The 46,900-nt window shown below is 61.2% G+C and carries 41 protein-coding genes; 30 read left to right on the top strand and 11 right to left on the bottom strand.

What is annotated here, in order from left to right; all coding sequences use genetic code 11:
* A partial coding sequence (locus Q7T64_RS01190; protein WP_304789791.1) for a cation-translocating P-type ATPase occupies window positions 1-1,550 on the top strand: 1,550 nt, incomplete at its 5' end.
* 58 nt (window positions 1,551-1,608) lie between these two features.
* Here the strand turns inward: Q7T64_RS01190 and Q7T64_RS01185 are convergent.
* The 6 genes from Q7T64_RS01185 to Q7T64_RS01160 all read right to left on the bottom strand — a co-directional run bounded on the left by Q7T64_RS01185 (window position 1,609) and on the right by Q7T64_RS01160 (window position 9,628).
* Window positions 1,609-2,622 carry a branched-chain amino acid ABC transporter permease gene (locus Q7T64_RS01185; RefSeq protein ID WP_304789787.1) on the bottom strand — a complete coding sequence of 338 codons (1,014 nt, stop codon included), beginning with the start codon at window positions 2,620-2,622 and terminating at the stop codon, window positions 1,609-1,611.
* Window position 2,623: 1 nt separating this feature from the next.
* Complete coding sequence (locus tag Q7T64_RS01180; RefSeq protein WP_304789784.1) at window positions 2,624-3,496, bottom strand: branched-chain amino acid ABC transporter permease; 873 nt, start codon at window positions 3,494-3,496, stop codon at window positions 2,624-2,626.
* 168 nt (window positions 3,497-3,664) lie between these two features.
* Window positions 3,665-4,849, bottom strand: coding sequence for an ABC transporter substrate-binding protein (locus Q7T64_RS01175; protein ID WP_304789781.1), 1,185 nt, complete (start codon window positions 4,847-4,849; stop codon window positions 3,665-3,667).
* 279 nt (window positions 4,850-5,128) lie between these two features.
* Window positions 5,129-6,076 (bottom strand): DmsC/YnfH family molybdoenzyme membrane anchor subunit, encoded by a 948-nt coding sequence (locus Q7T64_RS01170; protein WP_304789778.1) that lies wholly within the window; start codon window positions 6,074-6,076, stop codon window positions 5,129-5,131.
* A gap of 7 nt (window positions 6,077-6,083) precedes the next feature.
* The gene (locus Q7T64_RS01165; protein WP_304789775.1) at window positions 6,084-6,806 is read right to left on the bottom strand and encodes a 4Fe-4S dicluster domain-containing protein; all 723 of its coding nucleotides are present in this window, start codon (window positions 6,804-6,806) and stop codon (window positions 6,084-6,086) included.
* On the bottom strand, window positions 6,803-9,628 hold the full coding sequence (locus tag Q7T64_RS01160; protein ID WP_370653232.1) for a molybdopterin oxidoreductase family protein: 2,826 nt from the start codon (window positions 9,626-9,628) through the stop codon (window positions 6,803-6,805). Before Q7T64_RS01160 ends, Q7T64_RS01165 begins: the two co-directional genes overlap by 4 nt.
* A 572-nt stretch (window positions 9,629-10,200) precedes the next feature.
* Here Q7T64_RS01160 and Q7T64_RS01155 point away from each other — a divergent pair.
* From Q7T64_RS01155 to Q7T64_RS01040, 24 genes are all read left to right on the top strand, one after another.
* Window positions 10,201-10,683 (top strand): AraC family ligand binding domain-containing protein, encoded by a 483-nt coding sequence (locus tag Q7T64_RS01155; RefSeq protein WP_304789767.1) that lies wholly within the window; start codon window positions 10,201-10,203, stop codon window positions 10,681-10,683.
* A gap of 5 nt (window positions 10,684-10,688) precedes the next feature.
* Window positions 10,689-12,086: an amidohydrolase family protein gene (locus tag Q7T64_RS01150; RefSeq protein WP_304789764.1), complete on the top strand. Its 1,398-nt coding sequence runs from the start codon at window positions 10,689-10,691 to the stop codon at window positions 12,084-12,086.
* A gap of 169 nt (window positions 12,087-12,255) precedes the next feature.
* Window positions 12,256-13,629 carry a phenylacetate--CoA ligase family protein gene (locus Q7T64_RS01145; RefSeq protein WP_304789761.1) on the top strand — a complete coding sequence of 458 codons (1,374 nt, stop codon included), beginning with the start codon at window positions 12,256-12,258 and terminating at the stop codon, window positions 13,627-13,629.
* Window positions 13,630-14,009: 380 nt separating this feature from the next.
* Window positions 14,010-15,209 carry an ABC transporter substrate-binding protein gene (locus Q7T64_RS01140; protein WP_304789758.1) on the top strand — a complete coding sequence of 400 codons (1,200 nt, stop codon included), beginning with the start codon at window positions 14,010-14,012 and terminating at the stop codon, window positions 15,207-15,209.
* Between the two features lie 179 nt (window positions 15,210-15,388).
* A complete protein-coding gene (locus Q7T64_RS01135) occupies window positions 15,389-16,255 on the top strand; it encodes a branched-chain amino acid ABC transporter permease (RefSeq protein ID WP_304789755.1) in 867 nt (288 codons plus the stop codon).
* 5 nt (window positions 16,256-16,260) lie between these two features.
* Window positions 16,261-17,304 (top strand): branched-chain amino acid ABC transporter permease, encoded by a 1,044-nt coding sequence (locus Q7T64_RS01130; protein WP_304789751.1) that lies wholly within the window; start codon window positions 16,261-16,263, stop codon window positions 17,302-17,304.
* Window positions 17,297-18,043, top strand: a complete 747-nt coding sequence (locus Q7T64_RS01125) for an ABC transporter ATP-binding protein (RefSeq protein WP_304789748.1) — start codon at window positions 17,297-17,299, stop codon at window positions 18,041-18,043. The genes Q7T64_RS01130 and Q7T64_RS01125 overlap by 8 nt, the downstream gene beginning before the upstream one ends.
* The gene (locus tag Q7T64_RS01120) at window positions 18,036-18,749 is read left to right on the top strand and encodes an ABC transporter ATP-binding protein (protein WP_304789745.1); all 714 of its coding nucleotides are present in this window, start codon (window positions 18,036-18,038) and stop codon (window positions 18,747-18,749) included. Before Q7T64_RS01125 ends, Q7T64_RS01120 begins: the two co-directional genes overlap by 8 nt.
* A gap of 163 nt (window positions 18,750-18,912) precedes the next feature.
* Complete coding sequence (locus Q7T64_RS01115) at window positions 18,913-21,906, top strand: molybdopterin cofactor-binding domain-containing protein (RefSeq protein WP_304789742.1); 2,994 nt, start codon at window positions 18,913-18,915, stop codon at window positions 21,904-21,906.
* Window positions 21,903-22,730 (top strand): xanthine dehydrogenase family protein subunit M, encoded by an 828-nt coding sequence (locus tag Q7T64_RS01110; RefSeq protein ID WP_304789739.1) that lies wholly within the window; start codon window positions 21,903-21,905, stop codon window positions 22,728-22,730. The genes Q7T64_RS01115 and Q7T64_RS01110 overlap by 4 nt, the downstream gene beginning before the upstream one ends.
* Window positions 22,718-23,230 carry a (2Fe-2S)-binding protein gene (locus tag Q7T64_RS01105; protein WP_304789736.1) on the top strand — a complete coding sequence of 171 codons (513 nt, stop codon included), beginning with the start codon at window positions 22,718-22,720 and terminating at the stop codon, window positions 23,228-23,230. The genes Q7T64_RS01110 and Q7T64_RS01105 overlap by 13 nt, the downstream gene beginning before the upstream one ends.
* Window positions 23,231-23,234: 4 nt before the next feature.
* Entirely contained in the window at window positions 23,235-24,455 is a 1,221-nt protein-coding gene (locus Q7T64_RS01100) for an MBL fold metallo-hydrolase (protein ID WP_304789733.1), read from the top strand.
* A gap of 200 nt (window positions 24,456-24,655) precedes the next feature.
* Window positions 24,656-25,216 carry a PadR family transcriptional regulator gene (locus tag Q7T64_RS01095; protein WP_304789729.1) on the top strand — a complete coding sequence of 187 codons (561 nt, stop codon included), beginning with the start codon at window positions 24,656-24,658 and terminating at the stop codon, window positions 25,214-25,216.
* Window positions 25,217-25,458: 242 nt separating this feature from the next.
* The gene (locus tag Q7T64_RS01090; RefSeq protein WP_304789726.1) at window positions 25,459-26,463 is read left to right on the top strand and encodes an MBL fold metallo-hydrolase; all 1,005 of its coding nucleotides are present in this window, start codon (window positions 25,459-25,461) and stop codon (window positions 26,461-26,463) included.
* 17 nt (window positions 26,464-26,480) lie between these two features.
* Window positions 26,481-27,119: a DUF302 domain-containing protein gene (locus Q7T64_RS01085; protein WP_304789723.1), complete on the top strand. Its 639-nt coding sequence runs from the start codon at window positions 26,481-26,483 to the stop codon at window positions 27,117-27,119.
* Window positions 27,120-27,277: 158 nt separating this feature from the next.
* The gene (locus Q7T64_RS01080) at window positions 27,278-27,646 is read left to right on the top strand and encodes a metalloregulator ArsR/SmtB family transcription factor (RefSeq protein ID WP_304789720.1); all 369 of its coding nucleotides are present in this window, start codon (window positions 27,278-27,280) and stop codon (window positions 27,644-27,646) included.
* A 110-nt stretch (window positions 27,647-27,756) separates the two neighbouring features.
* A complete protein-coding gene (gene soxC, locus Q7T64_RS01075) occupies window positions 27,757-29,109 on the top strand; it encodes a sulfite dehydrogenase (RefSeq protein ID WP_304789718.1) in 1,353 nt (450 codons plus the stop codon).
* Window positions 29,096-30,163, top strand: coding sequence for a c-type cytochrome (locus tag Q7T64_RS01070; RefSeq protein WP_304789713.1), 1,068 nt, complete (start codon window positions 29,096-29,098; stop codon window positions 30,161-30,163). The genes soxC and Q7T64_RS01070 overlap by 14 nt, the downstream gene beginning before the upstream one ends.
* Before the next feature lie 127 nt (window positions 30,164-30,290).
* Complete coding sequence (soxY, locus tag Q7T64_RS01065) at window positions 30,291-30,752, top strand: thiosulfate oxidation carrier protein SoxY (protein WP_304789710.1); 462 nt, start codon at window positions 30,291-30,293, stop codon at window positions 30,750-30,752.
* 47 nt (window positions 30,753-30,799) lie between these two features.
* On the top strand, window positions 30,800-31,111 hold the full coding sequence (gene soxZ / locus Q7T64_RS01060) for a thiosulfate oxidation carrier complex protein SoxZ (protein WP_304789706.1): 312 nt from the start codon (window positions 30,800-30,802) through the stop codon (window positions 31,109-31,111).
* Window positions 31,112-31,218: 107 nt separating this feature from the next.
* Window positions 31,219-32,022 (top strand): sulfur oxidation c-type cytochrome SoxA, encoded by an 804-nt coding sequence (gene soxA / locus Q7T64_RS01055; protein WP_304789703.1) that lies wholly within the window; start codon window positions 31,219-31,221, stop codon window positions 32,020-32,022.
* Between the two features lie 66 nt (window positions 32,023-32,088).
* The gene (gene soxX, locus Q7T64_RS01050; RefSeq protein WP_304789795.1) at window positions 32,089-32,652 is read left to right on the top strand and encodes a sulfur oxidation c-type cytochrome SoxX; all 564 of its coding nucleotides are present in this window, start codon (window positions 32,089-32,091) and stop codon (window positions 32,650-32,652) included.
* A gap of 103 nt (window positions 32,653-32,755) precedes the next feature.
* The gene (gene soxB / locus Q7T64_RS01045; protein ID WP_304789700.1) at window positions 32,756-34,468 is read left to right on the top strand and encodes a thiosulfohydrolase SoxB; all 1,713 of its coding nucleotides are present in this window, start codon (window positions 32,756-32,758) and stop codon (window positions 34,466-34,468) included.
* Window positions 34,469-34,533: 65 nt separating this feature from the next.
* Window positions 34,534-35,034, top strand: coding sequence for a thioredoxin fold domain-containing protein (locus Q7T64_RS01040; protein WP_304789697.1), 501 nt, complete (start codon window positions 34,534-34,536; stop codon window positions 35,032-35,034).
* A 56-nt stretch (window positions 35,035-35,090) separates the two neighbouring features.
* Here Q7T64_RS01040 and Q7T64_RS01035 read toward each other — a convergent pair whose 3' ends face one another.
* The 3 genes from Q7T64_RS01035 to Q7T64_RS01025 all read right to left on the bottom strand — a co-directional run bounded on the left by Q7T64_RS01035 (window position 35,091) and on the right by Q7T64_RS01025 (window position 37,905).
* Complete coding sequence (locus tag Q7T64_RS01035; RefSeq protein ID WP_304789695.1) at window positions 35,091-35,510, bottom strand: hypothetical protein; 420 nt, start codon at window positions 35,508-35,510, stop codon at window positions 35,091-35,093.
* A gap of 246 nt (window positions 35,511-35,756) precedes the next feature.
* Complete coding sequence (locus Q7T64_RS01030; RefSeq protein WP_304789691.1) at window positions 35,757-36,638, bottom strand: hypothetical protein; 882 nt, start codon at window positions 36,636-36,638, stop codon at window positions 35,757-35,759.
* Between the two features lie 304 nt (window positions 36,639-36,942).
* Window positions 36,943-37,905 (bottom strand): LysR family transcriptional regulator, encoded by a 963-nt coding sequence (locus Q7T64_RS01025; RefSeq protein ID WP_304789685.1) that lies wholly within the window; start codon window positions 37,903-37,905, stop codon window positions 36,943-36,945.
* A gap of 307 nt (window positions 37,906-38,212) precedes the next feature.
* Here Q7T64_RS01025 and Q7T64_RS01020 point away from each other — a divergent pair, with 307 nt between their 5' ends.
* The gene (locus Q7T64_RS01020; RefSeq protein ID WP_304789683.1) at window positions 38,213-39,109 is read left to right on the top strand and encodes an amidohydrolase; all 897 of its coding nucleotides are present in this window, start codon (window positions 38,213-38,215) and stop codon (window positions 39,107-39,109) included.
* Window positions 39,110-39,190: 81 nt separating this feature from the next.
* Here the strand turns inward: Q7T64_RS01020 and pcaD are convergent, their stop codons facing one another.
* Both pcaD and Q7T64_RS01010 read right to left on the bottom strand, forming a co-directional pair.
* Window positions 39,191-39,991, bottom strand: a complete 801-nt coding sequence (gene pcaD / locus Q7T64_RS01015; RefSeq protein WP_304789681.1) for a 3-oxoadipate enol-lactonase — start codon at window positions 39,989-39,991, stop codon at window positions 39,191-39,193.
* A gap of 46 nt (window positions 39,992-40,037) precedes the next feature.
* The gene (locus Q7T64_RS01010) at window positions 40,038-41,000 is read right to left on the bottom strand and encodes a tripartite tricarboxylate transporter substrate binding protein (RefSeq protein WP_304789678.1); all 963 of its coding nucleotides are present in this window, start codon (window positions 40,998-41,000) and stop codon (window positions 40,038-40,040) included.
* A 192-nt stretch (window positions 41,001-41,192) separates the two neighbouring features.
* Here Q7T64_RS01010 and Q7T64_RS01005 point away from each other — a divergent pair, with 192 nt between their 5' ends.
* The 4 genes from Q7T64_RS01005 to Q7T64_RS00990 all read left to right on the top strand — a co-directional run.
* Window positions 41,193-43,757: a Rho GTPase-activating protein gene (locus Q7T64_RS01005; RefSeq protein WP_304789675.1), complete on the top strand. Its 2,565-nt coding sequence runs from the start codon at window positions 41,193-41,195 to the stop codon at window positions 43,755-43,757.
* A 178-nt stretch (window positions 43,758-43,935) separates the two neighbouring features.
* Window positions 43,936-44,460, top strand: coding sequence for a DUF4142 domain-containing protein (locus Q7T64_RS01000; RefSeq protein ID WP_304789672.1), 525 nt, complete (start codon window positions 43,936-43,938; stop codon window positions 44,458-44,460).
* Between the two features lie 395 nt (window positions 44,461-44,855).
* The gene (locus tag Q7T64_RS00995; protein WP_304789667.1) at window positions 44,856-45,833 is read left to right on the top strand and encodes a tripartite tricarboxylate transporter substrate binding protein; all 978 of its coding nucleotides are present in this window, start codon (window positions 44,856-44,858) and stop codon (window positions 45,831-45,833) included.
* 428 nt (window positions 45,834-46,261) lie between these two features.
* A partial coding sequence (locus Q7T64_RS00990; protein ID WP_304789664.1) for a PAS domain S-box protein occupies window positions 46,262-46,900 on the top strand: 639 nt, incomplete at its 3' end.

The raw sequence follows: 46,900 nt of genomic DNA, 5'->3' as shown, positions 1-46,900 counted from the left end.
CGATGGTCGCCGTCGCGGTCGCGGCCCTGTACCACGGGGCAGCAGCGCGGGCGGCACCAGGTAAATCCAGCGCCACCGCGACGGCCTCGACAGCGCAGGCCAGCGCAGCCAGCCTGCAGTCCGCCCTGCCGGCAGCCCCGGCCGCGACGTCGGCCGCAACCCCGGTCGCAATCCCGGCGCTGGCCCTGTTGCACGAATACGCACTGACGCCGGACATCGTCGCCATGGCGCATTGCTGGCAAATTCCCGGACAAGACAAGGTGCTGGTCGCCGCCAAGGGCGCGCCCGAGTCAGTGGCCCGCTTGTGCGGCATGCCAGCGCAGCAGACAGCGGCGATGCTGCAACAAGTCGAACAACTGGCAGCGCGCGGCCTGCGCGTGCTGGCGGTGGCGCACGCCAGCAGCGCCGGCACGCAGTGGCCCGCCGCGCTCGATGGCTTTGCCTTCGAATGGCAGGGCCTGGTGGCGTTTGCCGATCCGCTGCGTCCTGAAGTGCCGGCAGCGGTTGCCGACTGCCACCGCGCCGGCATGCGGGTGATCATGATCACCGGCGACTATCCCGCCACTGCCTTGTCGATTGCGCGCCAGGCCGGCATCCCATCGCACCGGGTCGTGACCGGCGCTGAACTGGCAGCGATGGATGAGCAGGTCTTGCGCGCGGCGGTGCGTGAGGTGCACGTGTACGCCCGCATCAAGCCCGAGCAAAAGCTGCGGCTGGTGCTGGCCTTGCGCGACATTGGCGAGGTAGTGGCAATGACTGGCGACGGCATCAACGATGCGCCGGCGCTGAAGGCCGCCCATATCGGCATCAGCATGGGACAGCGCGGCACCGACGTCGCCCGCGAAGCCTCGTCGCTGGTGCTGCTGGAGGACGACTTCGGCGCCATCGTGCAAGCGGTGCGCATGGGACGCCGCATTTACGACAACCTGCGCAAGGCAATGGCTTACGTGATTGCCGCGCACTTGCCGATTGCCGGCATGGCGCTGCTGCCGCTGTTGGCCGGCGCGCCGCTGGCCTTGCTGCCGGCGCATATCGTCTTCCTTGAACTGATCATCGACCCTGCCTGCGCCACGGTGTTTGAAAACGAGCCGCCGGAAGATGACTTGATGACCCGCCCGCCGCGTCCGCCTGGCCTGGCGCTGCTTGGCTGGGACAACCTGCAGCTGGCGCTGGTGGGCGGCGGCCTGGTGCTGCTGGCGGTGGCGGCGGTGTTTTTTGGCGCACTGGCCGCTGGTGCGGCCGAGACCGCGGCCCGCGGGCTGGCGTTCATCACCCTCGTGCTGGGCAACCTGGGGCTGATCGTGGTCAACCGCTCGCGCGCTGCCAATTTGCTGTCGGTACTGCGGCGCCGCAACAGCGCGCAGTGGTGGGTGCTGGGCGGCACGCTGGCAAGCCTGTTGCTGGTATTTGAAAATGACTGGTTGCGCCGTGCGTTTCGGTTTGACCTGCCCGACGCTACCGGCCTGGCGCTGGCCGCCCTGGCGACGCTGGCGGCGATTGTGGCGGCAGAAATGTTCAAGCGGCTGGTACGGCATGGCGCCGCCAACTAGCAGCACGCGGCCAGGTCAATCCTGAACGGGGGACTTGGGAGCACGCGCCATCGCGCGCTCAAGGCTGCCTGCGGATTCGCCGCCATATTCCCGCCACCCGGCGGCCCGCGCCAATCAAGCCGTCCGGCAGCCATGCCACCAGGAAAATCATGGACAGGCCAAGCGTCATTTGCCAGTGGTCGGCGACCCGGCCCAGCAAGGCGGCAGACGAGAAAAATTCCTTCAGCAGCACGAAGGCAACAGTACCCAGCACCGCGCCGCGCAGGCTGCCCAGGCCGCCCAATATGATCATCAGCAGCACGGCGCCCGACTCGTGCCAGGACAGGAATTCGGGATTGACGCCGCCATTCTTGGCAGCCATCAGGAATCCCGACAGGCCGGCCAGCATGCCGGCGATGACGAACGCAGCCAGCTTGTAGAAATAGGTCCGGTAACCGCTGGCGCGCATGCGGTCTTCATTGATGCGAATGCCGGCCAGCGCGTGGCCGAACGGTGAGCGCCGGATCAATGCCAGCAAGCCATAAGTCAGCACCAGCGCTGCCAGCGAAAACCAGTACTTGTGCAGGCCATTGTCGAGGTCGGCCAGCACCTGGCCCGCCAGCGCCAGCGTCGGCCGGACATTGAGAAATATGCCATCGCTGCCGCCGCCCAGCTGGGTATCGTGGAAAACGAAATACGCCAGTTGCGCAAACGCCAGCGTCACCATGATGAAGTACACGCCCCGCGTGCGCAGCGACAGTGCGCCGACCGCCAGCGCGTAGACGCCGGCCGCCAGCATTGCCAGCGGCAGCAAGGCAGCGACTGATCCGGCCTCGGATTCCGGCGAACCCAGCACCGTGACATATGCGCCAATACCGAAGAAAGCGGCATGCCCCAGGCTGACCAGCCCCGTCATGCCGACCAGCAGTTCGAGGCTCAGCGCAAAGATTGCATAGATCACGATGCGCAGGACCAGGTCCTGCAAGTAGCCCGACAGGAAGAGCGGCATCACTGCCAGCGCCAGGGCAATCGCCAGCGGCAGCAGCGACTGCCGCCATAACGGGACCGTGATTGTGGTGTTGGTTTGGCGCATGTCAGTAGCCCTTGCTGCGCAAGCCTTGCGGCTTCCAGACCAGGATCAGCGCCATCAGGATATACACGCTCATGCCGCTGTACTGCGCAAAGAAAACCTTGCCGAAGGTGTCGACAAATCCGACCATCAGCGAGGCGATCAGCGCGCCCGAGATCGAGCCGATGCCGCCGATCACGACCACCACAAAACAGATGATCAGGATCTGCCCGCCCATGCCCGGATAGACCGACGACGCGGGCGCGGCGATCATGCCTGCCAGCGCCGCCAGCGCGACGCCGGCGGCGAACACGATGCGGTACAGCAGCCGGATGTTGATGCCCAGTGCGCCGACCATTTCACGGTTGCTGGCGCCGGCCCGCACCATCATGCCCAGCCGGGTACGGTTGACGACCAGGTACAGGCCCACGGCCACCACCAGGCATGCGAAGGATGCGAACAGGTTGTAGACCGGATAGTCCATCAGATTGCCCAGCGCAAAACCGCCGGACAGCCAGGACGGCACGGCCACGCCGTGGACCTCGTTGCCCACCAGCATGCTGCGCGCTTCCTCGAATACCAGGATCAGCGAATACGTCATCAGCACTTGCTGCAAGTGATTGCGCTGGTACAGGTAGCTGAAAAACAGCCATTCGAGAATGAAGCCGAACAGCGCCGACAGCAGCACCCCGGCCAGCAGTTGCAGCAGGAACTGGTCGCCGAACAGCGGCGCCAGCACGAAGGCCATGTAGGCGCCGATCATGTAGAAGCTGCCATGCGCCAGGTTGATCACGCCCATGATGCCGAAGATCAGCGTCAGTCCGCTGGCGACAAGGAATAGCAGCAGGCCGTACTGCACCGCATTCAGGCACTGGACCAGGAAGGTTGGAAGATCCATGTGGGGTCGTGAGGGAAGGGGGTCAAGCGCGGTATTGAGCCAGGCATCCCGATTGGAGGCACACGCTCGATTCAGGCATGTTCATGGCGCAGGCTACGATGCAATGCAGCCTGCTTGGTTTGGATTGGCGAGGGCCCGGAGCCGGCCCCGGCCATCGCCAATCCTGCATTACATCTTGCAGCCGCGACCCGGGTCGGCGAGCTGCTTGATCGCCACGCCCTGGAACTCGTTGAGATTGCCCTTGACCTGGCGGATGTAGATGTCGTGCACGGGATTATGCGAGGCGGACAGCTTGAATTTTCCGCGCGGGCTGTCGATTTCCGCTTTTTCGATGCCGGTCACCACTTGCTCCAGTTTCCGGATATCGCCATTGGCCGCCTTCAGTCCGGCCGTCAGCATCTGCGCCGCATCGTAACCCTGTACCGCATAAACGTCGGCATTGGTCTTGTAGGTCTTGGCGAAATTCAGCCGGAAAGCCTTGTCACGCGCGATATTGAGGTTGTCGGCGTAATGCAGCGTGGTGATCATGCCCTGTGCTGCCGCGCCCTGCGCTTCGAGCGTGCCGTCGGTCAGGAAGCCGGGGCCCACCAGCGGGATGGTCTTGTTCATGCCGGTCGCCGCGTAGTCCTTGACGAACTTGACTGCGCCGCCACCGGCGAAGAAGGAGTACACCACATCCGGCTTTTGCGAGGCGATCTGGGTCAGCAGCGCCTGGAATTCCACATTGGGGAAGGCAATGTTCATGCTCTGCATGATCTTGCCGCCGCCTTTTTCGAAGCCTTCGGCAAAGCCCTTCACCGATTCATTGCCGGCGGCATAGTTCCAGGTCACGGTGATGGCCTTCTTGTAGCCTTTCTTGGCCGCCAGCTGGCCCATCGCATACGCCGGTTGCCAGTTGGAGAACGAGCTGCGGAACACGGTCTTGCTGCAGATCGGACCGGTGATTGCATCGGCGCCGGCGTTCGGAATGATCAATAGCTTGTTGCTTTCCTTGGCAGCGCGCGCCATGGCCAGCGCCACGCCGGAGTGAACGGTGCCGATCACGACATCCACCTGGTCGCGCTTGATCAGCTTGTTGACGTTGTCGGTCGCCTTGGAGGGGTCGGACTCATCGTCCACCTTGAAGTACTGGATTTCCTGGCCGGCCAGTTTTCCGCCCTGTTCCTGCACGTACAGCTTGAAACCATTCTCGATCATGTTGCCCAGGTTGGCATAGGTGCCGGTGTAGGGCAGCATCAGCCCCACCTTGATCGGCGCGGCCTTGGCCGGGGCGGTCTGTGCGTGGCTGGCGCCGGTCAGTACGAACGCGGCTGCCGCAAGCGTCAGGTGGATGGTCGAATGGCGGTGAAACATGAAGTCTCCTGGTTGGGCGATGTCTTGTTGCCGGCCCGGTGCCCGATTGCACCTTGCCGGCGTTTTTTTTGGCTCGATCGGTGTACTTGTGCGACCTGTCTTTGCGTGGCCTGCCGCAGCCGACCCAAGGGCTGTCTGGCCGGCAACTCGTGGATCATGAAGTCATTGATCGGCGCGGTCAACCTCGGCCGGACCGATTTTCGTTCCGGCCTGGCGGCCAGGCCAGGCGTGCGGTGACGCTGGCGGTGCTGGCGGCGCGGAACCCCGGCGCCGCCGAGCTCAGGAGATGTGCTGGTAGTACAGGTTCTGCGGGTGGTTGGCCTGGGCAAAAAAGAACCAGCGCTCCGCCACCAGGCCGATGTACTGGACAATGAACGCCAGCACCAGCATCAGGGCCATGTCCCATGCCAGTCCCAGCGCCAGCATCGCCAGCGGCAGGGCGAACGCAAAGCACAGGAACAGCGACTTGACCAGTTTGAGCAGCGCCGGGCTCTTGCCGTGGAAGTACTGGCGGGTGTTGAACGAGCCGCCCATCGCACCCTGTGCTTTTTGCGTGACCTTTGGGTGATGCAGTCCGGTGGCGCTTTGTATCGTCGATTTTGGCTTCAGGCGGGCGTTACGCCGCAGCGACAACAGGCGGCTTGCCAGCCCGAATGCGCCAAACAGCAGCGCCAGCAACACGAACAGGGTCGCATGGACCGGGGCTGCAAGCGCTGCATAAGCGCTCGCCAGCGTAAAGCCGGACGCCAGGCCCAGCAGCACGAAATTGACGATCGTCAGCGGGCTGGCCCATTCCTGCAGGAAGCGCAGGCAGGCATAGATCATCGCCGTGCAGTAGAACAGGGCGGCGCAGCAGACCAGCCCGAGCGCACCCACCACCAGCGTCGGTGCGCCGCTGCCAATGAAATAGTGCAGTGCGCCGTAGGCAAACACCGCCAGCATGAAAACCGGCAGCGCAATGCATTCGCGCGATAGCCATGAGGTGCGCCACATGGCTATCGCGCGCCAGGCGCGCTCCGGATGCCCGAGATGGAAAAACGAGGCCACCAGCCCAGCCATCAGGAACAGCAGGGAAATCGCGCTGCCGGCGGCAAAGTAGCTGCTGCCGGCCGGGCTGGCGCCGCCGGCGCCCAGGATCACCAGTTCGGACAGGTAAAGCGCAACGAACAGCCCCTGGCCAGCGCCGATCAGGGTGGTCAGGAATACAACCGAAAATGCCGGGTTCATGCAATGCCTATTGTGTTGATTCGGACGTCAGCGCCGCCGTCTCTTGACGGGGGCGGCGTACTTCCTTCGGTTCGGCGGGCCGCGATTGCTGCACGCCGAGCTCGGCCACGATGTCGATCTTGCGCCGCGGCAGGTAATGGTTGGACGGCCTGGTGTCCCATTCCGGCATCAGCGCATAACCGCCGTGCTCGCGAATGGCGACCGACACTTCCGACTGCGGATCATGGATGTCGCCAAACAGGCGCGCACTGGTCGGGCAGGCCAGCACGCAGGCCGGCTTGCGATCCCGCTCCGGCAGGGCCGTGTTGTTGATGCGGTCCTCGCACAAGGTGCACTTGCTCATTTCCTGGCGCTGCTCATCAAGCTCGCGCGCGCCATACGGACAGGCCCAGGCGCAGTAGTTGCAGCCGATGCACTTGTCATAGTCGACCAGCACGATGCCGTCCGACGGACGCTTGTAACTGGCGCCGGTCGGACACACCGGCACGCAGGGCGGATCTTCGCAATGCAGGCAGGACTTGGGGAAATGCACCGTTTCCGTCATCGGAAACACGCCCACTTCAAAGGTCTGGACGCGATTGAAAAAGGTGCCGCTCGGACTGGCGCCGTAAGGATTCTGGTCCGACAGGGTGCCGGCCTCGCCCGAGGTGTTCCATGACTTGCAACTGGTGACACAAGCATGGCAGCCGACGCAGACGTTCAAGTCGATAACGAGTGCGAGTTGCGTCATTTGAACCATCCTTTGCCGGCGGAATACGCCATCCACGTCTTCTTCAGCGTCGCCGTGCCGGGCAGCGCCTGCATGGCGCCGAACTGCGGCCAGGTTTGCTGTGGTTCCGGTTCGGCGGCCGGCTTGATGCGCACCCGCACGTCGTACCAGCCGGCTTGCCCGGTCACCGGGTCGGAATTCGATACCCGTGGCCGGTTCTGCACCGATGGCAGCTCTTCCGTGATCAGGTGGTTCAGCAGGAAACCTTTTTGCGATTCATCGGCATCCGGCGTCAGGTGCCAGGCGCCGGCCGCCTTGCCGATGGCGTTCCAGGTCCAGACGGTGCCCGGTTCCACCGCTTCGCTGTAGCGGCACATGCAGCGTACTTTGCCCCACGACGATTCAACCCACATCCAGCCGCCGTCTTCCACACCGGCGCGGCTGGCCGTGCCGGGATTGACGAACAGGTAGTTGTGGCTGTGGATCTGACGCAGCCAGGCGTTTTGCGAATCCCAGGAGTGGTACATCGCCATTGGCCGCTGCGTCACGGCGTTGAGCGGATAACTGTCCTGGTCGGTGTTCTCGGCTTCCAGCGGCTCGTACCAGAACGGCAGCGGATCGAAATAGGTGTCGATCCGCTGGCGCAGGTTTTCCGGCGGTTGCCGGCCGGCGCGCTTGCCCTGCGCGGCCAGGCGGAATTTTTGCATCACATCGGAATAGATGTGGATCACGATCGGTTCGGTGAAGCGGCGCAGCCTCTTGGACTGCGCCCATTCCAGGTAATCCTTGTTCCAGTTGCGCATGTATTGCATCGATGGCGGCAAGCGATGGTGGAACACGCAGTTGTTTTCTTCGTAGCGTTTCCACTGGTCCGGATTGGGCGCGCCCTTCATCGATTTTTCGCCATTTTCGCCGCGCCAGCCGGCCAGGAAGCCGACGCCGGAACCCGGCTCAGTCTCATAGTTGACGATGAAGTCGGGGTAATCGCGGAACTTGCGGCTGCCGTCGGCATGCACGAAGGCCGGCAGGTTCAGGCGGCCGGCCAGTTCCACCAGCACTTCCTGGAACGGCTTGCATTCGCCTGTTGGCGGCAAGACCGGAATGCGCACCGAATCGACCGGGCCGTCGAATTCCGATATCGGCCGGTCCAGCATCGACATCACGTCATGCCGCTCCAGATAGGTGGTGTCCGGCAGCACCAGGTCGGCGAAGGCGGTGGTCTCGGATTCGAAGGCATCGCACACCACCAGGAACGGAATCTTGTATTCGCCGGTGTCGTCGCGATCGTTCAGCATGCGCCGCACTTCGGTGGTGTTCATGCTGGAATTCCAGGCCATGTTGGCCATGAAAATCATCAGCGTGTCGATCTTGTACGGATCGCCGCGCCAGGCATTGGTGATGACGTTGTGCATCATGCCGTGCACCGCCAGCGGATACTCCCAGGAGAAGCCCTTGTCGATGCGCATCGGACTGCCATTCTCGTCGACAAACAAGTCTTCCGGATCGGCCGGCCAGCCCAGCGGTGGCGCGGCCAGCGGTGTATTGGGCTTGATCGCGTCCGGCGCGCGCGGCGGCTTGGCGCTGGGCGGAATCGCGCGCGGGTAGGGCGCCTTGTGGCGAAAGCCGCCGGGTCGGTCGATGGTGCCCAGGAGTGACATCAGGATCGCCAGCGAACGCACGGTCTGGAAGCCATTGGAATGCGCGGCCAGGCCGCGCATGGCATGGAAAGCAACCGGATTGCCGGTCACCTTGGCATGGCTGCGGCCCCAACTGTCGGTCCAGGGAATATCGAGTTCGATTTTCTGGTCGCGCGCGGTCACGCCCATTTCGCGCGCGAGTTGTCGGATCCGATCCGCCGCAATGCCGGTAATGCCGGCGGCCCATTCCGGCGTGCAGTCGCGCACCCGGTCGACCAGCAACTGGAATGCCGGCGTCACCGGCGTGCCATCGGCCAGCTTGAATTTGCCGCGCAGCGCCGGCGTCACGCCTTCGGTGTGGGTCACTACCGGCCGGTCGCTGACGCTGTCCCACCAGAGCCGGTTCTGCGGATACATGGGGTTGGCGGCAGCGCTGCCGTCCTGCACGAACAGGCCGCTGTCGGCGCTGTCGGCGTCCTGGTTGACCAGGTAACCGGCATTGGAAAAGCCGGCGATGAACTCGTTGTCGACCAGGTCGTCTTCGATCAATTGATGAATCAGCGCCAGCAGCAGCGCGCCGTCGGTGCCGGGCTTGATCGGAATCCACTCGTCGGCAATCGCGGAATAACCGGTGCGCACCGGATTGATCGAAATGAAGCGCCCGCCATTGCGCTTGAAGCGCGCCAGCGCGATTTTCATCGGGTTGGAATGGTGGTCTTCAGCGGTGCCGAGCATCACGAACAGCCGGGCGTGATCCAGGTCCGGCCCGCCGAACTCCCAGAACGAGCCGCCGATCGTGTAGATCATGCCGGCGGCCATGTTGACTGAACAAAAGCCCCCGTGCGCCGCATAGTTGGGCGTGCCGAACTGGCGCGCAAACAGGCCGGTCAGGGCTTGCATCTGGTCACGGCCGGTAAACAGCGCGAACTGCTTGGGGTCGGTGGCGCGAATCTTGGCCAGGCGCTCGGTCAACAGCGAAAAAGCCTGCTCCCAGGAGATTTCAGTGAATTCGGCCGCGCCGCGCTGGCTGCCTGGCTTGCGCAGCAGTGGCTTGGTCAGGCGCGCCGGCGAATACTGCTTCATCGCGCCGGCAGCGCCCTTGGCGCAGATCACGCCCTGGTTCAGCGGATGGTCGGGATTGCCATCGATATAGCGGATCTCGCCGTCGCGCAAATGCACCCGCACGCCGCAACGGCAGGCGCACATGTAGCAGGTGGTTTTCTTGATCTCTTCCCTGGCCGCAGACGGCTGCGACCCTGTCGGCGTCGCATTCGGATTTGGATAGCGCGCAATGGTGGATTGCTTGGTGGTGCTCATTGACTTCCTTTTCAAGGCGGCGTGCGCCCAGCGGAGAATAGACCAGTCCGCCATGGAAGTCGAAGCGAGTAATTCTCATAACGCTTACCACAAAAATGGATAAGTAATGGAAATTCGCACTGTAAAAGTGGTTAGTGCAAGTGGGGAGCCGCTCGTAGCGCCCTGACATTCCAGTGGCGCCAATACTTGACAAAGAATAAAGCAGCCCTCAAAAAGTGCGCCATTAAGTTAGGCCAACACTATCAAAGCTGTTATATAGTTCAGGCTGCGAAGCCTTTATCCATGCACCTTTGCTGTGCGCGCCACGTCTTGGCCTGCCTGGCCAGATTGCCGCAAAGGGCTGACCCGGGACTGCCTGGCGGCACGTGATCCTTGCCGAAAGGAGACTTTGGCGTCAGAGCGCTTATCGGCTACAGTTCATTTTCGTTTTATTTATCGACCCAACATACAGGAGATCTTTCATGGCCAATCCAGATCCAAAACCGCCGCTGCGCGAAGTCGTCACCATCGACGGCACCAACGTGACGCTGCAGATGAAGAGCAACCCGATCGAAAACCTGGGTGTGCTGACTGGCCAGGAACTGTTTCACTACCTCAATATTTTCGACGACAAGTTCCAGCCGTCCAATTACAACAAGGCCGACGGCACGCCGTTGCGCCTGTTCGATTCCAAGTCGGTCAAGATCGATGTCTCCAAGCGCTCCAAGGAAGACATGGGTTTCTGGCACCGCAACGTCGACAATCACGAAGTGATCATCTGTGTGCGTGGCGCGCTGCGCTGGGAAACCGAAATGGGCACCGTGATCTTGCGTGAAGGCGAAATGATCCTGATTCCAAAGGGCATCAGCCACCGCTCGATGCTGTGCGAGGACTCGCTGGAAGAGAACGTCCTGATCGAACTGAAGATCGCCGAGAAGCTGAATTATGTCGGGGACAATAAATGACCGGCATGAATGACGCCGATCTTATTGTCCGCAGTATTGACTGGCTCATCACGGTCGACCCTACCCGGCGCATCATCCGTGACGCCGCCATTGTCGTAAAGGCGGGCAAATTCGTCGCCATCGGCAAGACCGCCGCGATCGAGCAGGCATGGCGTGCCAGCAAGGTGGTCGACGGCACCGGTACGGTGGTCACCCCTGGTTTTGTCGACAACCACCTGCATGCATCCTTCCAGATGTCGCGCGGCCTGGCCGACGAGGCGAACGCCGCGTCCTTCCTGTACGACCACATGTATCCGTACGAAGGCGCGATGACCGAGGAAGACGTGCACCTGAGTGCGTCGCTGGCGTCGGTTGAATTGCTGCGCCATGGCGTGACCTGTTTCATTGATCCGGGCAACTACCATCCGGACGCGACGGTACGGGCCGTGGCGACATCTGGCACGCGCATGGTTGTTTCGTGCAGCTGCTTCGACAAGACCAAGTCGGTGTTGGGCCTGCTGCCGGAAAGCATGATCGAGACTACCGCACATGGCCTGGCCAAGACCGAGGAAATGCTGTCGAAATACAGCTCCGCCCACGACGGCCGGATCACTGCCAGTGCCTCGTTCCGCGGCCTGAACAACTCGTCGGATGAACTCATTACCGGCCTGAAAAGCCTGTCCCAGAAATACGGCACCTTCCTGCAGACCCATGCCTGCTTCGCCTGTTCGACCCATGATGCCAGCGTCGCCCAAAGCGGTATGGCTGAAGTGGAGCGGCTGGAGTCGCTTGGTGTGCTGGATGACAAAACGCTGCTGGTGCATTCCGGCTGGCTCGAGCCGCAGGAGATCGCGACACTGGTCAAGCGAAAGCCCACCTTGGTCGCCGCGCCTAGCTCCAGCTTGCACAATGGCTACGGCAACATCATGGTCGGGAAGCTGCCCGAACTGATGGCGCTGGGCGTGAATGTCAGCCTGGGTTCAGATCATGCTTCATCGGGCATCGTCGACATGGTGCAGGAAATGCGCAACGTCGCGTTCGGCTACAAGGAAGTGCGCATGAACCCGCGCGTGATGCCGCCCGAGCATGCGCTGGAAATGGCGACCATCAATGGCGCCCGCGGCGCTGGCTTGGCCGACCGCATCGGCAGTATCGAAGTCGGCAAGGACGCCGACATGGTGCTGTTCGACGCCACGGTGCCAGAGTGGCAGCCCTTGTACAACCCGGTTTCCAACCTCGTCTACAGCGCCACCGGCAATACGGTCAAGCATGTGTTCGTTGCTGGCGACCAGGTTTTGAAAGACGGTCGTCCGACCAAGATCGACCAGGACGCGATCATGCGCGAAGTCACCAAAGGCGCGGTCCGCATCGCAAGTCGGCTGGACATGAAGAAGATCGTCAAGCTCTTGTGGCCCGTGGAGTAAGACGCTCAGGCAGCTTTCGCAGCTTGAGCAGGCAGCCGGCGGCGCCTTCGCGCCGCCGGCTGCCCGGATAGCGACCGGCGACCAAAGAGCCATCAAGCAGTGGCCAGTCCTTGCAAAGTCGGTCGCACCGTTGTTCAGCATTGTTTGTATTCGTTCAAGATACTTAGCCATGACAAAAATTACAGAGACACTTGCCGGCGCTTTGCGCAATGAAGCGTACAGCGACCAATATTGGAGCCCGATTGAAAACGCACCGCGCGAAGTCATCGACGGCGTAGTCGAGCACCTGTTCCAGGACCAGATGCGCTTCCTGTGGGAATCCAGCAGCGCCTTGCGCAACCATTGGCAGGCCGCCAATGTCAAGCCGGAAGACATCAAGAGCATTGCCGACATCACGCGCCTGCCGTTCGTCACCAAGACGATGATCCGGGACTCGCAGAAAGAGCATCCGCCGTATGGACTGATGCTGGTGGACGGACTCACGCAGGCCGACATCGTGCGCCTGGCCATGACGTCGGGCACCACCGGCAAGCCGGTGCTGATCCCGTTTCGCAAGCAGGATTACGAGTTGTGGATGCAAGGCGTGGTGCGCTCGTTGTGGTCCGGCGGTGTACGGCGCGGCGACGTGGTGCATGCGGCTTTTGGCTTCACGCCGTTTGTCGGCCTGTTCGGCGCGCATGATGCGAGCGAGCGGCTGATCAATGCGACGGTGGTCCCGGGCGGCTCATGGGACAGCAACATGCGCACCAATACCTTGCCGGCACTGGGCGTGAACGTATTGATGGGCACGCCGACCTACCTGCTGCGCCTTGGCCGCCTGGCCGTGGAAGAGGGGCATGACCTGAAGTCGTGGGGTATCAAGACCTTGTTCGTGACCGGTGAAGTCGGACCGGCATCGTCGCCGGCAACCGGCGCGCGCCTGCGCGACCTGTGGCACTGCGATGTCAACGAGTTTTCCGGTGCGCAGGAACAGAATTACTTTGCCTGGAGCTGCTCGCATGGCGGCTATCACTGGAACGAGGACATGGTGTACGCCGAAGTCCTGGACCCTGAAACCAAGGAGCCGGTGGCAGAAGGCATGCCGGGCGAACTGGTGGTGACCGACTTGCGCCAGCGCACGCATCCGTTGGTGCGCTTCCCGACCGGCGACCTGGTTGGCGGTTTCGAAACCCGCGCTTGTGGCTGTGGCAGGACCCTGAAGCACTTCAAGGGTTTCATCGGCCGCATCGACGACGTGGCGAAAATCCGCGGCGTCAGCGTCGCGCAGTCCGCCATCGAACACGCGATCCGCTCCCACTCGGCAGCATCGGATCACTACGATATCGAATACCTGACCGACAGTTATGGCCTGGACCAGGTCAAGGTCCGGGTCGAGCCGAAGGAGCCGCTGTTTGCCGAGGCGCGTGGCAAGTTCATCCTCGAGTTGCGCGACATCCTCAAGCGCCAGGTGCAGATTTCGATCGATGTGGAAGTGGTCGAGGAGGGCACCTTGCCGCGCTTCGAGCTCAAGTCCAAGCGCGTGCGGGATAACCGCCAGCGGTAACACTGGCGTTCGCAAGAAAATGGCAGGCAGCCTGACAAGAAAAACAGGCTCCAGATTGGTGCATGCGTTGAATAAACGGATCGCTGGCCCGGAACCGATCAGGCGCCTGCCGACAAAACTTACCAAAAGGTCTTCAAAAGGCCTGGATGACTTGTCATTAAGTTAGGACAACACTATAAACGCTGTTATATCCTGTTAATGGAACAGAGCATCGCCGGCCGGTATGCGGGCGTCGGATTACCCAGCTTCGCCAGACATGCGGCTTGCGGCTTGTACTATTGCAGTAAAAATGAAATTGCAGTAACAGTAGGACTGGTGTTTCGCCAATTGAAATTCAAGTTGTTGTTGCCATTACGCGGTGAACCTTCGAGGAGACATACATGAACGACCATAAGAAACCAACATTGAACCGCCGGGGATTCCTGGCTGGTACCGCGGCCTTTGCCGCCGTCGGCGGCCTGATGCCGGTCCAGACGCTGGCACAGTCGTCGGAAAAGCTGCGCATCGGCATGATGCTGCCGGCGACCGGCACCTTTGCCACGCTGGGCGACGCCGTTATCCGCGGCTTCAAGCAGTGCGTCGATGAAAACGGCGGCAAGTTCGCCGGCCGTGAACTCGAATTTTTCCACGTCGACGATGAGTCCAATCCGTCCAAGGCGCCAGAAAACGTCAACCGCCTGATCCAGCGTGACAAGGTCGACCTGCTGGTCGGCACCGTGCACTCGGGCGTTGCGCTGGCCATGTCGCGCGTGGTTCGTGCAACCGACACGCCGTGGATGATCCCGGTATCGATGTCCAACGAATTCACCGGCGCGCTGTGCGCTCCGAACGTGTTCCGTACCGGTTTCACGACCTGGCAGACCAACTACCCGATGGGCAAGATCCTGGTGGATGCCGGCTACAAGAAGATCGTCCACCTGAGCTGGAACTACCTTACAGCGCAAGAAAACCTGGCCGGCTTCAAGGCCGGACTCGAAGCCGCTGGCGGCAAGCTGTTCAAGGACCTGTGGGTGCCGTTCCCATCAGTGGAATTCCAGGCCATGCTGACTGAACTGGCCAGCATCAAGCCAGACGTCGTGGTTGCCTGGTTCCCGGGCGCGAGCGCAGTCAAGTGGTTCAAGGACTATGCAGCAGCCGGTCTGCGCAACATCCCGATGTATGGCAACGGTCACCTGACCGAAGGCATCCTGCACGCAACCAACGGCGAAGCCGAAGGCGTGCACACCGTGTTCCCGTATGCCGACGGACTCGACAATCCGAAAGACAAGGCCTTCCGCGCTGGCTACATGAAGCGCTACAACGCCGTTGCCGACACCAACTCCGTGACCGGTTACGACTCTGCACAATTGTTCAAGGCCGGCCTCGAAGCTGTCAAGGGCGACATCAAGAACAAGAAGGGCCTGATCGCCGGCATGGAAGCCGCCCGCATCGACAGCCCGCGCGGTCAATGGACCTTGTCCAAGGCACACAATCCGATCCAGGACTTTTACCTGCGTAAAGTCGTCGGCAAGGAAAACCGTGTCGTCCGCGTGGCCGCCAAGGCGCTGGCCGATCCGGCAACCGGCTGCAAGATGGTCTAACAGCACGTGACCGGGAAGGGCGCTGAGCCAGCAAGCCTGCGCAGCGCCCGGCTCCCGGCCCAGGCTTGCTGGCCGTTCTTGCCGCCTGCTGTTTTCCTGATCCGCAAGAATGAAGGCGCGTGCTTATGGCACGCGTTTTTCAAAGTCGAACCGCAGCTCTACTGGATTCAATCCCGATCGTGGACATTACAATTTTCTTCATACAGTTGCTGAATTCACTGCAATATGGCCTGGTGCTGTTTCTGGTCGCCAGTGGCCTGACATTGATATTCGGCATCATGGGCATTATCAATCTTGCGCATGGCAGCTTCTACATGCTGGGCGCCTGGCTGGCGTGGTGGCTGACCGGCAAGATAGGCAGCTTTGCCGTGGCAATTGCCGCCGGCATCGTCATTACGGTGGTGGTCGGCATGGTGCTGGAGCGGCTGATCATTCGCCGCTTCTACAATCGCGACCATCTGTACCAGGTGCTGGTGACCTACGGACTGATCCTGGTGTTCGAGGAATTGCGCAGCGTTTTCTGGGGCAATGATGTGCAAAGCGTCAAGGTGCCTGCAGTGTTCGACTATTCGATCGCACTGACCGAACAGCTCAGCTATTCCGTCTACCGCCTGTTCACCACGCTGTTCTGCGTTGCGGTGGCAATTGCGCTGTACTTGCTGATCAAGCACACCAAGCTGGGCATGACGATCCGTGCCGGTGCGTCCAACCGGCAGATGGTGCAGTCGCTGGGCATCAACATCAGTTTCCTGTACATGATGGTATTTGCAATGGGCGTTGGCCTGGCGGCGTTTGCCGGCCTGATCAATGCGCCGATCTCGTCGGTCTACCCGAACATGGGCGGCCAGGTGATGATCATGTCCTTCGTCGTGGTGGTGATCGGCGGCATTGGTTCGGTCAAGGGGGCATTCGTCGCCTCCTTGCTGATCGGCCTGGCCGAAACCTTCGGGCAATTGTTCATCCCGACCATGGCCGGCATGACCGTCTACGTATTGATGGCTGCGGTGCTGCTGTGGCGTCCGCAAGGTCTCTTCCAACAGGCTTAATGAGAATGAAAAAATTCCTATCCGGGGACGTCTGGCTGGTCCTCACCGTCATTGCGCTGATCGCCTTTCCGTGGGGCGGGTCGTATTTTTATACCGACCTCGCCGGCAAGGTACTGATCATGGGCATCTTCGCAATGAGCCTGAACCTGCTGGTGGGCTATACCGGGCTGGTCAGTTTCGGCCATGCCGCGTATTTCGGCCTGGGCGCCTACACGCTGGGTGTCGCCATCAAGCACCTTGGCGCGATCAGCATCTGGTGGAGCCTGCCAATGGCCATGGTGGTCGCTGGCGTGTTCGCGCTGATCACCGGCCTCTTGGTGCTGCGTACCCGCGGCATCTACTTCATCATGGTGACGCTGGCCTTTGCGCAGATGGTCTACTACGTGTTCCACGACACGCACATTGCCGGCGCCTCTGACGGCCAGCAAATCCTGTACCGGCCGACCTTGAAGCTTGGCGACACGGTGCTGGCCAACATGGATGACCAGAAGGCGTTCTACTACTTCGCACTTTGCTGCCTGGTGCTGGTCTATCTGTTCCTGCGGGTGGTGTTGCGCTCGTCGTTCGGCCATACGCTGCAAGGCATCAAGGTCAATGAACATCGGATGCGGGCCCTGGGCTTTCCGATATTCCGTTATCAACTGGCCAGTTTCATCCTCGCCGGCATGCTGGCCGGCATGGCCGGTTACCTGTCGGCGATGCAGTTCGGCATGGCCAACCCGGAAATGATTTCCTGGCACATGTCGGGTGCGGTGCTGATGATGGTGATCATGGGCGGCATGACGCGGCTTTACGGTCCCATCCTGGGTGCGGCGGTATTCGTGCTGCTGCAGGACATCTTTGCCGACCAGAATTTCTTCGGTGCAGCCGCTCCGCACTGGCAACTGACGATGGGCATCGTGGTGGTTCTGGTGGCCATGTACCTGCCTGACGGCGTGGCCGGCCTGCTGGCCCGGATATTCGGCCGCAAGCGCAGCGCCGAACCGGTGCAGGACGATGAAGCCGACGATGATTCGGCACCAGCAAAAACGGAGGCCGCTCGTGTCTGATCCCATCTTGCGTACAGAAGGTTTGACCAAGCGCTTCGGTGGCCTGGTTGCAGTCAGCAACGTTTCCCTGGAATTCAGGGTCGGCACGGTGCACGCGGTCATCGGGCCCAATGGCGCCGGCAAGTCGACCCTGACCAACCTGTTGTCGGGCGATTTGCCGCCGACCTCGGGCAGCGTCAATTTCGAGGGCCGCAATATCGCCGGCCTTACCCCCGAGCAGATTTCGCAGCTCGGGATCGGCCGCAGCTACCAGAAGACCAACATTTTCCTGCCGTTTTCGGTGTTCGAGAATTGCCGGCTTGCGGCGCAGTCGCGCAAACAGCATCCGTGGCGCATCTTTCGCTCCGCGGTAAGCTACCAGGACATCAACCGGGCAGCCAACCATGCCATCGAGCAGGCCGGACTGACCAGCGTGCGCGACCAGGTCGCCTCCGCGCTGTCGCACGGGCAGCAACGCCAGCTTGAAATTGCGATGTGCCTGGCCACCGGCCCGAAATTGCTGTTGCTCGACGAGCCGCTCGCCGGCATGGGGCATCACGAGTCGCTGATGATGATCGAGCTGATCAAGAAGCTGCGCGTCGATCACGCCATCATGTTGATCGAACACGACATGGATGCCATCTTTGCCGTGGCCGACACCCTGACCGTCATGGTCAACGGTGAGGTCCTCGATAGTGGCGACCCACAGGTCGTGCGCTCAAGCCCAATCGTCCAGCAGGTCTATCTCAGCCATGAATAACGCATTGCTCCAGGCGCAAGGCCTGCAAACTTTTTACGGCGTCAGCCATATTTTGCACCATGTCGATTTCAGCATCGCCCCCGGCGAGACGGTGGCGCTGATGGGCCGCAATGGCATGGGCAAGTCGACCCTGATCCGCAGCATGCTGGGCCTGGTGCGCCCGCGCGAAGGCACCGTCAAGGTGCGTGGCGAAGACATGACCAAGGCAGAGCCCCATGTGATTGCCCGGCGCGGCATTGCCTATGTGCCGGAAGGACGGGGGATTTTCCCGAACCTGTCGGTGCGCGAGAACCTGATCATGGCGGCGCGTGCCGGCGTGAACGGCAATCGCGACTGGACTTTCGAGCGCGTGATGGAGACTTTCCCGCGCCTGGCCGAGCGTATCAATAACGGCGGTGCGCAACTGTCGGGCGGCGAACAGCAGATGCTGACCATTGGCCGCGCGCTGATGACCAATCCCGACCTGTTGATCCTGGACGAGGCGACCGAAGGCCTGGCGCCGCTGATCGCGCGCGAAATCTGGAACATCATCAACACCATCCGCACTTCCGGCATCAGCACTGTCATTGTCGACAAGAATCACAAGGCGACCATGCGGCTGGCCGATCGAAGCGTGGTGCTGGTCAAGGGGCGGGTCGTGTTCCACGGACCGCCGCAAGAGCTGGCGGACAATCCGGAGCTGATGCAGCGCTTCCTGGGCGTCTAGCAGGAGCCGGGCATCAAGTACCAAGTACCAAGTATCGAGTATCGAGTATCGAGGATAGATTGCAGAATTCAATATTGACGTTGCACACACAGGCAGGGAGGACCACGGAAAGCGCGCAGGGCAAAAGTTTTCCCCGGTTCCATCACTGCCAGGGAAAACGAACATGAATGCCCCGTTGGATAGCACCGTAGCAAAAGGCCTTCACGTCGGCCGGTCCATGGAGCGCGTCGAAGACGCCACCTTGCTGACAGGTTCCGCCACTTATGGCGACGACATGCCGACCAAGCCGGGAACCCTGTATGCGGCGATCTTGCGTTCACCGCATGCGCACGCAGAAATTCTCGGCATTGACACCTCCAAAGCGCTGGCGATGCCGGGCGTGGCGGCGGTCATCATCGGCACCGAGGTGCGCGACGAGACCGAGCCGTTCATCGTTGGCGTCAAGGCGCCGATCGACGACTGGGCGCTGGCAGTGGACCGCGTGCGCTATGTCGGCGAGCCGGTTGCCGTGGTGGTCGCCAGCGACCGCTACAAGGCCGAAGATGCGCTCGAAGCCATCGAAGTCAGCTACCGCGCAATGACCCCGGTGGTCAGCATCGAGCAGGCGATGGCGCCTGGTGCCCTGTTGCTGCATCCGAAATGCGACAGCAACGTGGTGCATGACCGCTCATTCCGTTACGGTGACCCGGAGTCGGTATTTGCCGCTGCCCCGCACAAGGTCGTGCTCGACGTCGAGTATCCGCGCGTGATGGCCTGTCCGATCGAGGGCTACGTGATGGTCGCCGAGCACAATCGGGCTGAAGACAGCTACGAGGTGATGGCCAATTTCCAGGGACCGTTTTCCGTCCTCACGGTGGTGCCGCGCGCGATGCGCGTGCCGTCCAATAAATTCCGCCTGCGCACGCCGCCGAGTTCCGGCGGCAGCTTCGGTTCCAAGCTGGCGATATTCCCCTACATGATCTTGTTGTGCCTGGCGTCCAAGCGCGCCGGCCGGCCGGTGAAATGGGTGGAAGACCGGCTTGAGCACCTGGTGGCGTCCGGCTCCGGCCCTTACCGCGACACGCATATCGAAGCCGCTGTTTCCGCCGATGGCGAGATACTGGCAATGACTTGCGACCATATCGAAGAATACGGTTCCTGCCTGCGTGCGCCGATGCCAGGGCCCTTGTACCGGATGCATGGCATTACCACCGGTGGCTATGGCATACGCAACCTGTCGATCCGCAACCGCATCGTGCTGACCAACAAGGTGCCAGTCACCCTGGTGCGCGGATTCGGCGGACCGCAGATTTATTTCGCGCTGGAGCGGCTGGTACAGCGCATCGCGGTTGAACTGGACCTCGATCCGCTGGACGTCATCAAGCGCAACCTGGTCCAGCCTGATTCTTTCCCTTACCGCACTGCTGCCGGCGCATTGCTGGACTCCGGCAACTACCAGAAAGCCATCGAGGAATCGACCGGCATGGGCCGGCTCGATGCGTTGAAGCGGCGCCGCGACGAAGCCCGCGCGCAGGGACGGCTGTACGGTATCGGCTATGCTGCGGCGGTCGAGCCGGGCGTGTCCAACATGGGTTACCTGTCGGTGCTGCTGCCGCTGGAAGCGCGCAAGAAATCCGGACCGAAGGACGGTGCCGCCGGTACCGCCACCGTCGCCGTCGACGGCAATGGCATGGTGACCGTGGTGTCGGACTCGACGCCGCAGGGCCAGGGCCATCGCACGGTGCTGGCGCAAGTGGTGGCCGACCAGCTCGGACTCGATCCGCTGGATATCGCCGTCAACGTCGAACTCGATACCGCCAAGGATGGCTGGTCGATTGCGGCCGGCAATTACGCCAGCCGCTTCGCCGCGTCAACTTGCAGCGCCGCGCACATTGCTGCCGGCCGGGTGCGTGGCCGGCTGGCCGCGATTGCCGGCAAGATGCTGAACCTGCCGGCCGAGCAATTGGTGTTCGCCGGCGGAAAAATTTCATCGCTGACCGATCCGGCCAAGAGCTTGCCGTTCTACCGCGTCGCTGGCCTGGCCCACTGGTCGCCGGGTTCCCTGCCGGAGGGCGTGGGTCCGGGACTGCGCGAGACCGCGCAGTGGAGCCCGCCCGAACTCGAGCCGCCCACTGACAAGGACGAGATCAATACCTCCCTGACGTACGGCTTCATTTTCGACTACTGCGGCGTCGAGATCGACCGCGACACCGGCCAGGTCAATATCGACAAGTATGTGTCGGTGCATGACGGCGGTCGCTTGCTGAATCCGGCCATCGTCGAAGGGCAGGTCAGCGGTGCGCTGGCGCAATCGCTGGGCAGTTGCCTGTACGAGAATTTTGCCTACGACAGCGACGGCAGCCACCTGGCCGGCACCTACGCCGACTACCTGCTGCCCACGGCAATGGAAATCCCGCCGATCGAGTCATATCACATCGAAACGCCATCGCCATTCACGGCCACCGGCGCAAAAGGCATGGGCGAGGGCAACATGATGACCATGCCGGCTTGCGTCGGTAACGCAGTGGCCGACGCACTCGGCATCAAGGACGTCAGCCTGCCGCTGATTCCGTCGCGCGTGGCAGCCCTGCTGCATGGCGAGGAAACGGCGCGTCCGGCCGGCATGCAGTCCAGTGCTGCCGCCATGCCGGCTGCCGGCAAGGACGCGGGCGGCATGAACGGTTCCGGCTCCACGCTGGTGCCGGTCGCCCGCGAAAAAGTATGGGAAGCGCTGCTCGATCCGGAAGCATTGCGCGCCGTGATCCCGGGCTGCAAGTCGCTGGAAGTGGTCGGGCCCAATGAGTACCGGATAGTCGCCAGTGTCGGCGTCGGTCCGGTGCGCGGCACGTTCGCCATTTCGGCGAAATACAGCAACCTGCAAGCGCCAGAATCGGCGTCGTTCGCCATGGAGGCCAGCGGTCCGCTTGGTTTCTCCAGCGGCGGCGGCGCAATCCGCCTCGATACCGAGGGCGAAGGAACCAATGTGCATTACACCTACAGTGTCCGGCTGTCCGGCAAGATCGCCACGATCGGCGGACGCATGCTCGACGGCGCTGCCCGCGTGCTGATCGGCGCCTTCTTCGACGCGCTCGCCAGGCAGGCCGGCGGACAGGCCCAACCCGGTTGGCTTGCGCAGATGTGGCGCAACCTGCAACGCATGGGGAGTTCGGATAAATGAAACCGGCTTCGTTTGATTACCTGCGCGCCAGCAGCGAGGAAGAGGCAGTTGGTGCGCTGTCGAAATTTGGCGCCGGCGCCCGCGTGCTGGCTGGCGGCCAGTCGCTGATGGCGATCCTCAACATGCGCCTGGCAGAGCCAGAGATCGTGGTCGATATTGCCGACATACCGTCGCTGAAGTCGATCCGCATCGATGGCAATGCCGTCGAAGTACGCGCAGCCGTGACGCAAGCCGAGCTGTTGAGCTGGCCGCAACTGCAAAAAGAGTTGCCGCTGGTTGCTGCCGCCTTGCCCTGGGTTGGCCATTTCCAGACGCGCAACCGCGGCACCGTATGCGGCTCCATCGCCCATTCCGATCCCAGTTCCGAATTGCCATTGTGCCTGGCCATGCTGGGCGCAGAAGTCGAACTGCGCTCGGTGCGCGGCGTGCGCCGCTTGCCGGCGTCGGCCTTCCAGGTCGGCATGTTGTCGACCGCAAGGGCGGCCGATGAACTGGTCACCGCGGTGCGCTTCCCGCGCCACCAGGCCGGCGAAGGCGTTGCCTTTCGCGAGATCGGGCGGCGGCATGGCGATTTCGCCATCGTCGCGCTCGCTGCGCGCGCCAGTGGCGGCAAGACGCTGCTCGGCGTGGGCGGCGTTGCCGACCGGCCGACGGTACGCGACTTTGGCACTGTAGAGGGTGCGGCGCTGGCCGAAGCATTGAACGCATTTGCCTGGGAAATGGGCGGCAACGACGATATCCATGCGTCGGCCCGTTATCGCAGGGAGTTGGTACGGCGTCTCGGCGCAAAAGTCATTGAGGAGGCGCGCGCATGTCAGTCTTGAAAGCAAACCAGTTGCACCAGGTCACGCTCACCCTGAACGGACGTCCGGTCGAGGGCCAGGCCGAGCCGCGCATGCTGCTGTCGGATTTCCTGCGCCATGAAATCGGCGCCACCGGCACCCATGTCGGCTGCGAACACGGCGTGTGCGGCGCCTGCACCGTGCGTATCGACGGTGTGGCCGCGCGTGCCTGCCTGACGCTGGCCGTACAGGCCAGTGGCAAGCGTATCGACACCGTGGAAGGACTGGCCGAAGAAGACGGCACCTTGTCGGTGCTGCAGCAATCCTTCAAGCGCCATCACGCCCTGCAATGCGGCTATTGCACGGCCGGCATCCTGATGTCGCTGACCCATTACCTCGAAATCAATCCCGACGCCAACCGTGAGCAGCTACGGGAAGTCATCGGCGGCCATTTGTGCCGCTGCACCGGCTACACGCCGATCGTGGAGGCAGCCGTGGAAGCGGCCGAACTCCTGCGGCAAAACCGAACCAGCAAGGTCTGACCAAATGAAGCCAACATACAAGCCCGTAGCGGCACACCAGCACGGCAACTGCGCTTGCCACCCGGTCATCGGCTCGAAAAAAGAAGCCGCTCCGCTTGCCGCCGACGCACCGGCAGCGGGTGCAGCCAAGCCTGCCGCCGCTGCCGCAACGGCCAGCCAGAAGGCCCCCGCAAGCCCGTCCGCTGGCATGAAGCCGCCAACCAAACTGGAATACCCGTTCAAGGAGTATCCGGAGTCCGGCAAGATCGTTGAAGTCGCCGAGGGCATTTTCTGGCTCTCCACACCGCTGCCGTTCCGGCTGCGTGCGATCAATGCCTATCTGATCGAAGAAAAGGAAGGCTGGACCATCGTCGATTGCGGTTATGGCGCCGAAGGTGCGCGCACCGAATGGGAACAAGTTTGGCAGAACCAGATGAAGGACAAGCCGGTCACGCGCGTGGTGGTGACCCACTTCCATCCCGACCATTTCGGCAATGCCGGCTGGATGCAGGAAAAGTGGGGCGTACGTCCCAGCATGTCCGAGACCGAGTGGGCGTTCGGCAACCTGGCCGCGCAAAACCTGAACACCGATGCGATCGAGCCGCGCTGCGTTTTCTACGCAAAAAATGGATTGTCCAAACCCTTCGTCGACCAGTTCCGCAATGAAGTGTTCCGCTATCCGCATGGCTGCCCGACCGTACCCGACAGCTTCAATTGCCTGAAGGACGGCGAAGTCCTGTCGATCAACAACAGCAACTGGAGAGTCATGATCGGCCGCGGCCATTCGCCAGAGCATGTCTGCCTGTACAACAACGATCTCGGGATCATGATGGCGGGTGACCAGGTCCTGCCGGAGATTTCGCCCAACGTCAGCGTCTGGCACATCGAACCCAATGCCAACCCCCTGGGCGACTTCCTCGACACGATGGACCGCTTCCGTCCGGCAATGCGCAAGGACACCCTGGTATTGCCATCGCATCGCCGGCCGTTCCGCGGTGTGCATGACCGCTTCGATGAGCTGGAACACCACCATCACCTGCGCCTGGCCGAAATCATGGCGGCGACCGGACCGGCCGGCATCACCGCAGGCGACCTGCTGCCGATGATTTTCCCGCCCAACCTGGATGGTCACCAGTTGGGCTTTGCGATGAACGAGGCGCTGGCGCATCTGAATTACCTGATGTACGAGGGCAAGCTGGTTCGACGCACGGATGCAGGTGGAATCATCCGCTTCCATCGCACCTGAACGCGGTGAAACGCCCATCCGGCGCGCGCCGGATGGGCGGGCAGTGTCAATCGGCAAAGAGGTCGCTCGGGTCCGCATGGACATGGCGGTTGCGGCCGGGGGCGGCGGTACATGAACACGGTTTTGTCTCTATATAATGTTGCGCGCCGCCCTGGATTAGCCAGGCGAGTCGCCAATCATTCATTTTTGGGTCCACCACGATGTCGTTAAAGTTAGCGATCCTGGGCTTGCTCTCGCTGCAACCTGCGTCAGGGTATGACATCAAGCGCACGATCGACCGATCGGTGTACTTCATCTGGAACGTAACCGGACCGCAGATCTACACCACCCTGCGCACACTGCGCGAGGACGGTTTGATCGCCAGCGAATCCATTCCCCAGGTCGGCAAGCCGGCCAAGCAGATCCATACCATTACCGAGCAAGGCAAACTGGCCCTGGAAGCCCTGGTCAATGAACCGATACAGGCTGCCGTCACACGCGACGAGGTGTTGTTGCGGGTGTTCTTTGGCAATTTTGCCGATGAGGCGACGATGTTGCGGGAGTTGAGGGCGTATCTGGACCGGATTACCAGCGAGCGGCTGTATATGGAAAAAACCGAGGCGCGGGTGGTTGCGCGGCCGGGGGCGCGGGAGAAGGAACGGCGTTTCCAGTTGCTGTCCCTGCACCTGAAGGTGGCGCAGTACAGGGTGATGGAGCAGGAGCTTGAAATGTTCCTGGAGCGGGAGAGCCAGATGATCAAGGCCGAGCAAGCCGACAAGTAAAAAATACCCTTATAAAAGCGTACTTCGGTCTGGTTTCAAAATATCCCCGGCCCTGTCAGGCCTGGCATCAATCGACAGTCGCCCCAGAAATCCTTCCTGGCCTGAGCCAGCCACACCAAGCGCAAGCGCGGTCCCGGCCGCTGGTTTGATCCTGGCCAGCGCAACGCACCCGCATCCAGGATCAAGAGTTTTCTGCGCCGCTGCATTACCATGTGCGGATTGCGTCCATCCGCCAGGTCACCATGAAACACCTCACACCCGCCTTTGCCGCTGCTGCCGCGCTGCTGAACAAGCTGCTGCTGCCGGCCATGCTCGCATTGACGCCCCCCGCAGCCCTTGCCGCAGCCCCGCCTGAGATACAGCTTGCACCGGTCAAGCTCACCGAGCGGGTCTACTATTTCCGCGGCGACTCAGGCATGGCGAGTGCGGCGAACAAGGGCTTCATGTCCAATGCCGGCTTTGTCATCACCAACGACGGCGTCGTCGTGTTCGATGCGCTGGGCACGCCGGTGCTCGGTGCCGCGATGTTGAAGGCGATCAGGTCGGTAACGGCGCAGCCGGTGCGCCGCATCATCGTCAGCCACTACCATGCCGACCATGTGTATGGCCTGCAGGCATTGAAAGCCGGCGGCGCCGAAATCTGGGCGCACGAGAATGGCCGCCGGGCACTCGGCTCGGACGAGGCGCAACAACGCCTGGCGCAACGTCGCAAGGACCTGTTTCCGTGGGTCGATGACGCAACCCGGCTGGTGCCGGCCGACCGCTGGCTCTCGTTCAAGCAGGACAAGCGGGTGCCCTTCGAATTGGGCGGCGTGCGCTTCCAGGTCATCGACGCCAGCGGCGCCCACTCGGACGACGACCTGATGTTGTATGTCGAGGAAGGCCGGGTATTGTTCGCGGGCGACCTGTACTTCACCGGCCGCATTCCTTTCGTGGGCAATGCCGACAGCCGGCAGTGGCTGCTGGCACTGGATCGGATCAGCGAAGTGGGTCCGGCAATTGCCATCCCCGGTCACGGCGCCGCCTCGACCGACACCGGGCGCGACCTGAAACTGACACGGGACTATCTGCTTTACTTGCGCCGGGTGATGGGAGAGGCAGTCGACAATATGACCGGTTTTGAAGACGCCTACCGGCAGACCGACTGGTCCGCATTTGAAAAATATCCGGCATTCGAGGCGGCCAACCGGCTCAACGCTTTTGGCACCTATTTGCTGATGGAACGCGAAAGCTTGCAAAAAAAATGAGGCAGGGAATGCGGGACATGAAGCAGAAAGAGGGTGGTGCGCCCGGGCGGCATGAGCCACGCACGCTGCGCGGGCTGCGTGCGATGCCTGGCCTGCGGATGATGCGCATCGGCACCGCGCTGGTGCTCGCCATGCTGGCCGGCGGCTGTGGAACCTTGCGAACGATCGACAAGCTCGAAGACGGTGCCGGCCAGCAGGCGGCGCTGATCTGGCAGCGCTGGATCGATTCCGGCGGCGACATCGCCGCCGCCGTGACATGGGAGCGCAAGGTGGCGCCGGGCGTGACGGTGGCGCATATCGAAGCTGCGCTGATCAGCGTGGCGGCAGAAGAAAACATGCGGGCAGTGGGCGAGCTGCCGCTGTCGAAGGAACTCGAAGCCCGCACTGGCCAGAAACAAAAATTCCTGAAAGCCTATTCCTACTGCACGCCGGCCACAGCGCGCATGATGGTCGACTTCAGCCCGCACATGGCGGCTTTCCTGCCGTGTCGTATCGTGGTGGTCGAACAGGAAGACGGCCTTTGGATGTACACCATGAACATGGACATGATGGTCAATATGGGCCGCAAGCTGCCGCCGGCACTGCGCGCCGAAGCGCGCAAGGTGCGTGACACGGTGTGGAAGCTGATGGAACGCGGCGCCAAAGGCGAGTTCTAAGCGGCTGAACCAGCGCGGCGGGCAAGTAGTCCTGAAGCGTCAGCATGGATCCCGGCTTGGGTGCACGCAGTTGTGCTGCGCCGCACAATCGATTTTCGTTGCACAACTCAATCGGAATATGATTAAGTACGCATATACCGAATTTTGAAAAACGAATCGTGCTAACCAATCCCGAGCCAGCCGAGCTGAATCAGCTTTTCGAAGATGTTTCCGGCTATTTCGCCCTGCTGTCGGAGCCGACACGGATAAAGATCCTGTACACCTTGTGCATGGGCGAGCGGCCGGTGGGCGACATCGTCGATCAGGTCGGTTCAACGCAGGCAAACGTCTCGCGGCATCTGAACATGTTGTATCGCGCGAAAGTGCTGGCGCGCCGCAAGGAAGGCACGCAGGTGTACTACCGCATCGACGACGACAACACGATGAACCTGTGCCGCACCGTTTGCACGCAAATGTCCGAACGTATCGAGCAGCAAACCACGTTCAACAAGGATGTCGTGAAAAAGTTCATCCGCGTCAATGGCTAGCCGGCCAGGTAGGGTCGGCGCCCGCGGAGTATCGTAAATAAAAATTGGCGCAACGGCGCGAAACCCTTCAGGGGGCTGCGCTGTCTGTGCTTTTGTAACAGGAGACAGGAATGGCTGACCGCCCTTCGCCGGGCCGCATCGTACGCGCGCCGGAAAATTTTATTGACGCTGATCTGCAGCAGCAGATCAACCAGCATGGCCTCGACGACACCCGGCGCGGCTTCCTGCGCAAGAGCTTTGTCGCTGCCAGTGCAGCACTGGCTGCGGGCAGTAGCTGGGCACAGGCTGCGGTGCCGGCCGACGGCGACCCGGCAATCCTGAACCTGCCCTTGCACAGCCGCACGCTGGGCCAGCCGGTCGCCTCCCGCCCCTACGGCCAGCCATCCAAATTCGAAACCCAGTTGCAGCGCCGTGAATCCCCGGGCCTGACCCGGGTATCGGCGGCATCGGTGTCGTTTGCACCCTTGCAGGGGCTGTTCGGCATGATTACGCCAAGCGGGCTGCACTTCGAGCGGCATCACCAGGGCTGGCACGATATCGACCCTGCCGGCCATCGCCTGATGATCAACGGCCTGGTGCGCAACGCCCGTGTCTACACGATGGATGACTTGATGCGCCTGCCTTCGGTATCGCGCATCCACTTCATCGAATGCGGCGCCAATACCGCGATGGAATGGAGCAATTCCGCAGTGCCGACAGTGCAGTACACGCACGGCATGCTCAGTTGCAGCGAGTTCACCGGCGTGCCGCTGTCGGTGCTGCTCGATGACTGCGGTTTCGACCGCAAGAATGGCAAGTTCGTGCTGGCCGAGGGCGCTGACGGTTCAGGCATGACGCGCACCATTGCGATGGACCGCGCGCTGGACGACGTGATTGTTGCCTATGGCATGAATGGCGAGATGCTGCGGCCCGAAAATGGCTATCCATTGCGCCTGGTGGTGCCGGGCATACAGGGTGTGTCCTGGGTCAAGTGGCTGCGCCGCATCGAGGTGGGCGACCGTCCGTGGAACACCAAGGACGAGACGCTGCATTATGTGGACCTGATGCCGGACGGCACGCACCGGCAGTACACGTCGATACAGGAATGCAAGTCGGTGATCACCACGCCTTCCGGTGGCCAGCGCATGGTCGGCCGCGGGTTCTACAACATCAGCGGACTGGCCTGGTCGGGCCGCGGCAAGGTCAAGCGGGTGGACGTGTCGGTGGACGGTGGACGCAACTGGCGTACGGCGCGGCTGGAAACGCCGGTGCTGACCAAAGCCCTGACCCGCTTCAATATCGACTGGACCTGGGACGGCAACCCGGCCTTGTTGCAGTCGCGTGCGATCGATGACACGGGCTATGTACAGCCGACCGGACGGGAATTGCGGGCCGCGCGCGGCACACGCTCGATCTACCATAACAATGGCATCCAGACCTGGCAGGTCGCCACTTCCGGGGAGGTGTCGAATGTCCAGGTTTAACAGGGGCTTGCGCGCCTGCGCACTGGCGCTGCTGACGGTGATTGCAGCGACGGCCGCCAATGCCGGCAATTTTGCGGGGGTTGGCCGCAGCGCCACTGAAAAGGAGGTCGCGGCATGGGATATCGATGTGCGCCCCGACTTCAAGGGCTTGCCCAAAGGTTCGGGGTCGGTCACCAAGGGCATGGCGGTGTGGGACGCGCGCTGCGCTTCCTGCCACGGCAGCTTTGGCGAATCCAATGAAGTCTTCACGCCCATTATCGGCGGCACCAAGGCCGACGATATCAAGACCGGGCGCGTCGCGGCGCTGGCAGGAAACAGCCAGCCACAGCGCACCACGCTGATGAAGCTGTCGACTGTCTCGACGCTATGGGATTACATCAATCGCTCGATGCCCTGGAACGAGCCGAAATCGCTCAGCGTCGAAGAGGTCTACGCTGTCACCGCTTATATCCTGAACATGGGCGAGATCGTTGCGGATGATTTCGTGCTGTCGGACCAGAATATCGGCGCCGTCCAGGCGCGCCTGCCCAACCGTAACGGCATGAGCACCAAGCATGGCCTGTGGGACTTGCGTGGCAAGCCGGACGTGCGCAGCAAGGCCTGCATGAAAGATTGTCCGGCGCCTGCCACCATCTCGTCGTCGCTGCCAGCCAGCGCGCACGGCGCGCACGGCAACCTGGCCGAGCAGAACCGTTCGTTCGGGCCGGTGCGGGGCATGCCGCTGGTCGCTGCTGGTGTTGCTGCAGTTGCACCGGCCAAGCCTGCAGGTGCGGCTGCCAGCCCGCCAAGTGCGGTGGCGGGCGGTGCGTTAAAGCTGGCGCAGCAATATGCGTGCGTTGCTTGCCACGGTGTCGCCAACCGGCTGGTTGGCCCCGGTTTCAATGAAGTGGCAGCCAAGTACAAGGGCGACGCCAACGCGGAGAACCGCTTGCTGGAAAAAATGCGACAGGGTGGCGCAGGTGCCTGGGGGCAGGTGCCGATGCCGCCACAGGGCCATGTGCCCGAGGCCGACCTGCGTGCGCTGGTGCAATGGATCCTGAAGCCGGGTTCCTGAAGCGCGCCCTGACATGCTCACTGCAGCAGGAAAGAAGTTAGTATCGAACACTGTTTATTGTCCGGACAGGGCCGCGCATTCCAAGAGCACTTGCCGGTAGCTGTTGTTTTTATCCATAGGAGAGATCATGAATCAAAGTCGACGCGATGCAATGCGCATCGCAACCGTGCTGGGGCTGGCAGTCAGTGCAGGAATACTGACGCCGGGGCTGGCCTTCGCGGCCGAATGGAACGCCAAGGCGTTCGATGCAAAAACCCTGAAGGAAGTCGAGCAAGCGCTCGGCGTGGGTAGCGTCACCAACAGCAAGGACGTTGCCATCACTGGCCCGGACATCGCTGAAAACGGTGCGGTGGTGCCGGTTTCGGTCACCAGTTCCCTGCCCAAGACCGAGTATGTTGCGATCCTGATCGAAAAGAACCCGAGTCCCCTGGCGGCCGGCTTCACCATTCCGGATGGCACCAGCACGACTGTCACGACCCGGGTAAAGATGGGCGGCACGTCGAACGTGCATGCGCTGGTCAAGGCGGACGGCAAGTGGTTCACGTCGTCCAAGGAAATCAAAGTCACGTTGGGCGGTTGCGGCGGTTGACCCGCCCCCTTCCATCACGACCAAACTATTAATTCGAGAGGACTATCATGGGCGACCCGATGCGCATCCGCGCGGCGAGTAGTGGCGACACAACCGAAGTAAAAATACTGATGCGGCATGACATGGAAACCGGCCAGCGCAAGGATGCGAGCGGCAAGGTAATTCCACCACATCACATCACCAGCGTAGTGGCGACCCACAATGGCAAGATCGTACTTGACGCCTCGTTCGGGCCGGCAGTGTCGAAGGACCCGTTCCTGTCATTCAAGTTCAAGGGCGGCGCAAAAGGCGACAAGGTCACCGTCACCTGGAAAGACAACAAGGGTGATTCACGCACCGACGAAGCCACGATCTCCTGATCGGCCCTGACGTGGCGCCAGACCACGCAGCCGGCGCAGCAAGCGGCGTGCGGCGTAACAAAACCAATCGATGGCGCAGACCATCACACCCAACAAGAGGAGACATCATGAAAGCGAACTGCATCAGATGGACGGTAGCGGCGCTGTGCTGGTTCAGCGCCAGCGCATTCGCCCAGAGCGCGTCCGACGAGATTGCCAAATACCGCCAGTTGCTGGCAGACGGTAATCCGGCCGAGCTGTGGGAAATGCGCGGCGAAGAGCTATGGAAGAAAAAAGCCGGTCCGAAAAACGCATCGCTTGAGCAGTGCGACCTCGGCCGTGGACCCGGCGTCGTCAAGGGCGCTTATGCCGAACTGCCGCGCTACTTCAAGGACGTCAACAAGGTGATGGAGCTGGAACAGCGGCTGATGCATTGCCGCATGGGCTTGCAGGGATTGAGCAAGGAGCAGGCAACTGCGCAGCACTTTGGCGCCACCGGCAAGAAATCGGACATCGAGGCGCTGGTGGCCTACATTACGTCCGAATCGCGCGGCATGAAAATGAACGTCAGCGTCGCCCATCCGCAAGAAAAACGCGCCTTCGAACTCGGCAAGACGATGTTCTTCTACCGCGGCGGCGCCTACGATTTTGCCTGCGCCACCTGCCATGCCACCGATGGCCAGCGGATCCGCTTGCAGGACCTGCCGAACATCACCAGCAAGGCTGGCGCCCAGCTTGCGTACACCACCTGGCCGGCATACCGCGTCTCGCAGGGTGAAGTGCGCACCATGCAGCATCGCCTGTATGACTGTTTCCGCCAGCAGCGTTTTCCGGAAGCCGCTTATGCGTCGGATACGATCACCGCATTGACCATGTTCCTGGCTAAGAATGCAGAGGGTGGCGTGTACAACGCACCTGCGCTGAAACGATAAGGGGCCGCCATGAAAAAAACAAGTTTGATATTGGGCGGCATCGTACTGATCGCCGGTTGCGGATCAATGACATCGTCGTCGACGGTCGACTACACGGCCGAGCTGACGCAGATGCTGCGTAATGACTTCAAGTCCAAGGGGCCGGCGACGGTAGAGCGTGTCGTCAACCGCGACGACGCGCAGCAACTGTGCAGCCAGTACACCGAGGGCGTGCCCAAGGAGGTCGCCGCGCGCATCGAAAAGGCGCAACTGCAGACGATCAAGTATCCGGCTGACGGCAAATACCTGGGCGACTGGAAGGAAGGCGAGAAGGTCGCGCAAAGCGGTCGCGGCATGCAGTCTTCTGATGCCGTAGGCGGCGTGAACGGCGGCAATTGCTATGCCTGCCATCAGTTGTCCAAGGCCGAAATTTCATTCGGCAACATCGGCCCCACCTTGTACAACTACGGCAAGCTGCGCGGACAAAGCGACGCCATCATGCAATACACCTGGGGCAAGGTCTATAACGCCCAGGCGTATTCCGCCTGCTCCAACATGCCGCGCTTCGGCCACAACGGTGTCCTGACCGAAAAGCAGATCAAGGACGTGATGGCATTGCTGATGGATCCGAAGTCGCCGGTCAATCAGTAAGCAATACCGGGCAGGCCCGTGTCACGGGCCTGTCTCTTCCTCCCCGGGCGCACCGAGTGGCTGCCGCCCGCTATCATCAATACCGGACGAGACCACAATGGGAATGAACCGACGGGAATTCTTGCATGCCATGGCAATCGCCGCGGCAGGCGGCATGGTGCTGGATTCAAGCAGTGCACTGGCGCAGCAGTCGGCCGATGCGCTGTACGCACTGCCAAAATTCGGTAACGTACACCTGATGCATTTCACCGACTGCCATGCGCAGCTGCTGCCGGTGCATTTCCGTGAACCGAGCGTGAACCTCGGCTTTGGCGAAGCACAAGGACGAGTGCCACACCTGGTCGGCGAGCAGATGCTCAAGGCCAGTGGCATTGCCCCCGGCACGCCGGAAGCGCATGCGTTCACCTACCTGAATTTCGAAGAGGCGGCGCGCACCTACGGGCGCCTGGGCGGCTTTGCCCACCTGTCGACGCTGGTCAAGCGCATACGCGGCGGCCGGCCGGGTGCGCTGCTGCTCGACGGCGGCGATACCTGGCAAGGCTCGGGCACGGCGCTCTGGACCAATGGCCAGGATATGGTGGATGCCGCATTGCAACTGGGCGTGAACGTGATGACCGCCCATTGGGAAATGACGCTCGGCGACAAGCGCGTGAAAGAAATCGTCGAGCGCGATTTCAAGGGCCGCATCGACTTCGTGGCGCAGAACATCAAGACCACCGATTTTGGCGATCCGGTATTTGCGCCCTATGTGATGAAGGAAATGAACGGCGTGCCGATTGCCATCATCGGACAAGCCTTCCCGTACACGCCGATTGCCAATCCGCGCTATATGGTGCCGGAGTGGAGCTTCGGCATCCAGGAAGAGAACATGCAAAAGACGGTCGACGAAGCCCGCGCCAAGGGGGCGAAGGCGGTCGTGCTGCTGTCCCACAACGGCATGGACGTCGACATCAAGCTGGCTTCGCGGGTGCGTGGCATCGATGTCATCCTCGGTGGCCATACCCATGACGCGATACCGCGCCCGATTTCGGTCTCCAACCCGGGTGGCAAGACCCTGGTGACCAATGCCGGCAGCAACGGCAAGTTCCTGGCCGTGCTCGACCTCGACGTGCGCGACGGCAAGTTGCAGGATCTGCGCTACAAGCTGTTGCCGGTATTTTCCAATTTATTGCCGGCTGACCGCGACATGCAGGCGCTGATCGATCGGGTGCGTGCGCCGTATGTCGGCAAGCTCAATGAGCGGCTGGCGACGACCCAGGGCCTGCTCTACCGGCGCGGAAATTTCAACGGCAGTTTCGACCAGTTGATTGTCGACGCGCTGATGGACGTGAAGGGTGCCGAGATCGCGTTTTCGCCCGGCTTTCGCTGGGGCACGACCTTGCTGCCCAACAGCCCGATCCTGATGGAACACCTGATGGACCAGACGGCGACGACGTACAGCTACACCACTCTCAGCACGCTTTCCGGCGACACCATCAAGACCATCATGGAAGACGTGGCCGACAACCTGTTCAATCCGGATCCCTATTACCAGCAGGGTGGCGACATGGTGCGGGTGGGCGGCATGACTTACGCGATCGATCCGCTGGCGAAGATCGGCAGCCGCATCCGTGACATGCGACTCAATGGCAAACCATTGGAAGCCAGCAAGAATTACAAGGTGGCCGGCTGGGCGCCGGTGGCAGAAGGCGCGAAAGGCGAGATGGTATGGGATGTGGTCGGGCAATGGCTGCGCGACCAGAAAACGGTTGCGCCGCGCAAGCTGAACATGCCGCGCCTGCTTGGCGTACAGTCCAACCCGGGCATGGCGGGCTGAAGTCGTGGCATCCAGGCGTGGCATCCAGGCGTGACAGTGAGGCGTGACATCGAGGCGTGGCAGTGATGCGTAGCAGGACGGCATGGTGGCATTGGGCCATGCTGTTGTTCGCCTGCGCGCCGGCTGCCTTTGCGGGCCAGACCATGTTGCCGCACCCATCGGACTTGCGGCAGGAAGCGGCGCTGGTGCAGCGTTGGGGCGAGCCGCTGGTGATCCTGTTTTCCATGCCGGACTGCAGCTACTGTCCCGAAGTGCGTACGAACTACCTGGCGCCCCTGGTGCGCAGCGCCGCGGGCAAGCCGGGCCCGGTAATCCGCGAAATCGATATCACCAGCCAGCAGCCGATGCGGGGCTTCCGTGGCGAAGCGCTGACGGCAGCGCAATTCAGCCGGAACTACAAGATACGGGTGTCGCCCACTGTGCTGATGCTGGATCAGGACGGGACGGTGTTGACCGAGCCCCTGGTCGGTTCGGGCATGGGCGGGTTTTATGGCGCCTACCTGGACCGGGCCTTGCAGTCAGCGCAGGCGGGCTTGCAGGCGCGCCGCAAAGCTGGCGTGCAATAGCAAGAAGCAGTGCGGTGCAAACCGCGGTGCTGCAATGCAGGACAGAATCAGGCTTCTCACCACAAGGTGTCTGGCTGCGTACCCGGGGGCGCGGCTTGCACCTTCTCCAGTGCCGGGTTCGACTGCCACTGCGTGCGCGGCGCTTGTGTGCCGAACCATCCCGGCAGCAAACCAATGATCTTGCGCGCAAGCGCGTAATCGCCTGCCAGGTTGCGGGACTGCGCATGATGCATCAGCCGGATCACCTCGGCGTGCAGGGCGCGATAGGTCGTCAGCGAGGCGCTGCCGGATGCCTGCAGGCGCTGTTCTTCGGCCTGGAATGCATGCGACAGCCGCTGGACGAATGCAGCAAAGCCTGCTTCAAAATAGCAATCAGGCGCCGTGACCAGGCGTTCAAGGTCGGCATGCACGATCGGATATTGACGCGCCGCGCTGGCAACACGCTGTAATTCGCCTGACGCCAAATGCACGTCCATCGCAATCCCCGGCAATGCTGTTGCAGGTGAATATGGCCGGTTGTAATTCCCCGGGGCATCATCCTTCGACTCGATGGTATTTCGTGCAGGAATCTCCGGTTTGATCTTTCTCAAGGCCGGGCGGCGAGCTGCAAGCAGCGGGCGCATCAATATCCACAACGCACTGTGCTTGTTTCGATACCGGTGTGGCGAAAAAGGGACTGCCCGTGCTGGCAGTCCCCTTCTGCTGCTGCGCCGGTTTTCGATTTACAAGTGCCGGTCAAAGGCAGCCTGGTTCAGGCTGTAGTCTGTCACGCCGACCAAAGTGGTGATATCGCCGGCAGCGTTCACATCCCGCGCCAGTATGTTGGTCCAGCGCTTCATGACCTGATCGACTTTCGGATAGCGTGCGTAGATATCTTCCTTGCGCCAGATGCCGCACTTCGGATGCAGCGCCACCTTGTCGCGCGCCATGCGCGCATTCATTGTCTCGCTGCTCATGCTGATATCGTAGTCGCCCGGGCTTTTTGGGTCCGCATCCCAGCGGTGGCCGCGCGGCTTGCGCGGATTCTCGGAATAAAAATTGGTTGATGTGCCCTTGATCGTCAATACGACGTCGGGCAGTCCAGACTCCTTGCAGGCCATCAGGATTTCGCTGGCGAAATGCTGGAACTGTTTGCGGTCTTCAAAGCCCAGCGGCTTGAGCTGCGCAAACAGCTCATACATGTCGTTGCAGTTCAGGCCCAAGGCAGCGAGATCATTGGTGAATGTAGCGCGAGTCATCAGCCAGGCGTTAGCCAGTTTGCGGCGATCGCAATGTGCGTCGAATGTGTCGCTCGTGATCTCGCCGGCAAGTGCGGCAGGTCCATTGTCACCGAAAGTCGCGCCTTTCTCGATGATCGGCACGAGTGCCGGATTGGCAGTGGCCACCACATAGACAGGTGGCAAGTCACGCAGATAGAGCGGGTCATTGCAGCGCGCTGCACGTGGGTGGCAAATGGCCGGTGCGTCCGCCAGGCGCAAGTGCTGGCGTGCACCGTCATGCTCGCTGCTCCTATGGAATTTTATTGCATGACGCCCCGTGAGCTTGTGGATCGCTGCACGGCGAGCGGCTTTGCTGCTGATGCTGTTGATGGTGACCGGGTGCATTTTTTCCCTCCCTGAAGTTAACTTTCCCACAAGGAGCATTGCAAGCGCTGTGCCAGCCTGGCCAAACTTCAACGGAAAATACGCCGGTGTCATGCGCCCGCTGCGGGCCTCCCTCTGAAGTCCGACGATTTTTCGCATTTCTCAGCGCGGGCAGGATCGGATATCGAGGTCGGTGCGCGTGGCGTTCTACGGCTGCTTGTGGTCCGACAGGTGCATGTCCTTGCCTCGACCTGGCCTAACATTCCTGCTGACGGCGAAACAATTGATTGCTTTTTCTGCGCTGGGGCGTCCGTGCGTGCTGGCCTCAGCCAGTCAGGATCGGCGTACTTTCGCGGCTGACCTCGACGGCATGCAGGATCTGTTCGCGCAGCCACTGATGCGCGCGATTGCGGGCATTGCGCTCATGCCAGAGCATGTCCACATGCATTTCCGGAAGCGATATCGGCAATTCTTTCCAGACCAGCGCATCCTTCATGCCGGTGGCGGCGATCAGATGGTAGGGCAGGATCGTGATCAGGTCGGAATTGGCGATCACGCGCCCGGCGGTGAAGTACTGGTGGACCGTCAGCAGCGTGGTGCGCTTGCGGCCGATCTTGGCGAGCTGATCGTCCGCCATGCCATGCCCGCGGCCGGAAAAACTCACCAGCAAATGGTGCGCCTCGCAGAAGCGGTCCAGTGTCATGTCGACCTTCGCAAGCGGATGTCCGGGGCGCATCACGCAAACATACTTGCCGCTGTAGAGACCCTGGTGCTGGATGGTTGACGACAGCGTCCCCTGTCCGGCTGCGAGTTGCGACAGCACGCCGGGGAAAGACCCGACTGCAAGGTCAATGTCGCTGGACAGCAGCAGCGCACGCGGGTCGCGCGTGGTCAGCGGCACCATGCGCACCCGCATGCCCGGCGCTTCGTTTTCGATGGCGCTCACCAGTGTGGGCAAGAACAAGGTGGCGGTCGAGTCGGCCATTGCCAGGCGGAAGGTGAGCTGCACCTTGGACAGGTCGAACACGGCCGGCGCAATCGCGGCCTGCAGTGCAACAAGTGCTTCGCGCACGGTCGGCCAGAGTTCTTCCGCGCGTGGCGTTGCCCGCACGCCGTGCGCCGTGCGGACCAGCAATTCATCCCCCAGCGCATCGCGCAGGCGCTTGAGCGCATTCGACACCGCCGGCTGCGTCATGGCCAGCCGGTCCGCAGCCCTGGTCAGGTTCTGCTCGGACATGACAACGTCAAAAACCCGCAGCAAGTTCAGGTCGAGATTCTTGAAGCTCATGGTTTGCGATGCTCCCCGAAATCAATAGGCTTTCTCTTATTGCACTGGCTTCCAGGCTGCGGCTTTGGCACTGGAGCCGGTGCATCGGTGCCGGGAATGATACCGGCTTATGCACTGGCCTGGGCCAGGCCCATCGCGCACCCTGTCTGAAGCTGCCAGCGCAAATGGAAAAGTGCTGGGCGAACGCATGCTGCATTGGTAGAGTGTCGGCCACAGTGTTCGTCGCCGAACCCCGGTATGTCCGGCCTTTGTCAGGAGGAACCCGGTGGTATCCCGATAACCTCGACCCGGATCCAATCGCCACCCCATGAGCCAACAAACGCCCGACCCGCATGCGCCGCTTTGCGCCGGCCCTGACCGTCACACCCGCAAGCCCGCACTGTTGCTGCCCGCGCTTGCCTGCGATACCCACGCCCATATCCTCGGACCGGCCAGCCGCTACCCGTATATTGCCGAGCGCGTCTATACGCCGCCCGACTGCCTGCTGGGAGATTACCAGGCCATGCTCGCGGCCCTGGGCATCCAGCGTTGCGTACTGGTCCAGCCCAGCGTCTACGGAACGGACAACCGGGTACTGTGCGAGGCGCTGCAGGGGATCGGTCCGGGCAGCCGCGGCGTGGCAGTGATCGACAAGGACACACCCGACGAGGAACTGGCGCAACTGCACGCTGCAGGCGTTCGTGGCGTGCGCGTGAACATCGTGGACTTGCGCGACCAAAGTGCCGGACTTCCGGTTCCAATGCTATATCGGCTGGCCGAGCGGATCGCCGGTCGCGGCTGGCATCTGGAGCTGCTGGCGCACGTGAATGCCTATGCGCAGCTGGACACGGCGCTGGCTGGTTTGCCGGTGCAAGTGGTGTTCGGGCATTTTGGGTATGCACCGGCCGCCAATGGCATGGACGACCCCGGCCTGCAAGCCCTGCTGCGCATGGCCGAACGCGGCCAGGCATGGATCAAGATGACCGGGCCCTATCGTTTGACCAGTGGGCCTTATCCTTACGCGCCGGTGACGCCGGTCGCGCATGCCGTGCTGGCGCGTTGTCCCGATCGCTTGCTGTGGGGCAGTGACTGGCCGCACGTCATGATCAAGGGCGTAATGCCAAACGACGCGGACTTGTTGGACCTGATGGGGGAGTGGGTTGCGGATCCGGCGCTGCGTCAGCAGATCTTGTGCGAGAACCCGGCGCGCCTGTATGGCTGGTAATGAACCTTGGCTTCAAGCCTGAGCTTGAAGCCTGGCGGCCGGCGGCTTGTCGGCTACCCGCCTCCAGGTCGCATCGGTCAGCTACTTCTTTAACTGCAATTCCAGGAATCCCAGCAGCTCGCGGTTGAACAATTCAGGCTGCTCGATATTCGACAAGTGCGCGCTGTCGGGCAACACCGCCATGGTCGAGCCGATGATATGTTCGTGCAGCACCCGCGACTGTTCGACCGTGCACGCCGGATCGCTTTCCCCGACGATGATGTGCGTGGGAACGTGGATGTCCCGCAGCAATCCGGTCTGGCTCATATTGCGCACCGCGCTGGCGCAGCCGATATAGCCTTCTACCGGCGTTCCCAGGATCATCGTCCGCACTTTCCCGATTTCCTGCGGCGCGCGCTGGGCAAAGCCCGGCGTGAACCAGCGCTGCAGCGTGCCGTCGACCAAACCTGCTGTGCCGGCCTCCCGCGCGGTCTGGAGCCGCTGGTCCCACATCGCATGGGTCGGCATCTCGCTGGCCGTGTCGCACAGCGTCAGCGACGCAATGCGCCCTGGGTGGCGCGCGCCCAGGTACTGGCCGATCATGCCGCCTTTCGACAGGCCGACGAAATGGACTTTGGCAATGCCCAGCGCATCGAGCAGGGCGATTGCATCCTGCGCCAGCAACGCGATCGAGTAGGGGGCGGGCGTGACTTCGGTCTGGCCATGTCCGCGGGTATCGGCGCGCAGCACGCGAAAGTGCGCGCTCAGCGCCGCCATCTGCGGCTCCCACATCGACATGTCCGCCATCAGGCTATTGCTGAGCATGACGACCGGCGCCGTTTCGGGGCCATCGAAACGGTAGGCAATCCGGATACCGTTGGCTTGTATGGTGCGTACTGACATCGACAAATCCTTTCTCTTTTTTCTGGGGTTCAGTTCTGGATGACGCTTATTCCGGCTGGATGCCGGCGCTGGCGACGATGCGCTTGTTGGTCGCGATTTCATCCCGCACGAAACGCGCGAATTCCTCCGGCTTCATCGTCGATGCGCCGATGCCGAGCTTGGCAAACTGCTCGCGCACGCCCTTGTCCTGCAGCGCCACGGCGACTTGCGCATTGAGCTTTTGCACGACGTCGGCAGGCGTGCCGGTCGGCGCCCACATGCCGAACCACAGCCCGATGCTGAAATCATTGACGCCCTGCTCGGCCAGCGTCGGCACGTTCGGCAATGCTTCATTGCGCTGCTTCGAGGTGACCCCCAATGCTGTCAACCTGGCGCCGTTGACGTGGCCCACGGCGGTGTTGATCGGCGCCATGTAAAAGGCAGTGCGTCCGGCGATCGAATCCTGGATCGCTTCCGGCGAGCCTTTGTACGGCACATGCATCATCTTGACGCCGGCCACCTGTGCAAAGTATTCGGCAGCCAGGTGGGTCGAGCTGCCGACGCCGGCCGAAGCAAATGGCACCTGGCCGGGTCTGGCGCGGGCCGCATCGATCAGCGCCTTTGGCGTCTGATACGGGCCGTCCTTGCTGGTCACCATGACATAGGGCGTCACGCCCAGCAGTGCGACATCGACAAAGTCCCTGAGCGGATCGTAGGGCAGCTTCTTGTAGATTGCCGGATTGGCCGCGTGTGAAGCGGACTGTACCAGCAGCGTATAGCCATCCGGCGCGGCCGATGCCACTACCTGGGTGCCGATCTGCCCACCCGCACCCGGACGGTTCTCGACAGTGACCGGCTGCTTGAGCGCCTCGCTCATATGGCGGGCAATGATGCGGCCCGCAACGTCGGCGCCCGAGCCAGCGGTCAAGGGCACGATCAGGCGTATTGGTTTGCTGGGCCAGGTGTCGGCCAGGACGTGGCTGCCAGGCAGAGCCAGCGCAGCGACCACCGCCAGAAGGACGAGCTTCATTTTTTTTGTCTCCAGGTGAATTGTTATTAATTTGGCGAGAGCTTAGCACGCCAATTTGCGAGTGGCATTCGGCAAATCCAGCCAAATGCACCCCCAACAATTGGGCGATAAAGGAACAATTAAGCGTTAATCGTTACTAAGCGCCCGACAAATGCTGCGTCCAGTTTCACTCCATCCGCACGGGGAAATCCAATGGCATATCGCACAGGTAATCGAAAAGAGTTGGCCACACCGACGAAAAAGCCGGTCAATCCCCGGCTCAGTTCAGGCCGGGCGACCACGACAGCGCCGCTATCCAAAGCGGCAAGCACCGCAAAGAAAAGCGGTGCAGGCGCGAAAAAATCCGTGCAAGACGAGTTGGTGAGCAACCTGCGGAAAACTGCCGATCGTGGGGCGGCGAAGACAAGGCCGAGATCGCCTGCCTCCTCAAAGGCAGACAAGTACGAAGAGGTCCGGGTGTCCGCCAATTCGTCAGACGACAGCACCTTATCTTCGGCCGAGCTACGTAAAAGCAGGGCGCATGTGCTTAAAGTGATCCCGCGCAAAGCGGCAGTGGCCAGCCCGAAAAATGGGGCTGAAAGCAGCGACAAAGATTCATCGTCAGTGATCGGCTCCGGAGATTCTTCATCCACCTCGCAATCGTCAAAGCGGGTTTCCGTCCGTTCTTCATCGGAAGACAGCTCGAAAAGCGGGGCTGAAAGCAGCGCTGACGATGCGTCGTCAGTAATCGACTCTGTAGATTCCTCGTCCACATCGGCATCGTCAAAGCGCGTTTCCGTCAGTTCTTCATCGGAAGACGAAACGGTGTCCTATTCGGGCGACAGGATGGACGGCTCGCCCGCGACCAAGACACAAAAAAAGCCGCCACCGGCCGCACCGGAAAAGACGCCTGCACCGGCGACGTGGACTGATGTTCAAAAATTGGTGATCTTCAGCGGCAAGCCAGCGCCACACTATCATCGGCAAGCCATTATCGACCTTCAGAAAAAACTGGATCCAGACCTGAAAATTCCACTGATCGTGACCGGCGTCAAATTCGATAAGGATGGGAACGTCGAGTCAATCACGGTCGTCAAGCAAGCGGAGACCGCGGCGATTGTGAAGCAGCATTCAAAACTGGGTTGGGAAGAAAGGCGGATCGAAAGTGGCATGCTGCAGCGCCTGGCGACTGATGGAAATGCCACGACAAAGGACATTCCGATGCAGGGCCGCGATCTCAAGGCGAGCTGGAAAAACATGCGCCTGGCAAAGATCGCCAAAGATAATAAGAAGACGCCTGATCAATTCGCCGCAGAGCTGACTCAATCAGTGAGAGATTCCGTACTGAGTACGAACAAGACGTTAAGCGCAAAGGCAGCCACGGTTCTGGAGCATGTAAGTAGAACCCTGCGCATCAATGATGCCCTAGGCACCGAGGGAATTTTTCGTCTGTCTCCAAGCGCCGCGGATGTTGCACGGGCCGTGTCAGAGGTCCACGACAATGCCGCGATCAAGATAAAGGCGAGTAACCCGGATAAGGCGCTGGAGGCAGTTGCTGTGGCAAAGACGCTTCTCAGGGAGCGCTCCAACAAATTTCTCTCTGTTACTGACGTAGCGGGACTGAATAGCAAGATCGACTCGATGCAGCAGGGAAAAGCAGCCGAGGAAGTCACGGCCTTGCTGCAGAAGCTGCCGCCCGATGAATTGAAAATCTGGGAGACGCTGATCAATCTTTGCTACCAGGTTCAACAAAAGCAAGCAGAGAATAAAATGACTGCAGCCAACCTGGCGATTGTCGTCTGGCCCGGATTGATCAAGAGCAATTCAGATCGCGACATGGGGCCGCAAAGATTGATCGCGCATCTCATTGAGAATGCGCCCCACTATTTCAAGCAACTCGAAGCCGGCCCCAAGCCGTCTCGGTCCAAGACGCCCGCATACCAGGCAGCACTCGACATGCAGTCGCCCTCGGCACTATCGACGCCTACCAGCACGGCCGCGGCCGTTGGACAAAAGCCGATGAAACCTTGGCTTGTATGCCTATCGGCGCTCAGCGATGCGGCCGACGCGTTCGACTATCTGCCCAATCGGTTTGGCTTTACCTACCAGAATGAAACTCCGCCCATGCGCCAGGTTTTTCAGAACGGCACTGTAATGGAGTCTATCGACGTGCCGGCCGGTCTTGAGAAGAGTTATCAGGACGGGAAATTCCTTGAATTTTTTGGGCGGTTCGTGGACAAGGTTCCCAATGGTCGGATTGCTCAGTTGAACCTGATCGATGTTGTCATGCTGCGGGCCATTGAAGATTTGCGCCAGCTAATGAAGGGGAAAATGAGCGATCTGGAGAAAGTCGCTATTTTGGATGCACTCAGCCAGGGTAAAGTTGACCAAGCCAGGGAGCTGTTGCAACGATGCTTGAGTCCCGAGGAGCGGGCTCATGTACATGGCTTTTTTTCGGCGCTTCGCAAGATACTGGATGTGATCGATAAAAACACGGAAGATGAGGAAAAAGAGAGTCTCTCTGTCCTCGGCCTGGCGTCAAATTATTACTTGGCCATTGTTGCGGTATTGGGAGAGACCTCGGATTCACTGTCGGAAATTTGGGGTGCGCATCACCCCGAACTCGTAGCGGAGGAAATGGCGAAGCAGGCAGACGCTACGGCAGGAGGGGTGGCATCCAGGGAAAGTGGCAGGAGGGCCAAGCTCGCAGCGACGGAACTGGGTTCGGACCCGGACAAGTACTTCAAGCCATCGCCGGAGTCACGCAAGCAAAAGTAATGTGACCCAATATGAAGGCATTGGCCAGCCAATGCCAATCTCGCTGTTTGCAAAGGCCAGATGGGCATCCATCTGGCCTTTCGTATTTCCGCCGCCCGCATCAGCCCACCCACACCGTCGGCGGTTCATCCTTATAATGGCCAGCGGTACAGAGCTGGCCATTATAAGGAACTTCAATATGAAAAAACTGATCATCGGTGTCGCCACCTGCTTGTTCGCCCTTTCGGCATCCATCGCGTCCGCGCAAATGTCCCGGCTCAGCGAGGCGCAGATCGCCCTGATCGTCGTCACTGCCAACACGATCGATATCAACGCCGGAAAGCTCGCCATCAAGCAGTCGAAAAACAAAGAGGTGCTGGACTTTGCCCGGCAGATGGTGAGTGACCACACCGCTGTCAACAAGGCGGCGACGGACCTGGTGAAAAAGCTGAAGATCAAGCCCGCGCAGAGCGACAACGTCAAGAACCTGAAAGGCGACGCCGCCGAGGTCACGGCAAAGCTGAAGAAGCTCAAGGGACCGGCGTTCGACAAGGCCTATGTCGACAATGAAGTGACGTATCACCAGGCCATCATTGACGGCCTCGACAACAACCTGATACCCGGTGCAAGGAACGAGGAGTTCAAGGCTTTGCTTGAAAGCGTGCGGCCGGCATTCGTGGCGCACCGTGATCACGCCAAGGCGCTGTTGCAGAGCCTGCAATGACGCAGGCTGTTCGTCCGGATTTTTGCTGATCGCTTTTTTTATGCCGGGCCGTGCGTCGGCTACTCAAGGCGCTGTCCAGGAGAATGGACGGTCTGAAATCGTCTTGTTTCCCCTCAGGACAGGCTCGTCCTCGCTCGTCACGTTTGGCTGGCAATCGCTGAGTTCGCCCTGTTTACCGCCTGCAATCGGGATTAGTGCACTATAGTAGACGTTGAAACAAGGGAAAATCCTGGCGACCAGGGCTTGCTGCTGTGCGGGGTTTCTCCCTTGTTGTGGTCCGAAAGTGTCTGCTGCATCTGCACACGTCGCTTACAGGGCGCGGGGAACATGCAAATGCACCGGTGAGGCTGTGTACTTTCGATCGGAATATAAAAATCCAGACGGAGACAAAAATCTTGAAGAAATACGCCTTTGTACTTGCAGCAGGCCTGATCGCACTTACCCCGTTTGCCAGTGCGCAGTCCAATGTGGCTGATTACCCGAACAAGCCGATCCGTTTCATGGCCGGCTTTCCCCCTGGCGGCGTGGCTGATATTGTTGCCCGCATTGTCGCCAATGCCATGTCGCAACGGCTGGGTCAACCGATATTGGTCGATAACAAGGCCGGGGCCGGCGGCGTGATCGGTGCAGATGCCGTTGCCAAGTCGGCGCCGGATGGCTATACCATCGGTATCGGTACTTCGGGGTCGCTTGCGGTCAACGTGACCTGGATGCCTAACCTGCCGTATGCCCCTTTGAAAGATTTCGAGCTGGTGTCGAAGATCGTCGACAACCCGATGGCGCTGGTCATCAATCCTTCACTGAATGTCAATACGCTGCAGGAATTGATCACGCTGGCAAAGTCCAAACCGAAGCAGTTTACCTACGGTTCGGCCGGGGGCGGAACCTCGATGCATCTGGCCGGCGAGTTGTTCAAGCAGATGGCGGCCGTGGATATCGCCCACTCACCGTACAAAGGCAGCAACCCGGCGATGGTCGATTTGCTGGCCGGTCATATCCAGATGGGCATCATCGACCTGGCGACGGTCAAGCCCTTCCTGGAAACCGGACGCCTGAAAGCACTTGCGGTCACCTCCAGCAAACGCTCCGCGATTGCGCCCGAGTTGCCGACCATGGCTGAGGCCGGTGTGCCCGGTTATGAACTCACCTCGTGGGTCGGGCTCATCATGGCGGCGGGCACGCCACCGCAGATCGTGAGCCGCATCAACAAGGAGCTCGTCGCATCCTTGAACGACCCGGCTGTCCGGCAGCAATTGCTGAATGCGAAAACAGAGCCGGTGCCAGGTTCCTCGGCTGACATGCGGGCGGCAGTTGCGGCGGATATCGAAAAATTTGCGAAACTGATCAAGTCGGCGAACCTGAAGCCGAACTGATGCACCGGCTTGCCTAGCCAACTTTTTGGCCAGTTGCTGATCCTGAAACAGTCAAGGGCTTACGCGAAAGCGTAAGCCCTTGTGTCTTATTGCGCCTGAATTCGACCCGAAAAAGAATCAGATTCGGACCAAGCCATTGTTTTCATTGGCTATTGGCCCGAAGCGTCACATCCCTCCTGTGCCCGTCATCGCCCTTTGCACATCTCCCCCGATTTTCCGCAAATCCAGTGGGATTCCTTCAGAAAATAGCCGATCGGGCAACTTTTTTGCGCCTATGCGCGCCAGCGTACAGAAGGAAAAATACACATTCCTTACCCTGAGGGGCGTCGTGCACTGCGATGGCTTTGAAACTGCCCGCCGAGAATTTCTGATGCGAGTTTGTCGCCTGAGTTTTCCCTTCAGATAGCCTCATTTTGTAGAAATAGACCATGTCAAACACAAGTGCGAAGCAGACTCCCGAAAACCTGGTTGCCAAGGCGGACGGCGTTTCTGAGGCACAGCATCAGGAAGTGCTGCTCAAGGCCGGCGCATTGCAGCGGGCGATTTTCGGCAGTGCCAATTTTTCGAGCATTGCGACTGACGCGCGGGGCGTGATCCAGATTTTCAACGTTGGCGCCGAGCGCATGCTGGGATACACGGCTGTCGAAGTGATGAACAAGATCACGCCGGCCGAGATTTCCGACCCGCAGGAAGTGATCGAGCGCGCCAAGGCCCTCAGCATCGAGCTCGGTACCCCGATTGAGCCGGGCTTTGAAGCGCTGGTGTTCAAGGCCTCGCGCGGCATCGAAGACATTTACGAACTGACCTACATCCGCAAAGACGGCAGCCGCTTCCCGGCGGTGGTATCGGTCACGGCGCTGCGTGACGATGACAACGCCATCATCGGCTACCTGTTGATCGGCACCGACAATACCGCGCGCAAGCAGGCGGAAGATGCGCTGCTCAAGGCGGGCGCGCTGCAGAAAGCGATCTTCGACAGCGCCAACTTTTCCAGCATCGCCACCGACGCCATGGGCGTCATCCAGATTTTCAACGTCGGAGCCGAGCGCATGCTGGGCTACACGGCC

The organism is Lacisediminimonas sp., assembly GCF_030645335.1.
In the GTDB taxonomy this organism is placed as follows: domain Bacteria; phylum Pseudomonadota; class Gammaproteobacteria; order Burkholderiales; family Burkholderiaceae_D; genus Lacisediminimonas.
This window is presented reverse-complemented; position numbering and strand designations above follow the sequence as displayed.

Coding starts and splice junctions, on each gene's coding strand:
- Q7T64_RS01185 (WP_304789787.1), bottom strand. CDS start 2,622: ATGCGCCAAACCAACACCACAATCACGGTCCCGTTATGGCGGCAGTCG.
- Q7T64_RS01180 (WP_304789784.1), bottom strand. CDS start 3,496: ATGGATCTTCCAACCTTCCTGGTCCAGTGCCTGAATGCGGTGCAGTAC.
- Q7T64_RS01175 (WP_304789781.1), bottom strand. CDS start 4,849: ATGTTTCACCGCCATTCGACCATCCACCTGACGCTTGCGGCAGCCGCG.
- Q7T64_RS01170 (WP_304789778.1), bottom strand. CDS start 6,076: ATGAACCCGGCATTTTCGGTTGTATTCCTGACCACCCTGATCGGCGCT.
- Q7T64_RS01165 (WP_304789775.1), bottom strand. CDS start 6,806: ATGACGCAACTCGCACTCGTTATCGACTTGAACGTCTGCGTCGGCTGC.
- Q7T64_RS01160 (WP_370653232.1), bottom strand. CDS start 9,628: ATGTGCGCCTGCCGTTGCGGCGTGCGGGTGCATTTGCGCGACGGCGAG.
- Q7T64_RS01155 (WP_304789767.1), top strand. CDS start 10,201: ATGGCCAATCCAGATCCAAAACCGCCGCTGCGCGAAGTCGTCACCATC.
- Q7T64_RS01150 (WP_304789764.1), top strand. CDS start 10,689: ATGAATGACGCCGATCTTATTGTCCGCAGTATTGACTGGCTCATCACG.
- Q7T64_RS01145 (WP_304789761.1), top strand. CDS start 12,256: ATGACAAAAATTACAGAGACACTTGCCGGCGCTTTGCGCAATGAAGCG.
- Q7T64_RS01140 (WP_304789758.1), top strand. CDS start 14,010: ATGAACGACCATAAGAAACCAACATTGAACCGCCGGGGATTCCTGGCT.
- Q7T64_RS01130 (WP_304789751.1), top strand. CDS start 16,261: ATGAAAAAATTCCTATCCGGGGACGTCTGGCTGGTCCTCACCGTCATT.
- Q7T64_RS01120 (WP_304789745.1), top strand. CDS start 18,036: ATGAATAACGCATTGCTCCAGGCGCAAGGCCTGCAAACTTTTTACGGC.
- Q7T64_RS01115 (WP_304789742.1), top strand. CDS start 18,913: ATGAATGCCCCGTTGGATAGCACCGTAGCAAAAGGCCTTCACGTCGGC.
- Q7T64_RS01110 (WP_304789739.1), top strand. CDS start 21,903: ATGAAACCGGCTTCGTTTGATTACCTGCGCGCCAGCAGCGAGGAAGAG.
- Q7T64_RS01105 (WP_304789736.1), top strand. CDS start 22,718: ATGTCAGTCTTGAAAGCAAACCAGTTGCACCAGGTCACGCTCACCCTG.
- Q7T64_RS01100 (WP_304789733.1), top strand. CDS start 23,235: ATGAAGCCAACATACAAGCCCGTAGCGGCACACCAGCACGGCAACTGC.
- Q7T64_RS01095 (WP_304789729.1), top strand. CDS start 24,656: ATGTCGTTAAAGTTAGCGATCCTGGGCTTGCTCTCGCTGCAACCTGCG.
- Q7T64_RS01090 (WP_304789726.1), top strand. CDS start 25,459: ATGAAACACCTCACACCCGCCTTTGCCGCTGCTGCCGCGCTGCTGAAC.
- Q7T64_RS01085 (WP_304789723.1), top strand. CDS start 26,481: ATGAAGCAGAAAGAGGGTGGTGCGCCCGGGCGGCATGAGCCACGCACG.
- soxC (WP_304789718.1), top strand. CDS start 27,757: ATGGCTGACCGCCCTTCGCCGGGCCGCATCGTACGCGCGCCGGAAAAT.
- Q7T64_RS01070 (WP_304789713.1), top strand. CDS start 29,096: ATGTCCAGGTTTAACAGGGGCTTGCGCGCCTGCGCACTGGCGCTGCTG.
- soxY (WP_304789710.1), top strand. CDS start 30,291: ATGAATCAAAGTCGACGCGATGCAATGCGCATCGCAACCGTGCTGGGG.
- soxZ (WP_304789706.1), top strand. CDS start 30,800: ATGGGCGACCCGATGCGCATCCGCGCGGCGAGTAGTGGCGACACAACC.
- soxA (WP_304789703.1), top strand. CDS start 31,219: ATGAAAGCGAACTGCATCAGATGGACGGTAGCGGCGCTGTGCTGGTTC.
- soxX (WP_304789795.1), top strand. CDS start 32,089: ATGACATCGTCGTCGACGGTCGACTACACGGCCGAGCTGACGCAGATG.
- soxB (WP_304789700.1), top strand. CDS start 32,756: ATGAACCGACGGGAATTCTTGCATGCCATGGCAATCGCCGCGGCAGGC.
- Q7T64_RS01040 (WP_304789697.1), top strand. CDS start 34,534: ATGCGTAGCAGGACGGCATGGTGGCATTGGGCCATGCTGTTGTTCGCC.
- Q7T64_RS01035 (WP_304789695.1), bottom strand. CDS start 35,510: ATGGACGTGCATTTGGCGTCAGGCGAATTACAGCGTGTTGCCAGCGCG.
- Q7T64_RS01030 (WP_304789691.1), bottom strand. CDS start 36,638: ATGCACCCGGTCACCATCAACAGCATCAGCAGCAAAGCCGCTCGCCGT.
- Q7T64_RS01025 (WP_304789685.1), bottom strand. CDS start 37,905: ATGAGCTTCAAGAATCTCGACCTGAACTTGCTGCGGGTTTTTGACGTT.
- Q7T64_RS01020 (WP_304789683.1), top strand. CDS start 38,213: ATGAGCCAACAAACGCCCGACCCGCATGCGCCGCTTTGCGCCGGCCCT.
- pcaD (WP_304789681.1), bottom strand. CDS start 39,991: ATGTCAGTACGCACCATACAAGCCAACGGTATCCGGATTGCCTACCGT.
- Q7T64_RS01010 (WP_304789678.1), bottom strand. CDS start 41,000: ATGAAGCTCGTCCTTCTGGCGGTGGTCGCTGCGCTGGCTCTGCCTGGC.
- Q7T64_RS01005 (WP_304789675.1), top strand. CDS start 41,193: ATGGCATATCGCACAGGTAATCGAAAAGAGTTGGCCACACCGACGAAA.
- Q7T64_RS01000 (WP_304789672.1), top strand. CDS start 43,936: ATGAAAAAACTGATCATCGGTGTCGCCACCTGCTTGTTCGCCCTTTCG.